General features: G+C 59.0%; 44 protein-coding genes. 15 read left to right on the plus strand and 29 right to left on the minus strand.

Going from position 1 to position 57,671, the window contains the following annotated elements; translation table 11 throughout:
- Positions 1-265 precede the first annotated feature (265 nt).
- Positions 266-982 carry a CsiV family protein gene (locus AC6R19_RS13465; RefSeq protein ID WP_500580357.1) on the plus strand — a complete coding sequence of 239 codons (717 nt, stop codon included), beginning with the start codon at positions 266-268 and terminating at the stop codon, positions 980-982.
- A gap of 109 nt (positions 983-1,091) precedes the next feature.
- Entirely contained in the window at positions 1,092-2,327 is a 1,236-nt protein-coding gene (locus AC6R19_RS13470) for a DUF819 family protein (protein ID WP_500580358.1), read from the plus strand.
- 270 nt (positions 2,328-2,597) lie between these two features.
- Here the strand turns inward: AC6R19_RS13470 and AC6R19_RS13475 are convergent, their stop codons facing one another.
- The 4 genes from AC6R19_RS13475 to AC6R19_RS13490 all read right to left on the minus strand — a co-directional run bounded on the left by AC6R19_RS13475 (position 2,598) and on the right by AC6R19_RS13490 (position 5,971).
- The gene (locus AC6R19_RS13475) at positions 2,598-2,813 is read right to left on the minus strand and encodes a cold-shock protein (RefSeq protein ID WP_020413094.1); all 216 of its coding nucleotides are present in this window, start codon (positions 2,811-2,813) and stop codon (positions 2,598-2,600) included.
- 290 nt (positions 2,814-3,103) lie between these two features.
- Positions 3,104-4,213, minus strand: coding sequence for a mechanosensitive ion channel family protein (locus AC6R19_RS13480; RefSeq protein ID WP_500580359.1), 1,110 nt, complete (start codon positions 4,211-4,213; stop codon positions 3,104-3,106).
- 111 nt (positions 4,214-4,324) lie between these two features.
- Positions 4,325-5,329, minus strand: coding sequence for a beta-N-acetylhexosaminidase (gene nagZ / locus AC6R19_RS13485; protein ID WP_500580360.1), 1,005 nt, complete (start codon positions 5,327-5,329; stop codon positions 4,325-4,327).
- Between the two features lie 9 nt (positions 5,330-5,338).
- Positions 5,339-5,971: a TetR/AcrR family transcriptional regulator gene (locus AC6R19_RS13490; protein WP_500580361.1), complete on the minus strand. Its 633-nt coding sequence runs from the start codon at positions 5,969-5,971 to the stop codon at positions 5,339-5,341.
- A 131-nt stretch (positions 5,972-6,102) separates the two neighbouring features.
- Here AC6R19_RS13490 and AC6R19_RS13495 point away from each other — a divergent pair, with 131 nt between their 5' ends.
- Positions 6,103-6,426, plus strand: coding sequence for a DUF6763 family protein (locus AC6R19_RS13495; protein WP_500580362.1), 324 nt, complete (start codon positions 6,103-6,105; stop codon positions 6,424-6,426).
- A gap of 51 nt (positions 6,427-6,477) precedes the next feature.
- Here the strand turns inward: AC6R19_RS13495 and AC6R19_RS13500 are convergent, their stop codons facing one another.
- On the minus strand, positions 6,478-7,116 hold the full coding sequence (locus AC6R19_RS13500) for an LOG family protein (RefSeq protein WP_500580363.1): 639 nt from the start codon (positions 7,114-7,116) through the stop codon (positions 6,478-6,480).
- Between the two features lie 168 nt (positions 7,117-7,284).
- Between AC6R19_RS13500 and lexA the strand changes: the two genes are divergently transcribed.
- Complete coding sequence (lexA, locus tag AC6R19_RS13505) at positions 7,285-7,890, plus strand: transcriptional repressor LexA (protein ID WP_500580364.1); 606 nt, start codon at positions 7,285-7,287, stop codon at positions 7,888-7,890.
- A 147-nt stretch (positions 7,891-8,037) separates the two neighbouring features.
- On the opposite strand, the gene AC6R19_RS13510 is transcribed toward lexA, so the two are convergent.
- From AC6R19_RS13510 to AC6R19_RS13525, 4 genes are all read right to left on the minus strand, one after another.
- Positions 8,038-8,295 carry a hypothetical protein gene (locus AC6R19_RS13510; protein ID WP_500580365.1) on the minus strand — a complete coding sequence of 86 codons (258 nt, stop codon included), beginning with the start codon at positions 8,293-8,295 and terminating at the stop codon, positions 8,038-8,040.
- 99 nt (positions 8,296-8,394) lie between these two features.
- Positions 8,395-8,886 (minus strand): DUF6586 family protein, encoded by a 492-nt coding sequence (locus AC6R19_RS13515; protein ID WP_500580366.1) that lies wholly within the window; start codon positions 8,884-8,886, stop codon positions 8,395-8,397.
- The gene (topA, locus tag AC6R19_RS13520; RefSeq protein WP_500580367.1) at positions 8,883-11,576 is read right to left on the minus strand and encodes a type I DNA topoisomerase; all 2,694 of its coding nucleotides are present in this window, start codon (positions 11,574-11,576) and stop codon (positions 8,883-8,885) included. Before topA ends, AC6R19_RS13515 begins: the two co-directional genes overlap by 4 nt.
- Before the next feature lie 229 nt (positions 11,577-11,805).
- Positions 11,806-12,330, minus strand: a complete 525-nt coding sequence (locus tag AC6R19_RS13525) for a hypothetical protein (RefSeq protein ID WP_500580368.1) — start codon at positions 12,328-12,330, stop codon at positions 11,806-11,808.
- A gap of 148 nt (positions 12,331-12,478) precedes the next feature.
- Here AC6R19_RS13525 and AC6R19_RS13530 point away from each other — a divergent pair, with 148 nt between their 5' ends.
- A complete protein-coding gene (locus tag AC6R19_RS13530) occupies positions 12,479-12,916 on the plus strand; it encodes a universal stress protein (RefSeq protein WP_500580369.1) in 438 nt (145 codons plus the stop codon).
- Positions 12,917-13,029: 113 nt separating this feature from the next.
- Here the strand turns inward: AC6R19_RS13530 and AC6R19_RS13535 are convergent, their stop codons facing one another.
- Positions 13,030-14,892, minus strand: coding sequence for an ATP-binding cassette domain-containing protein (locus AC6R19_RS13535; protein WP_500580370.1), 1,863 nt, complete (start codon positions 14,890-14,892; stop codon positions 13,030-13,032).
- A gap of 173 nt (positions 14,893-15,065) precedes the next feature.
- Between AC6R19_RS13535 and AC6R19_RS13540 the strand changes: the two genes are divergently transcribed.
- Complete coding sequence (locus tag AC6R19_RS13540; protein ID WP_500580371.1) at positions 15,066-17,030, plus strand: transglycosylase SLT domain-containing protein; 1,965 nt, start codon at positions 15,066-15,068, stop codon at positions 17,028-17,030.
- A gap of 4 nt (positions 17,031-17,034) precedes the next feature.
- Here the strand turns inward: AC6R19_RS13540 and AC6R19_RS13545 are convergent, their stop codons facing one another.
- The 4 genes from AC6R19_RS13545 to AC6R19_RS13560 form a co-directional block, all read right to left on the minus strand.
- On the minus strand, positions 17,035-17,526 hold the full coding sequence (locus AC6R19_RS13545; RefSeq protein ID WP_500580372.1) for a hypothetical protein: 492 nt from the start codon (positions 17,524-17,526) through the stop codon (positions 17,035-17,037).
- Between the two features lie 17 nt (positions 17,527-17,543).
- Complete coding sequence (locus AC6R19_RS13550) at positions 17,544-17,807, minus strand: hypothetical protein (RefSeq protein ID WP_500580373.1); 264 nt, start codon at positions 17,805-17,807, stop codon at positions 17,544-17,546.
- A gap of 128 nt (positions 17,808-17,935) precedes the next feature.
- The gene (locus AC6R19_RS13555; protein ID WP_500580374.1) at positions 17,936-18,181 is read right to left on the minus strand and encodes a glutaredoxin family protein; all 246 of its coding nucleotides are present in this window, start codon (positions 18,179-18,181) and stop codon (positions 17,936-17,938) included.
- A 5-nt stretch (positions 18,182-18,186) separates the two neighbouring features.
- Complete coding sequence (locus AC6R19_RS13560) at positions 18,187-19,050, minus strand: FHA domain-containing protein (protein WP_500580375.1); 864 nt, start codon at positions 19,048-19,050, stop codon at positions 18,187-18,189.
- A gap of 318 nt (positions 19,051-19,368) precedes the next feature.
- Between AC6R19_RS13560 and AC6R19_RS13565 the strand changes: the two genes are divergently transcribed.
- Both AC6R19_RS13565 and AC6R19_RS13570 read left to right on the plus strand, forming a co-directional pair.
- Positions 19,369-20,298, plus strand: a complete 930-nt coding sequence (locus tag AC6R19_RS13565) for a PP2C family protein-serine/threonine phosphatase (RefSeq protein WP_500580376.1) — start codon at positions 19,369-19,371, stop codon at positions 20,296-20,298.
- Positions 20,299-20,316: 18 nt separating this feature from the next.
- A complete protein-coding gene (locus AC6R19_RS13570; protein WP_500580377.1) occupies positions 20,317-22,749 on the plus strand; it encodes a bifunctional serine/threonine-protein kinase/formylglycine-generating enzyme family protein in 2,433 nt (810 codons plus the stop codon).
- A 440-nt stretch (positions 22,750-23,189) separates the two neighbouring features.
- Here AC6R19_RS13570 and rlmKL read toward each other — a convergent pair whose 3' ends face one another.
- Entirely contained in the window at positions 23,190-25,376 is a 2,187-nt protein-coding gene (gene rlmKL, locus AC6R19_RS13575; RefSeq protein WP_500580437.1) for a bifunctional 23S rRNA (guanine(2069)-N(7))-methyltransferase RlmK/23S rRNA (guanine(2445)-N(2))-methyltransferase RlmL, read from the minus strand.
- Positions 25,377-25,814: 438 nt separating this feature from the next.
- On the opposite strand from rlmKL, the gene rmf reads away from it, so the two are divergent.
- A complete protein-coding gene (gene rmf / locus AC6R19_RS13580; RefSeq protein ID WP_500580378.1) occupies positions 25,815-26,066 on the plus strand; it encodes a ribosome modulation factor in 252 nt (83 codons plus the stop codon).
- Positions 26,067-26,099: 33 nt separating this feature from the next.
- On the opposite strand, the gene AC6R19_RS13585 is transcribed toward rmf, so the two are convergent.
- Positions 26,100-27,128, minus strand: coding sequence for a quinone-dependent dihydroorotate dehydrogenase (locus tag AC6R19_RS13585; protein WP_500580379.1), 1,029 nt, complete (start codon positions 27,126-27,128; stop codon positions 26,100-26,102).
- A gap of 142 nt (positions 27,129-27,270) precedes the next feature.
- The gene (locus AC6R19_RS13590; protein ID WP_500580438.1) at positions 27,271-32,154 is read right to left on the minus strand and encodes an NAD-glutamate dehydrogenase; all 4,884 of its coding nucleotides are present in this window, start codon (positions 32,152-32,154) and stop codon (positions 27,271-27,273) included.
- Between the two features lie 351 nt (positions 32,155-32,505).
- Between AC6R19_RS13590 and AC6R19_RS13595 the strand changes: the two genes are divergently transcribed.
- The 6 genes from AC6R19_RS13595 (at position 32,506) to AC6R19_RS13620 (ending at position 40,273) form a co-directional block, all read left to right on the plus strand.
- The gene (locus AC6R19_RS13595) at positions 32,506-33,477 is read left to right on the plus strand and encodes an AAA family ATPase (RefSeq protein ID WP_500580439.1); all 972 of its coding nucleotides are present in this window, start codon (positions 32,506-32,508) and stop codon (positions 33,475-33,477) included.
- 355 nt (positions 33,478-33,832) lie between these two features.
- Positions 33,833-34,798 (plus strand): DUF58 domain-containing protein, encoded by a 966-nt coding sequence (locus AC6R19_RS13600; RefSeq protein WP_500580380.1) that lies wholly within the window; start codon positions 33,833-33,835, stop codon positions 34,796-34,798.
- Positions 34,799-34,949: 151 nt separating this feature from the next.
- Complete coding sequence (locus AC6R19_RS13605) at positions 34,950-35,516, plus strand: DUF4381 domain-containing protein (RefSeq protein WP_500580381.1); 567 nt, start codon at positions 34,950-34,952, stop codon at positions 35,514-35,516.
- Positions 35,509-36,603 (plus strand): vWA domain-containing protein, encoded by a 1,095-nt coding sequence (locus AC6R19_RS13610; RefSeq protein ID WP_500580382.1) that lies wholly within the window; start codon positions 35,509-35,511, stop codon positions 36,601-36,603. Before AC6R19_RS13605 ends, AC6R19_RS13610 begins: the two co-directional genes overlap by 8 nt.
- Complete coding sequence (locus AC6R19_RS13615) at positions 36,603-38,450, plus strand: VWA domain-containing protein (RefSeq protein WP_500580383.1); 1,848 nt, start codon at positions 36,603-36,605, stop codon at positions 38,448-38,450. The genes AC6R19_RS13610 and AC6R19_RS13615 overlap by 1 nt, the downstream gene beginning before the upstream one ends.
- A 188-nt stretch (positions 38,451-38,638) precedes the next feature.
- On the plus strand, positions 38,639-40,273 hold the full coding sequence (locus AC6R19_RS13620; RefSeq protein WP_500580384.1) for a BatD family protein: 1,635 nt from the start codon (positions 38,639-38,641) through the stop codon (positions 40,271-40,273).
- 33 nt (positions 40,274-40,306) lie between these two features.
- Here AC6R19_RS13620 and AC6R19_RS13625 read toward each other — a convergent pair whose 3' ends face one another.
- The 12 genes from AC6R19_RS13625 to AC6R19_RS13680 all read right to left on the minus strand — a co-directional run bounded on the left by AC6R19_RS13625 (position 40,307) and on the right by AC6R19_RS13680 (position 57,541).
- Positions 40,307-41,524 (minus strand): glycosyltransferase, encoded by a 1,218-nt coding sequence (locus tag AC6R19_RS13625; RefSeq protein WP_500580385.1) that lies wholly within the window; start codon positions 41,522-41,524, stop codon positions 40,307-40,309.
- Between the two features lie 73 nt (positions 41,525-41,597).
- Positions 41,598-42,851, minus strand: a complete 1,254-nt coding sequence (locus AC6R19_RS13630; RefSeq protein WP_500580386.1) for a glycosyltransferase — start codon at positions 42,849-42,851, stop codon at positions 41,598-41,600.
- 26 nt (positions 42,852-42,877) lie between these two features.
- Positions 42,878-44,047, minus strand: coding sequence for a glycosyltransferase family 4 protein (locus AC6R19_RS13635; RefSeq protein WP_500580387.1), 1,170 nt, complete (start codon positions 44,045-44,047; stop codon positions 42,878-42,880).
- Positions 44,048-44,081: 34 nt separating this feature from the next.
- The gene (locus AC6R19_RS13640) at positions 44,082-45,353 is read right to left on the minus strand and encodes a glycosyltransferase family 4 protein (RefSeq protein ID WP_500580388.1); all 1,272 of its coding nucleotides are present in this window, start codon (positions 45,351-45,353) and stop codon (positions 44,082-44,084) included.
- Positions 45,340-47,154, minus strand: coding sequence for a heparinase II/III domain-containing protein (locus AC6R19_RS13645; protein ID WP_500580389.1), 1,815 nt, complete (start codon positions 47,152-47,154; stop codon positions 45,340-45,342). Before AC6R19_RS13645 ends, AC6R19_RS13640 begins: the two co-directional genes overlap by 14 nt.
- 2 nt (positions 47,155-47,156) lie before the next feature.
- Positions 47,157-48,890, minus strand: coding sequence for a hypothetical protein (locus AC6R19_RS13650; protein ID WP_500580390.1), 1,734 nt, complete (start codon positions 48,888-48,890; stop codon positions 47,157-47,159).
- Positions 48,890-49,588: a class I SAM-dependent methyltransferase gene (locus AC6R19_RS13655; protein WP_500580391.1), complete on the minus strand. Its 699-nt coding sequence runs from the start codon at positions 49,586-49,588 to the stop codon at positions 48,890-48,892. Before AC6R19_RS13655 ends, AC6R19_RS13650 begins: the two co-directional genes overlap by 1 nt.
- Positions 49,589-49,691: 103 nt before the next feature.
- Entirely contained in the window at positions 49,692-51,422 is a 1,731-nt protein-coding gene (locus AC6R19_RS13660) for a heparinase II/III domain-containing protein (RefSeq protein ID WP_500580392.1), read from the minus strand.
- Complete coding sequence (locus AC6R19_RS13665) at positions 51,419-54,178, minus strand: glycosyltransferase family protein (RefSeq protein WP_500580393.1); 2,760 nt, start codon at positions 54,176-54,178, stop codon at positions 51,419-51,421. Before AC6R19_RS13665 ends, AC6R19_RS13660 begins: the two co-directional genes overlap by 4 nt.
- 49 nt (positions 54,179-54,227) lie before the next feature.
- Entirely contained in the window at positions 54,228-55,490 is a 1,263-nt protein-coding gene (gene wecC / locus AC6R19_RS13670) for a UDP-N-acetyl-D-mannosamine dehydrogenase (protein WP_500580394.1), read from the minus strand.
- An 11-nt stretch (positions 55,491-55,501) separates the two neighbouring features.
- A complete protein-coding gene (wecB, locus tag AC6R19_RS13675) occupies positions 55,502-56,656 on the minus strand; it encodes a non-hydrolyzing UDP-N-acetylglucosamine 2-epimerase (protein WP_500580395.1) in 1,155 nt (384 codons plus the stop codon).
- A gap of 9 nt (positions 56,657-56,665) precedes the next feature.
- Positions 56,666-57,541: an NAD(+) kinase gene (locus AC6R19_RS13680; protein WP_500580396.1), complete on the minus strand. Its 876-nt coding sequence runs from the start codon at positions 57,539-57,541 to the stop codon at positions 56,666-56,668.
- Between the last annotated feature and the right edge of the window lie 130 nt (positions 57,542-57,671).

Genomic DNA, 57,671 nt, shown 5'->3' on the forward strand with positions numbered 1-57,671 from the left:
ACTCGGGACTCGGGACTCGGGACTCGGGACTCGGGACTCGGGACTCGGGACTCGGGACTCGGGACTCGGGACTCGGGACTCGGGACTCGGGACTCGGGACTCGGGACTCGGCAACAGCGTGTAGGTTGGGGTGAGCTTTGCGAACCCCAACCTACGGGCTATTTCGGGACTCGCGTAGGGTGCGCCGTGCGCACCATCCGCCCTCAATGGTGCGCACGGCGCACCCTACGGGCACATACGAAATAACGACTACAGCGGTATTTTCATGACAAGAACCATTCAGCTCTGCACCGCCCTGCTACTGGCGATAACCGCGGCAGGCGCCAATGCGGCCAACTACGCCGGCACCACTTTCGAAATCGAGATGATCGTCTTCGAGCGCAGTCGGGGCATGGAACAGTCCCGGGAAACCTGGCCGGCGACACCGCGACTGCAGTACCCCAGCCGCTGGGTGGACTTCGACACCACCGAGGACGGTGCCCTGCTCCTGTCCCCGGCAGCCACCCGGCTGGACAACAAGGCCGCGGCGCTGAGCCGCGGCGGAGACCGCGTACTGTTCCACAAGGCCTGGCGCCAGGTACTCCGGCAGAAGCGCAATTCGCCGGCCATCCTGATCTCCGGCGGCGAGCGCATGGGCGATCACAGCCGGCTCGACGGTAGCGTGACCTTGAGCGTATCCCGCTACCTGCACCTGAGCACCGACCTGTGGCTGAGCGACTTCGGTGGCAGCCAGGCCGACACCGGCATACTGCTGCCGCAGCGCCCCGAGGCGACTGCCGAAGAGCCGCTGGACCTGATGCGCACCGGCGGGGGTTCCCAGCCGACAGCCATCTCCGCAAGTACTCCCCACCCCGTATACGCCCAACACGTGGCCCCGCTGCAGGCGGAGCGCCGCATGCGCAGCGGCGAGCTGCACTATATCGACCACCCCGCCTTCGGCATCCTGATCGAAGTGCGCACCGTCAAGAGCAGTGATGAGTGATGAGTGATGAGTGGCCGGTGGCCGGCGATCCCCTGAGCGCCGGCCACTCCCTCACTGACCACTGACCACTGACCACTAGCCACTAACCACATATCATCAAAAACAAACAATGATTACCAACGACGCTATTATTCTCGGCATGCTTGCCGCCATCCTCGGTTTTGTCTTTTACACCGCCGGCAGCGAGCACCGCTTCTGGAAACGCTTTTACCGCTTCGTTCCCGCCCTGCTACTCTGTTATTTTCTCCCGTCGCTCCTTACGACTTTTGGCATTATCGATGCCGAGGGTTCCAATCTTTACTATGTGGCTTCCCGTTACCTGCTGCCGGCGAGCCTGGTACTTCTGACCCTGAGCATCGACCTCAAGGGCATCGTCAATCTGGGCCCCAAGGCCCTGGTCATGTTCCTCACCGGTACTCTGGGCATAGTCATCGGCGGCCCCATTGCGCTGCTGATCATGTCCATCATTGATCCAGGCCTGCTCGGCGTCAGCGGCCCGGAAGCCGTGTGGCGCGGCATGACCACGGTGGCCGGCAGCTGGATCGGCGGCGGCGCCAACCAGACTGCGATGAAGGAAATCTTTGAAGTCGGTGGCAATATCTTCTCGGCCATGGTGGCCGTAGACGTAATTGTGGCCAACATCTGGATGGCTGTACTGCTGATAATGGCCGGCAATGCAAAGCAGATGGACCTTCGCCGGGGCGCCGACACCACTGCCATCACGACACTGCGGGAAAAAGTTGAGGCCATGCAGAAAAAGCATTCGCGCATCCCCAGCCTGCCGGACCTGATGCTGATCGCCGCTGTCGGTTTCGGCATCACGGGCGTCGCCCACGCCGCCGCCGACCAGATCGCGCCCTGGTTCCAGGAACACGCCCCTCAACTGGCACGCTTCAGCTTTACCAGCCAGTTTTTCTGGCTGATCGTCATCGCCACCACCCTGGGGGTGGCGATGACCTTCTCGCCGGCAAGGAAGCTGGAAGGCGCAGGGGCCTCCAAGATTGGGTCAGTGTTCATTTATTTCCTTGTCGCCACCATCGGCACCCATATGAATATCACCGCACTGAAAGACAGTCCCGAGCTGTTTGTCCTCGGCATCATCTGGATGGCTGTGCACGCCGGCCTGTTACTGCTGGTAGCGAAACTGATCAAGGCTCCGACCTTCTTTATGGCGGTGGGCAGCCAGGCCAACGTGGGCGGCGCAGCCTCGGCGCCGGTAGTGGCGGCGGCCTTTCATCCATCACTGGCGCCGGTGGGCGTCCTGCTGGCGGTCATGGGCTATGCGCTGGGGACCTATGCGGCCTGGTTCTGTGGCCAGCTGCTGCGGGTTGTCGGCGGGGGTTGATAAATGACAAAACGGCATGGATTGCCGTTTTGCACAGCCGAAGGCTGCCCCGCAAGGATGAGGGCCAGGGATGGCCCGACAAATTTGTCATGAACGAATTTGCGCAGCCAGAAGCTGCCCACAGAGCGGGTGAGGCACAGGGATGTGCCGCAATGAAAAGGCGGGCCAATGGCCCGCCTTTCAGGAATCGCTGATTCGGATCCCGGCGCAGCTCGCCAGTTCGGACCCGATATACAGAAAAGTTATTTTCAACGAGTAATTCGGCGGGAATCACTCACAGGGAACAACATCTTCCGCCAGCAATCCTTTGTCACCCTGCTGCATTTCAAACTCTACCGCCTGACCTTCATTCAGGGTTTTGTAACCCTCGCCGCGAATACTGCGGTAGTGAACGAAAATGTCTTCAGTTCCTTCTCCACAGGTGATGAAGCCATAACCACGGGCGTTATTAAACCACTTCACGGTACCTGTAACGCGATCACTCATTGAGACAACCTCATTATTGTTATTGCGTTCACCTCTTTAACCTCTCCGGGCAAGAGGGACAAACGCCACCCCGACATCCGTAATCAGCTCACGTGGCGATTACAGTCCTGCACTGTCCACCAGGTCATTCCCGGTGCACGTCCCCTGATTCTTAGATAAAACGACGCCAGTGTCTAGGTCTCAATGTGAAATAAATACCAAGGTTTTTAACTGGTGCGCAATAAATCATCAAAAGTGGAAATCAAATCCCCCAATAACTGTCCAATTGTGCTTTTGTGTACTCCTATCCATCAACTGTCTAACGCGGCTTCTCGCGTTGTTAGCGAAGGAATTTCGGCGATATGCAGCGTGGAGGTCGGGAAAGCGCAGGAAGCACCGTGCCCTTCGATAATCTTCAATATCGTTAACAGAATATCCTGCTTTATTTCGTGATATCGCACCCAATCAATAGTTTTGGTAAAGGTATATATAAAGAAATCCAACGAAGACGGGGCAAAGCTGTTGAAGTTAACAATCAGGGTCTGATTGGAATCGATTTCAGGATGCTGCTGTAACATCGCCTTAACGTCGGCGACTATTGCCGGCAACAGGGGCGCGTCTTCATAGCGTATTCCAATAGTCTCGTATATACGCCGGTTTAACATACGCGACGGGTTCTCCACCGCTATCTGGGTAAAAATACCGTTGGGGATATACAGCGGCCGCTTATCGAAGGTGCGAATACGAGTCAGGCGCCAGCCGATATCCTCCACCGTGCCCTCTATCTCCTTGTCCGGCGAACGCACCCAGTCGCCCACCGCGAAGGGCCTGTCCAGGTAGATCATCAGGCCACCGAAGAAGTTGGCCAGCAGGTCCTTGGCCGCAAAGCCCACCGCCAGACCGCCGATGCCGCCAAATGCCAAAATGCCGCTGATGCTGTAGCCGAGGAACTGCATGATCACCATGGCCGCGGTGATCAGTATTGACGCCCGCACCAGCTTGCCCACCGCGCGCACCGTAGTCGCATCCATCGGCTTGCCCATATAGCGGGGGTCGCGCAGGTTGTGCTCCACATTGCGCGAGAAGCGCCAGGCGAACCAGGTAAGCACCAGGATCAGACCTATCTCCCGCGCCGGTTCGGCGAGGGAGAAGATCTCCGCCCCCGTCGCCACACCCGCTCGGCCGGCGGCCAGGCTCAGGCCCAGCAGCCAGATCAGTGCCGGCCCGGGCGGCATCAGCGCACCGACCAGGGCGTCGTCCCAGGGATTCACCGTTCTCTCGGCGCGCAGCGCCAGGCGCTGCACGAAGCGGCTGAAGAGCCAGGCGGCCAGGGCCGTTGCCAGGACGATCAGGAAGATGGCCACTATCCAGAAGCGGTTGTCGCCCAACCAGGACAACAACATTCCCTTTACGGATTCCACGAACTACTGCTCCTACTACACGCTGAATTATTTCTAAACCTTACAAAGCCTTGTAGGAGCGGCGGGGCGGACGGCCGCCCCGCCGCTCCTACAGTACTGAAGCCCAGACGGCTACATCCACGAAGCCAGCCAGTCGCGGGTTCTCCGCCAGCGCTCGCTGGATTCCAGTTCCACCCAGGATTTTATCGCGGGCCTGCCGCGCATGCGCTGCAGCCTGTCACTGGATTCGCGCCGGGGCGAGAAGTTCTCCAGCGCTTTGAGAGCCTCCAGCGCGCCGGCGCGATTGTTGCACACCACACCCATATCGCAACCGGCATCCATGGCCGCATGTATCCTGGCCCCGTAGCCCCCGGCGGCACCGGCCCCCTCCATGGACAGGTCATCGCTGAAGATGACACCGTCAAAGCCCAACTGGCCGCGCAGCACCTGCTGCAGCCAGTAGCGGGAGAAGCCCACCGGCTGGCTATCCACCTGCACGAAGCGGATATGGGCCGGCATGATCGCGTCCAACTCCCCCGCCCCAATGCACTCGATAAAGGGCAGCGCATCCGAGGCCATCACCTGCTCCAGGGTGCGCTCGTCCTCGGGCAGCTCCTCGTGGCTGTCCTCGAGCACGTGGCCGTGGCCGGGGAAATGCTTGCCGGTGGTGGCCATGCCGGCCTCGTGCATGCCGCGCATGAACGGTCGCACCCGCGCCGACAGTCGAGCCGGATCCGCGCAGAAACTGCGGTCACCGACGATGCGGCAGTGATGGTCGTCCGCGTCCAGTACCGGCGCGAAGCTGAAGTCCAGGCCCACTGCCAGCAGCTCCGCCGCCAGCAGCCAACCGACATCCTCCAGCTGCTCGCTGTTCGCCCGGGCGCAGAGTGCCTGCATGGACGGCAGGCGGGTAAACTCATCGCGAAAGCGCTGCACCCGGCCGCCCTCCTGGTCCACCGCCAGCAGAATGTCCGGGCGCACCTCGCGGATGGCCGCCACCAGCTCCTGCAGCTGGGTCCGGTCGCGGTAGTTGCGGGCGAAAAAGATGAGCCCACCCACCAGCGGATGCCGCAACAGTTCGCGATCCTCCGCGGTCAATTCCAGACCCTCGATATCGATCATTACCGGGCCGAGCATGGGGACTCCTTATTCCGCATTCACTTTAAGCATCGCCGCCGCCGCGGGCACCAGCCGCTCCAGGGTTTCCGGCAGGTTGCTCTGCGCGCCGAAATCCTCCCTCAGGATAGCCTCGATGGCGTCAAAGCTCGATAGGGTAAATATGGTGGCCCCCAGCATGAAGTAGAGGCGCCAGTAGAAGGTCACCGGATCCAGGCCCGGCAGGGCCTGGGCCAGCAGGCCGGCGAAGCGGCGATAGTTGTCGCCGTAACGGGATACGATAAATCGGCGCAGGTGGCCCTGGTACTGGGTGTAGGCCAGACCCAGCAGCCGCATGAAGCGCTGCGGGTCCCTGCCCTGCTCGGCGAGACTGCCCATTCCCACCCGGTAGAGGCTCTCCAGCAGGTCCTCCACGGTCAGCGTCCCACCGGCGGCGATACGCCGGTCCAGCTCACCGGCCAGGGCATCGGTAAAAGGCGTCAAAAACCGCTCGAAAACAGCCTGGATCAATTCTTTTTTCGAGCCGAAATGGTAATTTACAGCGGCTAGATTGACCCCGGCGGTACTGGTAATGGTGCGCAGCGAGGTCTCGGTAAACCCGCGCTCGGCGAACAGCACCTCCGCCGCATCCAGTATCCGACTGACAGTATCCGTCTGGCTCATAGCAATTCAAACCAACATTTAAAACAACTGTTTAGTACAGGCCAGATTAGCACATTCCGCGCCAACTGACGCTGTTACCGGGCGGGAGAGCCACACACTAGATTGAGGGAAAGCAATAGGGGCAGAGGGCCATGGCACATTTGCAACCGGATATCGGCAGCTGGTTTGAGAATATCGACAGTGGCGAGCTGTTCGAAGTGGTGGCCATCGACGAGCTGCACCAGACGGTCGAGGTGCAGTACCTGGATGGCACCCTGGACGAGTTTGAACTCGACCAGTGGCAGGGCCTCCCGGTCATCGACGCCGTACCACCCGAGGATGCCAATATCGCCTATGGCATGACCGTACAGGAGCAGGATCCGAATGCGATAGGCGGCGATGTGGCCGAGCGGGGCAATCCGTTGGATACCCTGGAGGGTGAGAGTTTTAGCGGAACCGACGAATCCTCCTTTTAGGCGCAGGTTGGGCTGAACGGAGCTAAGCCCAACCTACGGGTGATGGGGGAATTACTCCCGCTCTTTGATATATTCGATAATCAGTTCCGCCGCTTCATCCACGGTGTCCACGATCTTGAACAGGTCCAGGTCCGAGGAGTCGATACAGCTGCGCTCCAGAACCGCATCCACCAGCCAGCCGTGCAGTCCGGACCAGTAGCGCTCGCCCACGAGCACTATGGGAAAACGCCGCACCTTCTGCGTCTGCACCAGCGTCAGCACCTCGAACAATTCATCCAGGGTGCCGTATCCCCCTGGCAGGCCGACGAAGCCCACAGCGTGCTTCACGAACATAAACTTGCGCACAAAAAAGTAGCGGAAGTGCAGGCTGATATCCTGGTAGGGATTGGCCTTCTGCTCGAAAGGCAACTCGATATTGAGACCGATGGAGGTGCCCGGCTGCGGATAGGCGCCGCGATTGCAGGCCTCCATCACTCCCGGACCACCGCCGGTGATCACCGGGATGCCCTCGGCCGCCAGCAGTTCTCCCAGCCTGACGCCCTGCTTGTATTCCGGACTGTCTTCGGCAAAACGCGCACTGCCAAATACGGTGACTGCGCCGCTGAGCGCGATCAGCCGCTCTATTCCATCCACCAGCTCCGACTGAATGCGCAACACGCGCCAGGCTTCGGGCATTTTTGCGTCTAGCATTATTTTTTTCCCTCATTGTCGCGTCTTTCGACGACATACTTACTGCCTCATTCCTTCTCTCACAATGTAGCAGCTTTCCGTGACAGCAAGGCAAAGATTGCGCGACCTCCAAATCTGTATATAATCCCAGCAACTGTATAAAAATACAGAAACAGACCAGGTGATCTCATGACAAACCTCACTGCGCGCCAGGCCCAGGTACTCGAACTGATCAAGGTGTATCTGGATGAAACAGGCTATCCGCCCACCCGGGCGGAAATCGCCCAGGAGCTGGGCTTCCGCTCCCCCAACGCGGCGGAGGAACACCTGAAGGCACTGGCCCGCAAGGGCGCCATCGAGATGGTTGCGGGCGCCTCCCGGGGCATCCGCATACCGGACCACCAGACGGGTCTGCCCATCGTCGGCCGCGTGGCCGCGGGCAACCCGATACTGGCGGAGGAGAATATCGAGGATTACTGCGATCTGCCGGCAAACTTCTTCCACCCGCCGGCGGACTACCTGCTGCGGGTACACGGCATGAGTATGCGAGACGCTGGCATTCTCGACGGCGACCTGCTGGCGGTGCAGAAGACCGACCAGGTACGCAATGGCCAGATAGTCGTTGCGCGCATCGAGGACGAAGTGACCGTCAAACGCTTCCGCCGCAAGGGCAACCAGGCTACGGTGCAGCTACTGCCGGAAAACGAAGACTTCGAAGTGATTCAGGTGGATATGCGGGACAAGAGTTTCGCCATCGAGGGGCTGGCGGTGGGAGTGATTCGCCAGAGCCCCTAAAACGCGAAATTTGGCATTTACCTTGTAGGAGCGGCGGGGCGGCCATCCGCCTATGGCCGCGATCAGTTTCTCAGGTTATCCGGGAAGTCTGATCGCGGTCATGGGCCGCTCCTACATTATTGAGAAATCTGATCGCGTACTGAGCCGTCAGTGCACCGTGTGGTTGATCGGCGCCAGTTCGTCTTCCTCATCGAAGTAACCCGGCTCCAGGTCATCGAGATTCTGGACCGCCTCGATCCCCGCCTCCAGCATCGCGCGGGCGATGGCTATCTTGTGTTCGCGCAGGAACTGCAGGCTCTCGTCTGAGAAGTGGATGCGCACCAGCGGGTCCTCCTTGTGGCCGGCGCGGCGCAGTGCCACATCGCCATTGGCCAGTTCGATAATTTCAAAGGTTTCGGAGGACATGCACTTCTCCCTATACATCAGCTTTTGCGCAGTGTACCACAGGCGCAGCGGGAGTTTCATTGCGGGCCGGCCAGGAAAAGTGGCGAGGGAGAAGCTGCGCTACCACTCCTCCGCCTGGGCGCGCTGGCGCCGCACCAGTTCACTCAACGCAGAGTGCCATTCCCGCAACAATTCGTCGCTGAGCACCACGGGGCCGGTCGCGGACAAATTCTGCAGAGGAATCAGGTTGGCGGACTGCGGCCTGGTGCCGTTTTCCTCTGCGGAAAAGCTCCACAACTGCACCCAGGCGGCCTGCAACCGCGCCAGCCAGCTGTCCGGATCGACATCCAACTCGCTCAGTTCCACCGCCGCACCACAGGTCTTGCCGAAGGCGCGAGCGCGCTCGGCCAGCGCCTGGGCGGATTCCGGTTCGCTGTCCAGATGCAGCTGGAAGGCCAGCTCGGCGAGAAAGGCCCGGTAGGCCCGCCACAGCTGCAGCACCACCGCCTCCTGTACCGCCGCGCGCGCCAGCGGCGCCACACTCTCGGTTTCCAGCAGCAGCTGGCCCTTGCGCAGGGCCGAGGCCACGGAACCGGTGTAGGGGTTGCTCATTTGCTTTTCACCGCCTTCTTGCCCGCCTTCTTGCCCGCCGGCTTGCGCTTGGCGCTGCTGGCCTTGCTGCCGGCCTCGATCTGCCACTTGCCGTCGCGATAAAAAGCGCGCCAGCCAGTAGCCTTGCCCTCTTCTTCCGACTGCACATACTGCTCCTGGGTCTTGCGACTGAAGCGCACCACCGTGTCGCGGCCCTGATCGTCTTCCGTGGGCGCGGAGAAGAGGAAGCTGTATTTGGGATCTATCTCACTCTTGTGCGGCAGCAGCTCCTTGACCAGGGGCGCGCGGGTCTCGCGATTCTTCGGGAACTGGCTCGCGGCCAGGAACAGGCCCGAGGCGCCGTCGCGCAGGATGTAGTGGTCGTCCACCTTCTCGCAGGGCAGCTCCGGCATGGGCACCGGGTCCATTTTCGGCGGTGCCGGCTGGCCGTTCTTGAGCAGTTTGCGGGTGTTCTTGCACTCATCATTGGTGCAGCCGAAATACTTGCCGAAGCGGCCGGACTTCAACTGCATGTCGCTGCCGCACTTGTCGCACTCGATCACGGGGCCGTCGTAGCCCTTGATCTTGAAGGTGCCCTTCTCCACCTCGTAGCCGGGGCAGTCGGGGTTGTTGCCGCAGATATGCAGCTTGCGCTGTTCGTCCAGCAGGTAGCTGTCCATGGCGGTGCCGCACTTGGGGCAGCGGCGCTTTTCGCGCAGCTGGCGGGATTCCGCCTCTTCGTCCTGGTCTGCGTCCACCGCCTCGTCGCCGGACACCAGGTTCATGGTGTTGGTGCAGCGCTCCTTGGGCGGCAGCGCGTAGCCGGAACAGCCGAGGAAGACGCCGGTGGAACCGGTGCGGATCTGCATATGGCGGCCGCACGCACTGCACTCGATGTCGGTATCGGTGGGCGTATTGCGGCGCATGCCGCCCTCGGCGGACTGGGCCTTTTCCAGGCGGCCGGAGAAGTCCTCGTAGAATTCGTCGAGCAGGTCCTTCCAGCCCTTGTCGCCCTCGGCCACCGCGTCCAGGGATTCCTCCAGGTTGGCGGTGAAGCCGTAGTCCATCAGGTTCTTGAAGCTCTCACTCAGGCGGTCGGTGACTATGTCCCCCATCTTCTCGGCGTAGAAGCGCCGGTTTTCCAGCCGCACATAGCCGCGGTCCTGGATGGTGGAAATAATCGAGGCGTAGGTGGACGGGCGGCCGATGCCGCGCTTCTCCAGCTCCTTGACCAGCGCCGCCTCACTGTAGCGCGCCGGCGGCTTGGTGAAGTGCTGTTTCGGGTCCAGTTTTTTCAATGCCAGCTTCTCGCCGACCTTCACGTCCGGCAGTACCAGGTCCTCGTCCTTCTTGCTGACCTGGGGCGCCACCTTCAGGAAGCCGTCGAAGCGGATCACGCGGCCGCGGGCGCGCAACTCGAAGTCGCCGGCGCTGACCACGACGGAGGTGGAGGTGAACTGGGCCGGGGTCATCTGGCAGGCCACGAACTGCTGCCAGATCAGGTTGTAGAGCCGCTCCGCATCCCTCTCGACACCGGAGAGCATATTCGGTTGAACGCGTACGTCCGACGGGCGTATCGCCTCGTGGGCCTCCTGGGCGCCCTCTTTGCTGGTGTAGCTGTTGGGGGTTTCCGGCAGGTACTTGTCACCGTACTGCTCGCCGATGAATTCCCGCGCCGATTCTACCGCCTCTTTGCTCAGGTTGGTGGAGTCGGTACGCATATAGGTGATATGCCCCGCTTCGTACAGCCGCTGCGCCAGCATCATGGTTTTCTTGACGCTGAAACCGAGGCGGTTGCTGGCCGCCTGCTGCAGGGTGGAAGTGATAAACGGCGCCGAGGGCTTGGAACTGGTGGGCTTGTCGTCCCGGGCGCTGACGACAAAGTCGCTCCCGGCCAGGGCCTTGACCGCGGCGCTGGCCTGCTCCTCGTTGACCGGGCGGAAAGTCTCGCCGGCCTGCTTCTTGACTTCCAGGCGCAGGGGGTCGGCCTTGGCGGTCGCGGTATCCGCGAACAGGGTCCAGTACTCTTCCGGGATAAAGGCGCGGATCTCGCGCTCGCGTTCAACCACCAAACGCACCGCCACCGACTGCACCCGCCCGGCGGAGAGGCCGCGGGCCACCTTTTCCCACAATAGCGGCGAGACCATGTAGCCGACGATGCGGTCCAGGAAGCGCCGCGCCTGCTGGGCGTTGACGCGGTTGATGTTCAGCGGACCCGGATCCTTGAAGGCCTCCTGGATCGCGGATTTGGTGATTTCGTTGAAGACCACTCGGCGATAGCGCTCGTTGTCGCCGCCAATCGCCTCACGCAGGTGCCAGGCGATCGCCTCTCCCTCGCGGTCCAGGTCCGTCGCCAGGTAGATCTGATCGGCGTCGGCGGCAAGCTTGCGCAGCTCGCTGACCACTTTTTCCTTGCCGGGCAGTATCTCGTAGTGGGCGGCCCAGTTGTGGTCCGGGTCTATGCCCATGCGCTTGATCAGCTGCTCGCGGTTCTTCTTGCGCTTGTAGGCCTCCTTGGCCTCCGGAGACAGCTTTCGCGTCTCCGCGGCCCGGCGCGCACGCTCCTTGGGGTCGACCGACTGCTTGCCGCCGCCGGTGGGCAAATCGCGAATATGGCCGACACTGGACTTAACCACGAAGTCCTTGCCGAGGTATTTATTGATGGTTTTCGCTTTGGCCGGTGATTCGACGATGACCAGTGATTTACCCATAAGCCCTTGATATCAAATAGAAAATTTACTGCTTTCGCACTTCCTGCAGCCCACTGGCTGCGAATTGCGCTGCGCGAATATATAAGCTCCGCCCCGGGTGGGGTCAAGCGAGTGAAACAAATTCTTCAAACGATGACCGGGTTTTGTGCGGCCGGCCACACCGGGAAAATAGACTCAGGATCGGCTCCGATTGCCGCCAGTTGCGGCTTTTTCGCAGGGGTAAAGCACCTCACCCCCCCCGCTTCTCTGCCGGCTTCGGCTGCCTTATTGCTTCTTCTATAGTGGGGCGGAACTCCGCCAGAGCCGTTTCCAGGGCGCGGTAGGCGGCGTCGCCACCGGACTCCCCCCACTGGATGCCGAGGCCACCCTCGGATGCGATCACCGCAGAGGCATCCTCCGGCAACTGATCCAGCATTTTCCTCAGCGGTTCCCACGCGGGCCTGGGTGCTGGGCGGCCGTTGCGCCAGTCCCAACGGCCGGCGAAGTGCATCTCGTGCTCGACGCGCTGCAGTTCCAGTCTCCAGCCGGCCTGCAGGCGGCGCGCGTCCTGCCAGCGGCTGGAGTAGACCGCGGCCGTACCCTGCCCCAGCGCCGCGGGCAGCGCCTGCATCTGCACCGTGATGCCGGCCCTTGCCGCGCGGCCGCGCAGGTCGGCCAGGCGCCGGTCGCGCGCGCTGGGCTTCAGCCACATCACCGGCCCCACCACCAGGGCCAGGGCGAACAGAATGATGATCAGGGGAAGCCAGCCGGACATAACCGCTCCTTCGGTATCAGTGGATTGGGGCGCCTATTGTGCGGCGCCCCGCGCCATTTATGTCAACCAGTTTTTTTTACAGTAGACTTCTGGGAGCTGAGCGGTACCAAGAAAACGCCCGCGAAAAGGAAAAGGAGCGGAGAGACCTATGGCCAGTTACAAACGCATTCTCGTCGGTTTGGATCTTTCGGAGGAGTCTTCCCAGGTGCTGGAAAGGGCCGGGGAATTCGGCAAGGCATTCGCCGCCGATCTCAGCCTGGCCCATGTAATCGAGCCCCTGACCTTTGCCTACGGCGGCGATATTCCGATGGATCTCTCCGAGGTGCAGGAACAGTTGCAGAACCAGGCGAAGGAGCAGCTGCGCAAGGCGGCCGGGAAACTGAATGTGCCGGCGGAGCGCCAGCACGTGGTCCTGGGGCAGCCGGCCACGGAAATCCACCGGCTGGCGGACGAACTGGAGGCGGACCTGATCATCATCGGCAGCCACGGCCGCCACGGCCTGGCCCTGCTACTCGGCTCCACCGCCAACGGCGTGTTGCACGGCGCCAGCTGTGATGTGCTGGCGGTGAGGGTGCACACGGAGTGATAGTGGCCGGTGGTGAGCGGTGAGAATTGTAGGGCGGATAATGAGCCCCAAGCGCATCCGCCACTATCGGTGGATGCGCTTAACGCTTATCCACCCTATCCCCTGACCACTGATCACTCGCCACTTTCGAGTTCCGCCCAGCGCTCAAACGCCTCCTCCAGCTGCGCCTGCTTGTCCGCCAGCAGCTTCAGTCTCTCCTCCACCACCGCCTGCTCCCGCTGGTAGAAATCCGGCTGTGCCACTTCCCCTTCCAGTTCGCCTATCTCCCCTTCCAGCTGCTCGATCAGCACCGGCAGGCTGTCCAGTTCCCGCTGCAGTTTGTAGCTGAGTTTTTGCTTTTTGGGCGGTGTTTTCTGCTCTGCCTGCGGCTTGGGTTTCGACTTTTCCGCAGTGGTTTTTTCCCTCTCCTCCGCCGCGGCAAAACTGCCGCCCTGGCGCAGGAAATCGGCGTAGCCGCCGACGTATTCGCGCACTCGGCCACCGCCCTCGAATGCCAGGCAGGAGTCCACCACATTGTCGAGGAAGGCGCGGTCGTGGCTGACCAGCAACACGGTGCCGGAAAAATCCAGCAGCAGCTGTTCCAGCAGTTCCAGGGTCTCCACATCCAGGTCGTTGGTGGGCTCGTCCAGCACCAGGATATTGGCCGGCTGGCTGAACAGCTTGGCCAGCAGCGCGCGGTTGCGCTCGCCGCCGCTCAGGGCCTCGACTTTGGTGCGCGCCTTGACGCCGCTGAACAGGAAGTCCGCCAGGTAGGACATGACGTGGCGGCTCCTGCCGCCGATGGTGATCGACTCGCGCCCCTCGGCGATATTGTCCAGCACGGTCAGCTCGGGATTCAGCTGGTGGCGGCGCTGGTCGAAATAGGCGACCTGCTGCTTGGTGCCCAGGCGGATATTGCCCGAGTCCGGTTGCAGTTCGCCCAACAAAAGGCGGATCAGGGTGCTCTTGCCGACGCCGTTGGGGCCGATCAGGCCCACCCTGTCGCCGCGCATCAGGGTGAAGGAGAGGTCCCGTATCAGCGGTTCCTCCCCCGGATAGGCGAAGGACACACCGGTCAGTTCGGCCACCAGCTTGCCGGATATCTCGCCGCTGTCCAGTGCCATCTTCGCCGTACCCTGGCGGTTGCGGCGCGCCTCGCGCTGGCGCCGCAGTGCCTGCAGGGCGCGCACCCGGCCCTCGTTGCGGGTGCGGCGGGCCTTGATGCCCTGGCGGATCCAGGCCTCTTCCTGGGCCAGTTTCTTGTCGAACAGCGCCTCGTTCCTGGCCTCCTCCTCCAGCAGCTTCTCCTTCTCCTCCTGATAACGGTCGAAACTGCACTGGAAGACGCGCAGATGGCCGCGATCCAGGTCCCACACTGTCCCTGCCAGGCGCTGCGCCAGGGCGCGGTCGTGGCTGACGAACAGCAGCGCGCCGCGGTAGCCGGCGAGGAAGTTCTCCAGCCACTCCACCGCGGAGATATCCAGGTGGTTGGTGGGTTCATCCAGGATCAACAGGTCAGGCTCGGTCACCAGTGCCCGCGCCAGGGCGGCGCGCCGCTGCCAGCCACCGGACAGGTCGGCGACAGTGTCCTCGCCTTTCAGGCCCAGCCGGTCCAGCACACTGTCGATACGCGGTAGCAGGTCCCAACCGTGGGCGGCCTCTATGCGCGCCTGCAGATCGGCCCCGGGCTCAGCGCGATAGTCGGCGAGCCAGAGGCCGACTTCGCCGAGGCCGCCGGCCACAAAACGGTAGACGCTGTCGGTGCAATCCGACGGCAGCTCCTGGTCCAGGCTCGCCAGCACCAGGCCACTGGCGCGCACCACCTCACCGCCATCGGGGTCGATCCGGCCCGCAATCAGGCGCAGCAGGCTGGACTTGCCCTCGCCGTTGCGCCCCACCAGGCAAATGCGGTCGCCGCGCTCGATCCTGGCACTGACATTGTCCGCGAGGACCTGGGTTCCGTAGCGTAGGCTGACGCCATCCAACTGAAGCAACATAATTAACAACTACAATAATTGAGACTGCCCGGAACCATCGCGCACTTCTTCGCGGACAGGGAAACCGGACCGGGTTTGCGTAAAAAAGGATATTCTACGCATTTTTTGCTGCGCTGCTCTGATAACTTCTCTCTGTTAACTTAGGGCGCGAATTTTCAATCGGGTGATTTGTGATGTCGATTGACGCAAAGGGAATAGCGTTTCTCTTCTCTCTTCTGCTGGCCGCGGCTCCCGCGCCGGGCACGGCGATCGAGGCGGAAGAGGCGGTGGCGCAGCGGGACAAGCTGCAGGCGGCGCGCGCGGCCATAGCCCGCAATGACCGGGACAGCCTGGAAAAACTGGAGCGGGAACTGAAAGGCTACCCGCTGCTGCCCTACCTCGACTACTGGGCCATCAGCAAGAAACTCTCCCGCCTGCCCTACGACGAGATCGACCGCTTCCTGGCCGACAACGAGGGCACCGCCATCGGCGACTGGATGCGCGTGCGGGTGCTGCGCGAGCTGGGCGGCCGCGAGCACTTTCGCGCCTACCTGAAGTACTACCAACCGGAAAAAATCACCCGCACCTCCCTGCGCTGCTACTACGCTGACGCTCTGTCCCGCCACGGCGACAAGCAGGCCGCCTACCAGTTGGTGGAAGAACTGTGGCTCGTGGGCCGCTCCCAGCCAGAGGAATGTGACCCGGTTTTCGCGCGCTGGATGAAAGACGGCGGGCTTACCCGGGAACTGGCCTGGCGGCGGCACAAACTCGCGCTTGAAAGTGGCAACCTGGAGCTGGCGGAATATATCGCCGGCAAGATGGACAGCGATCACGCGCAGATGGCCAGGCTGATGCGCTCGGTACACCGGGAGCCCGGACAGCTGCTGGACTACCCGCGCTTTGTCAGCGCCAAACCCCAGGATTACGGACTGGAGTACCGCACCATTGTGCTGCACGGCCTGCAGCGCCTGGCCCGCGAGGACGCCACCAGCGCCGAGAGGGCCTGGCGGCGCTACCAGGCCAGCTACCTGTTCGGCGACGTGGAGCGGGAGGAGATGCTGCGCTACCTGGCCCAGCAGTTCGCGCGCCAGGACAATATGGACGGGCTGCGGCAGCTGGTGAAGGAGCAGAAGTTCGCCGACGCCAACACCATCGAGTGGCTGGCGCGACAGTCGCTGCGGGAACTGGACTGGGAGCAGCTCGCCTTCTGGATAGACCGCATGCCGGAGGAGGAACAGCAGCACGAGCGCTGGCTCTACTGGAAGGCCCGTTCGCTGGAGGAGCTCTACGGCAAGGGCCGCGCCGACGCGGCGGTGCCGCTGTACAGCAAGGCCGCAGAGGAGCGCAGCTACTACGGCTTCCTCGCCGCCGACGCGCTGGGTCAGAACTACAGCTTCGTCGACCGCCCGGCACCGATCACCCCCCAGCAGGTAAAGCAGATGGCGGCACGCCCGGCCATGCAACGGGCGCGGGAACTTCAGGCCATCGGCGAGTTCTACCACGCGCGTCGGGAGTGGGATTACGCCACCAGCGGGATGTCCCACGAAGAACTGCTCACCGCCGGCAAGCTGGCCAGCTCCTGGGGCTGGTACCAGAAATCCATCCAGTCGGTGCTGGCGGCGGACTACCTGGACGACCTGGAACTGCGCTTCCCGCTGGCATACGCCGATATCGTCCGCAACGTCAGCGAGAAGAGCGCGCTGGACCCCTACCTGATCTACGCCGTGGCCCGCCAGGAGAGCCATTTCAGCCACGACGCCAAATCCCACGCCGGCGCCCTGGGGCTGATGCAGCTGCTGCCCTCCACCGCCCGCGCCACCGCCCGCCGCGCCGGCGTGCGCTACCGCCGCAGCTGGGACCTGCTGAGCCCCAGCACCAATATCGCCCTCGGCAGCTTCTACCTGAACACACTGCTGAGCCGCTTCGACAACAACCGCTTCCTCGCCGCCGCGGCCTACAACGCGGGACCCACGCGGGTGGCCAGCTGGCTCAAGGAAACGAAAAACCAGCTGCCCTACGACGTGTGGATCGAGACCATTCCCTACAGCGAGACCCGCCGCTACGTGCAGAATGTGCTGGCCTATACGGTGATCTACGCCTATCGCAGTGGTATCGAGCTGTCGCTGCTGAGTGAACAGGAGGCGAGCAGCAAACTCTAGACCGTCACGACCGGCACAAGTGCCCGCTCATTTTCACCAGAAACAGGCCATCGACATTGCGCCCGTTAAAATAGAGATCGCCGCTCATCCCGCGGTATATACCGGTACCCGACTGCACTTCGGCGATGCTGCTGAATATTCCACCATCGGGATGGCCGGGACGCTTCTTGGTGATACCCGTCTCCCGCAGCAGCAGCGTGCCCTTGTCCGTGGTGACTTCGAAAATGCCGGAGTAAGCCACCGTACCCGGAGAGGAGCCCGGGCCAAGTACCGCGCCATCCAGGGTGAAAAATGTGGTGCCCCGCAGGCCCTGGTTACCATCGATGGCGCCCTCGGCACAGAAATTGTTGGGACTGTCACAGTTGTCGAAGACCTGCACCTCCGTCAACTCCGCGTGCATCTTCTTGCAGTCGCCGGCCTGTGCGGACAATGCCAGGAAGCAGCATCCAGTTAACAAAATCCCGGCGGCCAATCTGTTATTGTACTTGGCGTTCATAAGCGTCTCCTTACGATTTAGAGCAGCGCGTCCTGGCCGGTTTCATCCGCAGCGGTGGCTTCGAAAGGCACCTGGACAAGGCACTGAGGGCCCTGAGAGCCAGGCGCAACAGCCTTGTCCAGGCACTGCGCCAGCACCTCGCGGGAAAGGTCGAGATAGAGGATTCCCAGGCGGGCATGCACCTGGTGGTATGGCTGCGCGGCTACTCCGCGGCGCAGTGCGAAGCGCTGATCGAGCGCGGGCGGCAGCTGGATGTGGGGCTCTACGCCATAGCGCCGCACTATATCGAGCCACCCCCGCGCCAGGGACTGCTGCTCGGGTTCTCCGGCCTGTCCCCGGCCGAGATTCGCGCCGCAGTACTGCGCCTCAAGCGGGGCCGCAACAGAGGTGGATGGCTCCTAGAGGAAATTCACAGCCGTTGCTGCAACCAGCTTTCAAGCTGCGCACTATCGAAAGGCCAGGGGCAGATGTCGTCCGGATCGCCGAGCCCGACCACTGGAATCCGGGTGCCGAAGCGCTCCAGCAACTGCGGGTCCTCGGCGATGTCCACTTCCCGCAGGCGCAGCTGGAACTGCTCCAGCAGTGGCCAGATCTCCAGCTTCGCCTTTTCGCACAGGCTGCAACCCAGGGTGGTGTATAGAACCAGCTCGCGCATGGCGATCAGATGAGCCCCTGGTTGCGCGCCCAGAAGAAACCCAGGGTGCCCGCGGCCAGCAGCAGCCCGCCCATCCAGATCCAGGCGCTGCTGCCGCCATCCGCCAACTCACCGCCGCCCTCGTACTTGCGCCTCTCCCGCGTCGGTTCAGAGGTGGAGACCAGTTGCGGCCTGTCGCCTGCCCCCCGGCTCTCCTGGCCCGCCGCCCGCGCCTGGGGAATGGTCACCGCCGGGCGCACCGTCGTTTTATCCAGGTCGTCCGCCGGGCCCACCACGCTGAAGCTGAGGGTGTCGAAACGCAGCTCGTCGCCGCGGCGCACACGGGTTTCGGTGATGCGCCTGTTGTTCAGGTAGGTGCCGTTGGCTGAGCCCAGGTCGGTGACGAACAGCAGCCCCTCCCGCACCTCCAGGCGCGCGTGGCGGCGGGACAGGTGCGACAGGGAAAAAGTGATATCACACTCGTCGGAACGCCCTACCACGCTGCTCTCCCTGACCGGAAAGACCTTGCCGGCGATGGCCGGGTGGTTGGCCCTCAGGGCCCAGGCAACACCGCCGGCGGGAGTGGCCGCCTTGAGTCTGGTCACCTTCGGGTCCACGACCTTCAGGGTGCGCCCACCGATTTGCAGTTGGTCGTCGAGTTTTAACCCGCAGCTCCCTTGCACCGGGCTGCCGTTGAGCAAAATTTGTCCGGAATCGGTCAGATTGTGCAGTGTCAGCAGATCCCCCTCGACGGTCACTTCGGCGTGAAGCTTGGCCACGGATTCATCGGCAATGGTTAAATCGCAGCTGGCGGCGCGCCCGATGGTTACTTTGGGCGCGACCAGCCACACGCTTTGGCTGGCGTCCTTCAGGTCGCAAAGTTTGAGCATGGAGCAGTTTCCTTTACCCGTCCGGGAGCTGTGGTCACCGGACCCTGGTTGTGGCAGCCTGTGCAGTACCGCCTTGTTATTGTCTCTGTTCTCGATGGGGGCGAGTTTATCACGGGGATTTTCGTTAGCGTGTGATTCGGTTTGCAGCTTACAATGGCTGCGCGCTCTAATATCGACATGCGCGAGAATCAACAGCGGCCGGCCCGTGAGCAATGAACAACAGGGATTGGCCGTTCCACAAGGACGAGGCCACCGGCCGCGGCGGATATCCGCCGAAGCGTCGGGCAAATCAGAATAAAGACAGGTAGTTGCACGCACGTGAGTGAAGCCAAAGTACGCGAAGTATCGCGGCACAGCGGGACAATCCAGCACACCAGCGTAAGCTCGCGCAGCGCGGGCGCCACCCACCCCGGCTACAAACGCGAACAGAACGAAGATGCCTATTGGGCCGACGAAGAGCGCGGTATCTGGGTGGTGGCGGACGGCCTGGGCGGCCACCAGGCCGGCGAGATCGCCAGCAAGACGGTAGTGGAGGAGATACAGCGCTCCGCCGCCACCGACCGTCACTATGAACGCGCCCTGCAGCGGGCCCACGCACTGCTGCTCGGCGACGAGCAGAACACCGCCAATATGGGATCCACCGCCGTGGTGGTGGCCGAAGACGGCGCCTACTTCCATGTCTACTGGGTGGGAGACAGCCGCGCCTATCTCTGGACCCCGGGCGAAGGCAGTGGCCAGTTGAAGCAGCTCACGGTCGATCACTCTTATGTGCAGATGCTGGTAGATTCCGGCGCTATCAACTCCGCGGAGGCCGCCAACCACCCCAACCGCCACGTGATCACCCGCTGTATCGGCGGCAGTACCAATCCCAAGCTGGAAATCGACCGCGTCTCGTCACCCTGGTCGCCGGGACAGAGACTGCTGCTGTGCAGCGACGGCCTCAGCGCCGAGGTGGAGCCGCAACAGATCACCAGCATCCTCGCCGAAAACAGCGACAACCGCCGCGCCGCGGACCTGCTGATCGCCGCAGCCCTGGATGCCGGCGGCAAGGACAATATCACCGTGCAGGTCGTCGATGCGCCGACTCCGACGCCAGCGGGTGCTGAAAACTGGACTTCCCGCACAGGTGGTGCGCTAAGGGCTTCCGCGCAAAGACTGCGGGCGAGCGGCAAAATACTGCTACTCATGGGCGCGCTGGGACTGCTCGCCGTCTTCGCTGCCGCTGCCAAGCTGTTCGGCGCACTCTGATTCAAGGGAAAGGGTTTGATGGAAGTCGTCAGCACCAGCAATACCTCGTTGGAAATCCCCGGTTACCGGATACTGAAGAAGATCAACCAGGGCGGCATGTCCACCGTCTACCTGGCGATCCAGCGCAGCGTCGGCCGCCAGGTGGCACTGAAAGTGATGTCGCCGGTGCTGAACGCCGACCCGATTTTCAGTGAACGCTTCCAGCGCGAGGCCAACATCGTCGGCCAGCTGTCACACCCCAATATCGTCGGCATCCACGATATCGGCCGTTACCGCAGCCTCAACTATATCGCCATGGACTACATGCCCGGCGGTTCGGTATCCGACCGGCTGGCGAAGGGCGTCATGGATCCGCTGGAGGCGCTGAACGTCGCCCGCCAGATCGCCATGGCGCTGGATCACGCCCACGGCAAGGGCTATGTACACCGGGACCTGAAGCCGGAAAACATCCTCTTCCGCGAGGACGGCTCGGCGGTGCTGACGGATTTCGGCGTGGCGCGGGCCGTGGCCCGCACCACCCGCATGACCAGCACCGGCATGGTGGTGGGCACGCCCCACTATATGAGCCCCGAGCAGGCCCGCGGCGCAGCCATCGACGGGCGCGCCGACCTCTACAGCCTCGGTGTGGTCTTCTACGAGATGCTCGCTGGTGCCGTGCCCTACCAGGCGGACGAGGCGGTGGCCATCGCCATCAAGCACCTGACGGACCCGATTCCCCGCTTGCCGGCGCGCCACTCCCTGTACCAGAACCTGATCGATCGCTTCCTCGCCAAGGACCCGGAGCACCGCTTCCAGCGCGGCCTGGACGTGGTGGACGCCATCGATCAGCTGCTCGCCGCCCTGGCCGGCAAGCCCGCTGCCCAGACCACCCAGCTCAACAACACCTCGGTGCGTGTCTCCAGCCTGCTGCGCGCCCTGCTCCTGACCCTCTACGGCACCATCAGCGACCAGTTGGCTCGCGCCTGGGCCCGCTGGCGCGACAAGCCGCTGAATGAGAATCACCCGCGCGCGGAGCAGGAAACCATCATGCGCATCCACCAGGTGATCCAGCAGGCACCCCAGCGCAAGCGGCGCCAGTGGCTGTTCGGCAGCCTGGTAACCGTCTCCGCTACCTTCGGCTGGCTGCTGTTCAGCCTGATCAGCTTCAAGCTGCAGTGGCAGTCCGAATACCCGCTGCTGAACAGCGCCCGCACTTTCACCGCGCAGCTGCTGCTGCCGGCAGACAGCGCTTCCATCCCTGCCGAGACAGCGCAAGGCGCGCCGGCGGCGGAAACCCAATCCAGGGAAATACCGGCCCAGGCCGCGACCGTGCCGCTGATCGATCAGCAGGCACCCGCGACCGACAGCCCACCGCCTTCCCGGGCCGAGCCGGCGCCAGTCGCTCCACCGCCCGCCGAAACGTCCGCAGAAATTGTCGCGATCGAGCCCCTCACCAGGACAGAAGCCGCGAGTACCGGCAGCGAAGAAGCCGCGGTTGCCGAAGCGGAAGAGCCCCAGCCGGAAGTCTACGGACTCACGGTGCGCCCCCGGCCCCGCGATGCGCGGGTGCGCATCATGAACATCAATCCCCGCTACAAGCCCGGCATCCGATTGGAACCGGGCAGCTACGACCTGGAAGTGAGCAAGCCCGGCTACACCACGGTGCGCCGCTGGATCGCCATCGAAGACAGCGATCTGACGCTGCCGGTCAAACTGGAGCGCGCCTGGTACCACGGCAAGAAAATCCGCTCCTCCCTGGCGTCCGGCGGCCGCGGCCCGCAGATGATCGCAATCAGGAGTGGCAGCTTCAGGATGGGCAACGACAGGCGCGCTGTCGCCAGCCCGGCGCACCGGGTCAGCATCGACAGGGCCTTCGCCATCTCCACCCACGAAATCACCTTCGACGACTACGACCGCTACGCGGACGCCACCGGCGCCGCCCTGCCCGGCGATGCCGGTTGGGGCCGCGGCGACAGGCCGGTGATCAATGTCAGCTGGCACGACGCCCAGGACTATGTGCGGTGGCTGTCGGAGGAGACCGGCAAGCGCTACCGCCTCGCCAGCGAGGCGGAGTGGGAATACGCCGCGCGCGGCGGCATCCAGCACCCCTTCTGGTGGGGCGGCGACAAGCCCCGCGGCAAGGCCAACTGCCGCCGCGGCTGCGCGAGCGAATTCAACGGTCTATTCACCTCGAGCAGTGCTCCGGTGGGCCACTACCGGGCAAATCCGTTCGGACTCTTCGACACCGCCGGCAATGTGGCCGAGTGGGTGCAGGACTGCTTTGCCGACGGCTACAGCGAGCGCCGCAGCGACGCCCGCCCGCTGGTCACCACCAACTGCAATCTGCGCGCCGTGCGCGGAGGCTCCATGCGCTCCCCCCTCGACAATGTCAGCTCCGACTACCGCGAGGGGTTGAACGCGAACACCATGTCCCAGGAGGTGGGCTTCCGCGTCGTAATGGAGCTTGAATAACTGCAGCGGGCTCGACGTAGGGTGCGCCGTGCGCACCAACTAATCACGGGGAGGACACGGATGTCCAACTACCGGCGCTATGCCGACGGCCATTGCTATTTTTCACCCTGGCAACTTTTCAAAGACGGCGGCTTCTGGTTACACCCGAGTTTCGCGGAGCCTTGCGCAACGCAATCCGCGAAACGCGCTTCAGATTTCCTTTCGCCATAGACGCATGGGTGCTACTGCCCAATCATCTGCACTGCATTCTGGACTCTGCCTGCTGAAGACACGAACCTTTCCCGCCGCTGGTCGATGATCAAACGATTGACGACACAGAAATTATTGAAGAACTTCGAATTGGTGCGCGCGGCGCACCCTACTTTCCGATCATCGGCCACTGATCACTGCCGGCGGAGCAATTCCCAACACGCTGGCGTAGGGTGCGCCGTGCGCACCATTTAAGCCTGAATCCTCCACACATTGTGAATCTTCGGGTTGCGCTGAAAATCCCTGTCCAGCAGCTGTAGATTCTCCACTGAGAATTCCGCCTTTATTTCCTCATCCATCCTGAAACTGCGCAGGTTGTTGGAGAACACCAGGGTGCCCCCGGGGGCCAGCAGGGTCATGCACTGGCGGATCAGTCTGGCGTGATCCCGCTGTATGTCCAGCACGCCGCGCATCTTCGCCGAGTTGGAGAAACTCGGCGGGTCTAGGAAGATCAGGTCGTAGTGGCCGCGGCGGTTCTGCTGCGCCGACTCCAGCCACTGCAGGCAATCCGCCTCCACCAGTTGGTGCCGGTAGGGGTCCAAGTTGTTGCGGCGGAAATTGCGCGCGGCCCAGGCCTGGTAGGTTTTCGACATATCCACGCTGGTGCTCTGCTCACAGCCCCCAAGTGCCGCCTGCACTGTCGCGGTGGCGGTGTAGCAGAAGAGATTCAGGAATTTTTTGCCGCCGGCCCGCTCGCGCATTTGTTCACGCAGATAGCGGCGCACCGGACGGTGATCCAGGAAAAGCCCCGTATCCAGGTAGGCCCAGAGGTTCACCTCCAGCTCGGCCCCGTACTCGTTGATCCAGAAAGCTTCCGCCGACTCCTTCTGTTTTTGGTACTGGCTTCCGCCACCCTTGTGGCTGTGACGCCGGCGCTCCTTGATGCTGATATTGCGCTGGGGGGTCTCCAGCACCAGCTGCACCGCCCGCACCAGGTCGCGCAGCCGTGTGCGCGCCTTGTTCTCATCGATACTGGCCGGCGCCCGGTACTCCTGTACATGGACATAGGGCACCCCCTCCACGGACCTGTAAATATCGATCGCCGCCGCGTATTCGGGCAGATCCGCGTCGTAGAGACGGTAGCAATCGATGCCATTTTGATTCGCCCACTTGCCGGTGGTGCGCAGGTTCTTGCGCAGGCGGTTGGCCACCATCTCCGCCTCGGCAGAAAGCTTCGGGCCGCCCTCCCCCGCAGCCGCCTCCACAGACTGCTCGCGAATATGAAACAGCAACAGCTGGCTGGGGATACTGCCGTTGTACAGCTGGTACTGCTTGTGGGAGCGCAGACCGGTCTCGTGGCCCAGCTCGGGATTGCCGGTAAAGATACCGGCGAGCCAGCCGGGAAACTCCTTCTTCAACTGGCGCCCCAGCTCGGCGTATGTCTCCCGCAGCGCCTCCTGCTCACCGAGACGCTCGCCGTAAGGGGGATTGGTCAGCACCAGGCCCGGCTTGATCTCGCGGTGGCTGGGTACCTTGAAGGCCGCCACCGGGCGACAGCTGACCCGTACCTGGCGCTCCAGGCCGGCGCGGGCGATATTGGCCTCGGCCGCGAACAGCACCTTGGCATCGGCATCGTAGCCGCGGATTTCCGGCAGTTCCTTTTCCTGGCCGACGCGGCGGCGCTCCAGGGCCTCCTCACGCAGGGCATTCCAGATGTCGCTCTGGTGGTTCAACCAGCGCTCGAAGCCGAAGCTGTCACGCAGCAGCCCCGGCGCCATATCCGCGGCCATCATGGCACCCTCGATCAGGATGGTGCCCGAACCGCACATGGGATCCAGCAGCGCACCGCCGTCCGCGGCCACCTGTGGCCAGCCGGCGCGCAGCAGCAGGGCCGCGGCCAGGTTCTCCTTCAGCGGCGCGGCGCCGATATGGGTGCGGTAGCCGCGCCGGTGCAGGCTGTCGCCGCTCAGGTCTATGGCGATGTCCAGCCGGTCCCGCTGCAGGCGCAGGGCCACGGTCAGGTCCGGGTTCTGCCTGTCCACCACCGGCCGCGCCCCGCTCTGGCGGCGCAGGCGGTCGACGATCGCATCCTTGGCCTTCTGGGCGCCGAACTGGCTGTTGCGGATCTCGCGGTTGGTGCCGGAGAACTGCAGCCACAGCTTGCCGGATGGGTTGATATGCGCCTCCCAGGGCTGGGCCGCCACCGCCCGATAGAGATCCTCGGCGTTGCCGATGCGCACCTGCTCCAGGCGCAGCAGTATGCGGTTGGCCAGGCGGCTCCAGAGGCAGCAGCGGTAGGCCAGTGCCAGGGAGCCGGAGAAATGCACCGCCGCCGGCTGCTCACGCAACCCGGCGGCCCCCAGATCCCGCAATTCCGCGGCCAGCAGGCCCTCCAGGCCCTTGGGGCAGGTGGCGGTAAACGCCAGTTGTTCGGTCAGCTGTTCGGTCAAAATCTTTTACTCACTCGCAGGGGGCACAGAATTCTCTATTCTGGCGCAAGGATAACTATCAAGCCCCAAGCCTATACACAATTCTTCTATCAGGCGCCACCTTAAGACAAAAGTGTTCGTTCACACATTAATCGCATTTTGCTCTACTGAAGCCTGCGCTCATTACCGTTAGCTTTGAGGAGCCAGCCAGGCCGATCGCCTCGGCAAGCGGCGGCTCAGCGAATGAAACAGTGCGTCGCGGTGAGCGCTTTTTTAATTCACCAGGCCCCACGATACCCTTGTAATCAAGAAAGGGGACAAAGAGGGTGGCGTGGCAATCCAATTGAAAGATTCACTAAGCTTAGGAATGCAGGTGTAAAAAAACATTAATCAACGGAAATCGCGGCTCTGCCGCCGATGCACAGAGACCAAGAGGTACTGCATACGATGAAACGCCAAAAACGTAACCAGTCCGAAAGAGCCTTCTACAAAGGTTACCTCGCCGCCACGCAGAACAAAGCCATTGAGAGATGCCCCTTTGAAAGTGGTGAACTTCATCAGGCGTGGGTCAATGGCTGGCGGGAAGGCCGAGAGGATTACTGGAGCGGGTTTGGAGGTTCAACCACAGCGCAGAAGCTTGAGACCTACCGCGCGGTGACCACCGACGTTCACCATCCCGACGGCTGGAGCACCGCCTGAATTCCGGTTGATGGGCACGCTGCGCTTTGCCCATCACTTCTGCCGGCGCAACAGGGATATGGCTTCCGCCGCCTCCCTGATTACTGCAGGGCCGCGGTAGATAAACCCGGTATAGATCTGCACTGCAGTGGCCCCCGCACGGATTTTCTCCGCCGCACTCTCGCCATCGAAGATACCGCCCACCCCGATGATCGGAATCTGCCCGCGCAGTTCCTTTGCCAACTGCGCAATCACCTGGGTGGATTTCTCCCGCAGCGGCCGACCACTCAGGCCGCCCTCCTCGTTGCCCTGGGGCAGGTGTGCCACCGAGGATTTGTCGATGGTAGTGTTAGTGGCGATGACGCCGTCGATCCCGAATTCGCGCAATGCTTCAGCTATCTGCGCGATGGCGTCGCCCTCGATATCCGGAGCGATTTTGATTGCGAGTGGCACATAGCGATCGCAACTCTGGGCCAGTTGCTGCTGCTTTTCCTTGATGGCGTCCAGCAGGCGATTCAGGCTCTCGCCGAACTGCAGGTCGCGCAGCCCCTTGGTGTTCGGCGAGGAGACATTGGCGGTGATGTAGTCCGCATAGGGGTACACCTTGTCCATGCACAGGCAGTAGTCGTCCGCCGCCCTCTCCACCGGAGTATCGAAATTCTTGCCCACATTGATGCCGAGCACGCCGCCGTAGCGGCGCCGCCTGACCCGCTGCACCAGGTAATCCACACCCAGGTTGTTGAACCCCATGCGGTTGATGATCGCGTCGGCCTCCTCGATGCGGAACAGGCGCGGCTGCGGATTCCCCGGCTGGGGGCGCGGGGTCACGGTGCCCACCTCGACAAAGCCGAAGCCGAGCGCACCCAGGCCGTTGAACGCCTGGGCATTCTTGTCCAGGCCCGCGGCCAGACCCACCGGGTTGGGCAGGGTCAGGCCCATCAGCTCCACCGGGTCGTTCGCCACCGGCTTGTTGAACAGGGAAATCAGGCCCAGGCGCTCGGCGGCGCCTATGGCGTCCAGGGACAGGTGGTGGGCGCGCTCAGGGTCGAGCGCGAACAGGGCCTTGCGCAGGTATTCGTACATTTTTTCCTTAATCCGTTTTTTGCAATGCCTTGTAGGAGCGGCCCATGGCCGCGATCGATGTCGGGAACATCCCGATAGTCCGATCGCGGCCATAAGCCGCTTCTCTAAAGCGGCGGGTCTGAAGCCCAGGAGCGGAGCCGGATCACTCCGCCAGGGACTCCTGATCCGCCGTGGCGCTGGCCAGGTACATCAGTTCCCGCAGCGCCACGGTAAACATGGCGAAGTCCGCCGCCGGCGCCGCCTTGAGTTCGGCGACTATGCTGTTCCAGCGCTGGATCGCGGGCGCCATGATAGCGCTCCAGCGGGGCATTGCACCATCCAGGTCCAGATCCGCATCGCCAGCCAGGCGCAGCAGGTTGACCGCCAGGGTGGAGAGCTGGCTGTCCAGGTCGTCCATGCTGGTCTCGCGGGCCTGTGCCTGCCAGAAGTCCTCTACCGGCAGGGCGATGATCTGGTTGCCGAACCAGTTCAGTTCCAGGGCGTCGGCGAGGCGGAAATAGACCGCGGTCACCTCCTCCACCGGGCGCTGGCTGAGGCGGGCGGATTCGGAGATGCTCAGGGCCGAGAAGAGCGGCGTGGATGCGGCCATCAGGGCCACCGGCTCCGGCACGCCCGCCTCCTGCAGCTCGTGGTAACGGGTTTCCCACTCCCGCCGCGGCTCGCCGCACAGCACGTCCGGCAGCGCCTTGAACACCCGCTGTACCGACTCCCGGAACAGCTCGCGGTTTTGCGCCGGTTCCAGGTCCTTGCGGCGGTTGCGGATAAACCAGCGGGTGCCGCGGCGCACGCGGCCGATCATGGAGTTCAACAATTCTATCTGCAGCCCGGCCTGTACCCGGTAGTCCATTGCCGCCACCTCTTGCTGGAACTCGGGCATCAGGTAGACGTCGCGGGCGCTGATATAGGCGGCAGCAACACTGTCGATGTCCGCCCCGGTCGCGCCGCTGATGCGATGGTAGAAGGTAATGCCCATGCTGTTGACCAGTTCGTTGGCCACCTGGGTGGCCACTATCTGGCGGCGCAACGGGTGGTCATGTACCAGTTCGCGGTAGCGGGCCACCAGCGCTGCCGGGAACGCGGACTCCACCGACTCCCGCACATAGGCGTCGTCGATGATCCCGGCGCCAAGCAGCTCTTCCTTCAGTTTCACCTTGACATAGGAGATGAGCACCGAGAGTTCCGGCCGCGTCAGGTACTGGCCCTTGTTCTCGCGCTCGGTGAGCTGCTCATTGTCGGGGATAAACTCCAGCTTGCGCCTGAGACGCCCCTCGCTCTCCAGCGCGTTGATGGTGCGGCGGTATTCATCCAGCCGCGCCGGCGCCTCGTATTCCGCCACCGACAGGGCGCAGGTCTGGTCGTAATTGTTATGCAGCACCAGCTCGGCCACGGAATCGGTCATCTCCTCCAGCAGTTGGTTGCGCTGCTTTTCGGTGAGGTCGCCGTTGGCGACCACCCTGTCGAGGAGAATCTTGATGTTTACCTCGTGGTCGGAGCAGTCCACGCCGCCGGCGTTGTCGATAAAGTCGGTGTTGCAGCGGCCGCCGGCGAGGGCGAACTCGATGCGCCCGCGCTGGGTCATGCCCAGGTTGCCGCCCTCACCGAACACCTTGGCGCGCAACTCACTGCCGTTGACCCGCAGCACGTCATTGGACTTGTCTCCCACCTCGGCGTGAGACTCGCTACTGGCCTTGACGTAGGTGCCGATGCCGCCATTCCAGATCAGGTCTACCGGCGCGCGCAGCAGCGCGCTGATCAACTCATTCGGGTTCAGTTGGTCCGCCTCTATGCCGAAGGCGGCCTTCATTTCCGGCGTGATCCTGATGGACTTGGCGCGGCGCTCGAAGATGCCGCCGCCTTTGGAAATCAGCTTCTGCTCGTAGTCCATCCAGCTGGAGCGCGGCATCTCGAACAGGCGCTTGCGCTCGGCGAAGCTGGCCGCCGCGTCAGGGTTGGGATCGATAAAGATATGCAGGTGGTTGAAGGCCGCCTTCAAGCAGATGTGCTCCGACAGCAGCATGCCGTTGCCAAACACATCTCCGGCCATATCGCCGATGCCGATAACGGAAAAGTCCTCCTTTTGCACATCCACGCCCATCTCGCGGAAATGCCGCTGCACCGACACCCAGGCGCCGCGGGCGGTGATGCCCATCTTCTTGTGGTCGTAGCCCTGGCTGCCACCGGAGGCGAAGGCGTCGCCGAGCCAGAAGTCGTACTCGGCGGCGATGCCGTTGGCGATGTCGGAGAAGGTGGCGGTGCCCTTGTCCGCGGCCACCACCAGGTAGGGGTCGTCCTCGTCCCGGCGCACCACCTGCTCCGGCGGCACCACCTCGCCGTCCTTCAGGTTGTCGGTGATATCCAGCAGGCCGCGGATAAAGGTCCGGTAGCAGGCGATGCCCGCCTCCATCATCGCCTCGCGGCTGCCATCCGCCGGCGGCCGGCGCACCACGAAGCCGCCCTTGGCGCCGCTGGGCACGATGACCGCGTTCTTTACCGCCTGTGCCTTCACCAGGCCCAGGACCTCGGTGCGGAAGTCCTCCAGGCGGTCCGACCAGCGCAGGCCGCCGCGGGCCACCTTGCCGCCGCGCAGGTGCACGCCCTCGACCCGCGGCGAGTAGACGAAGATCTCGAACTCCGGGCGCGGCTCGGGGATGCCGGGGATATTGCGCGGGCTGAACTTGATGGAGATGTAGTCCTTGGGCTCGCCGTCGGCAGCGGCCTGGAAGAAATTGGTGCGCAGGGTGGCCAGGATCAGCTCCAGGTAGCGGCGGATCACCTGGTCCTCGTTCAGGTTGTCGACGCTGTCGAGGCCCTCGTGGATTTTCTTGATCAGGCGCTCGACGCGGGTCTGGCCCTCCCCTTTGGCGCTGCTGATGCGCGGGTCGAACATGGCGCGGAACAGGGCCACCAGGTTGCGGGTGATCTCCACGTGGTTGGCCAGGGTGGCGGCGATATATCCCTGGCTGGCGCTGAACTTGGTCTGCTTCAGGTAGCGGGCATAGGCGCGCAGCATGGACACCTCGCGCCAGTTGAGGCGCGCCGCCAGCACCAGGCGGTTGAAGGCATCGCTCTCGGCCACATTGCTCCAGATGGCGGCGAAGGCGTCCTGGAACAGGCCGCGGGAGGCCTGGGCGTCGACGCGGGTGGGCAGGCCGAACTCCAGGTGGAATTCGTGCATCCACACATCGGTGGCACCGCTGGGACGTATCGTATAGGGGAATTCGCCGATCACCCGCAGGCCGAGGTTCTCCAGCACCGGGATGACATCGGACAGGGTCAGGCCGCTGCCCCAGTTGAACACCTTGAAGCGCAGGCTGCCGGCGGCGGCCCCCACCGGCTGGTAGAAGCTCATCGCCACCCGGTTCCTTTCATCCAGGTCCTGGATGGCCGCCACATCCTGCACCGCGATGCGCGGCTCGAAATCCTCCCGGTAGCCGGCGGGGAAGGCGCGGCCGTAGACGCTGTAGAGGCGGTTGCCCTCCTCTTCGCCGTGGCTTTCGATCAGGGATTTTTGGAATACGTCTTCCCAGGAGCGGGTAATGTCCACGATTTGCGCCTCCAGTCGCGCCACATCAATATCCACCGGCTCGCTCGGGGAGACGCGGAACACGAAGTGCACCCGCGCGAGAATGGATTCGGAAAAATAAGTTGTGAAATCGGATTCCCTGGCCTTGATGGCCTTGGCGATATGCGCGCAGATCAGCTCGCGCACACTGCTGTTGAACTGTTCCCGCGGCACGTACACGGTGGCGGTGACGAACTTGCCGAAGGGGTCGCGGCGCATGAACAGGCGGATATGGGCGCGCTCGTTCATCGACAGCACACCCATCACCGTGTCGAACAGCTCCTGGGTGCTGCTCTGGAACAGCTCGTCCCGCGGGAAGGTGTCGAGGATGCGGCGCAGTGCCTTGCCGTCATGGCTGTGGGGTGCCAGGCCGCTGGACTCCATGATCGAGGCCATCTTGCGGCGGATGATCGGTATCTTGATCGGGCTCTCGGTGTACACGGGCGAGGTATAGAGCCCCATAAAGGCCGACTCTCCGATCACCTCGCCGTCGGCGTTGTAGCGCTTGATGGTGACATAGTCGGAATAGGCGGCGCGGTGCACCCGCGACTTCACCGATGACTTGGCGAAGGTGAGGAAGTTGGGCCCCTGGTAGAACTTCTGCTTGCCTTCGTTGAAGGCGGCCTCCGGGGTCGGCTCCGCCGGTTCCTCCAGCTTCTTGAAGATGCCCAGGCGGCGGTTCTCCACCTCGCAGAGGATCTTCCTGTCGCCCTGCTGGCAGAACTCGTACTCGCGGTAGCCGAGGAAGGTGAAGTTGCCGTCGCGCATCCACTGCAGGAAGGCGCAGGCCTCCTGCAGGTTGGCATCGTCCCCGGCCAGGCCCGTATGCAACTGGTCCTCCATGGCACTGCAGGTGTCGAGCATGGGCACATAGTCGTCCACCACCAGTTCCACGTCGCCGAGCACATCCTTCAGCGCCGCAGTGAGGTCGGCGGCGAAGCTCCGCGAGGTGTCCAGGTTGATCTCCACATAGATCAGCGCCTCACTGGAGACAGCCACATCTTCATCAACCTCGCTCTCGACACCGTGGTGGCGCGGCAGCAACTTCTGCAGCTTGCCGCCCTTGCTGCGCTGCAGGTGCATCACCGTGCTCTTGATCGAATGGATCACCGTGTCGCGGCGATTGATCTCGATACGCACCGAGTCCACCAGGAAGGGCATGTCCCGCTGCAGCACAGCCACCACCGTGTGGGAGCACTCCCAGCCGTCGTCCTCCAGGCGCGGGTTGAACACCCGCACCTTGGGCTTGTCTGCCGGGCGCTGCTGGATAAAGTTCCACCAGGTGTAGATGCAGCCGTAGATGTCGGCCAGGCGCCGCCCGGCCAGGTCTTCCAGCGGATACTGGTGCAGGAACTGCTCGGCAAAGGCCACTACCGGCCCTGCCTGTTCCGCCAGCTTGTCCCGGATCAGGACTCTGACCTGCTCCACCAATTCCTCGCGGCTGTCGGTGATTACCGTCGCCATATTCACGGAGAACCTCCCAAATTCATTCTTTTCCTATCGGTCTTGCCTGCGGCAGATCCGAAAATGCCGTCGTTTTGTCCCCGCTCCGGTGTATTGACCGAAGCGGAAAATTAAAATCCTGCCGGGTTCTCGCCCTTTACCCGGCCCCGACTGGTTGAACTTTGCACAACCATGGGGGTCTACCGGCTGCCCCGGCGGTTGCCTCTCCGGCGGACGCCGCTAAAATCAACACGCGCCGCCCGGCCGGCGGCGACTATATATAAAAGATGATAGATAGCCGCCCGGCCGGACGGGGACGGCACAATTCGCAACAGAAGTGACACCAACAGGACAGACACTAGCGCTATGGAAATGGAAGTGAACCGGAATACCAGGGAACGCATCATCGCCCTGGGCGATTGGCTGGGTGAGCAGATTATCGGCCAGGAGACCCTGGTCAACCGCATACTGATCGCCCTGCTGGCGGACGGCCACCTGTTGGTGGAGGGGGCCCCGGGACTGGCCAAAACCAAGGCAATCAAAACGCTGGGCGAGGCTATTGAGGGTGATTTCCATCGCGTCCAATTTACGCCGGACCTGTTGCCGGCGGATATTACCGGCACCGATATCTACCGACCGGAAACCGGAGAGTTCCATTTTCAGCCCGGGCCTGTGTTCCACAACCTGGTGCTGGCCGATGAGATCAACCGCGCGCCGGCAAAAGTGCAGTCGGCGCTGCTGGAGGCCATGGCCGAGCGCCAGATCAGCGTAGGTCGCAAGACCTATCCGCTGCCGGAATTATTCCTGGTGATGGCGACACAAAACCCTATAGAACAGGAAGGGACCTATCCGCTGCCGGAGGCACAATTGGACAGGTTCCTCATGCAGGTGAATCTTGCCTATCCGGGTGCCGACGCGGAAGCGAAAATTTTGCGCCTGGCCAGATCCGAGGCAAGCCTTGGCGAAAATCGCCCTTCCGACGTGATCAGCCAGGAAACCATTTTCCGCGCCCGCCAGCAGATCCTGGAGATGCAGATGGTGGAGGCGGTGGAGACCTATACTGTCCAACTTGTCATTGCTACACGCGAGCCGGCGAAGTATGACAGCGAGCTGGCTTCCTGGCTAGATTTTGGTGCCAGCCCGCGGGCCACCATCGCCCTGGACCGCTGCGCCCGCGCCCGCGCCTGGCTCGCCGGCCGCGACTTCGTCACCCCGGACGACGTGATGGACGTGGCCCCGGACATACTGCGCCACCGGCTGCTGCTCAGCTTCGAAGCCGAGGCCGCCGGCGTCACCGCCGACCAAGTGATCGCGCGGCTGCTGCAGCAGGTGCCGGCGATTTGATCGGGACTCGGGACTCGGGACTCGGGACTCGGGACTCGGGACTCGGGACTCGGGACTCGGGACTCGGGACTCGGGACTCGGGACTCGGGACTCGGGACTCGGGACTCGGGACTCGAATAGCGTGTAGGTTGGGGTGAGCTTTGCGAACCCCAACATGGCTCCGGCAGGTTGTTGGGCTTCGCGGAGCTCAGCCCAACCTAGACTCGGGATTAGCAAATCGTAGGATGGATAAGCGTCAAGCGCATCCACCGGCAAGCGTGGCGGATGCGCCCGGCGTGGATGCGCCCGGCGTGGATGCGCTTGACACTTATCCGCCCTACGGACTCTAAAGACTGCGGGACGGGATAGACAAACCTTGCTCGAAGCGTTGAACCATACAGAACTGGAACTCCGCGGCGCCTACCCCCAGGTGGAACCGCTGGTGCGCCTGCGCTATATCGCCCGTCAGCTGCAACTGTTCAAACCGCGCCTGGCCCGAAGCGACCAGGCCGGCAGCCTGCTGACCCGCTATCGCGGTCGCGGCATGAATTTCGAGGAAGTGCGCAACTACCAGCCCGGCGACGACGTGCGCACCATCGACTGGCGCGTAACCGCGCGCACCGGCACAACCCACACCAAGCTGTACCAGGAGGAGCGGGAGAGGCCCGTAGTCATACTGCTCGACCTGCGCTCGCCGATGTTTTTCGGCAGCCACCTGGCATTCAAGTCCGTCGCCGCCAGCGGCATAGCCGCCGCCCTTGGCTGGGCCGCCCTGCAACACAGCGACCGCATCGGCGCCCTGCTGTTCGCCGACGACGATATCGACACGGTGCGCCCGCGCCGCAGCCACCACGCGGTGCTGGCGATGATCCACGGCATGGTCGCCCGCGCCGGCGAACTGAAGAGCCCCGTCGCCGAGCGCGACAGCCAGTCGCTGAAGACCCTGCTCGAGGAGGCGCGCCGTATCGCCCGCCCGGGCAGTGCCCTCTTCCTGATCAGCGATTGCCACGACTTGGACGACAGCTGCGCCCAGCCCCTCTACCTGCTGACCCGCCACGCGGACCTGCAGGTGATCCGCATCACCGATCCGCTGGAGCGGCAACTGCCGAATCAATCCCTGACCATCTCCGACGGCCGCCAGCGCACCTTTTTAAACGCCGGCAGCCGCCCGCTGCGCGAACACTTCGCCGAACGCCAGGCCCAGGCCCGCGAAGACGTCGAGCAGCTCTGCCGCCGCCACCGGCTGCCGCTGCTGGATTTCGACAACACCCAGCCGCTGATGCCGGCGCTGCTGTCCTTCTACGGCTCGCGCCAGCAGAACAACAGGAGGCGGCCGCAATGAGCCTCCCCATGTCTCATCACGCCCCCTGTAGGAGCCTGCTTGCAGGCGAAATCGGAGCCGGCTATGCGCACCCAAGCCATCCTGCAGGTGGTAACTGTAGGAGCGGCCCATGGCCGCGATCGATCTCCGCCCAATCCGGGGAGTCGGAATCGTGAGAAGACTCCTATTGCAACAGGCCCAACCCGCACCCCAGCCCTCGCCCGAGGCGCAGGAACTGCTGGCCCAACTACACGATATCCGCGAACCGGCCCCGATCAGCTGGTGGCCGCCGGCGCCCGGCTGGTGGCTCCTCGCCCTGTTGCTGCTGGCCTGCGCCGCGGCCGCTTTCCTGTGGCTGAAGCGAAAACGCAAGCGAGAACTGCAGAACCGCTATCGCGCCGAAGCGGTCAGGCTGCTGGAAGAGATAAACAGCAGCGATCCCAAAGCCGCACAGGAAATCAACGAAATCCTGAAACGCGTGGCCGTCACCACCTACGGCCGCACCGCCTGCGGCAACCTGACCGGGCGGCAGTGGCTGGATTTCCTGCAGAACGCCGCCACCGTCGATTGCCCGGCGGCAGCGCAAAAGGTCCTGCTGGAAAACCTCTACCGGAAAGACGCCGTCGATATCTCCGGCAACGAGGCATTCCGCAATTACGCCATTGAGTGGGCGCAACAGCACGGCGAGACACTGCCGGCTCGCAACAGCCAAGCAAGAGCGGAGGCGCCCGGTGTTTGAATTCGCCTGGCCCTGGGCCTTCGCCCTGCTGCCGCTGCCCCTGCTGGTCCGTTGGCTGCTGCCGCGCGCCAGGCCGCTCAGCAGCGCACTGAAGGTACCCTTCTATGCGGAACTGGCCCACCGTGGCGGCGGCGAACAGGTCAACCTGCTGAATCTTCTGCTGCTCACCCTGGTCTGGCTGCTTCTGGTCAGTGCCGCCGCCCGCCCCCAGTGGTACGGCGAGCCGATCACCCAGACCAGCAGCGCCCGCGACCTGCTGGTAGCGGTGGATATCTCCGGTAGCATGGAAACGCCGGATATGCTGCTGGGCGGCCGCCCGGCAATGCGTATCGACGCGGTCAAACAGGTGGTCGGTGACTTCGTCGAGCGGCGCCAGGGCGACCGCCTGGGCCTGGTGCTCTTCGGCACCCGCGCCTACCTGCAGGCACCCCTGACCTACGACCGCGAAACCGTCGGCACATTGCTGCGCGAGGCGCAGATAGGCTTCGCGGGCCAGGGCACCGCCATCGGCGATGCTATAGGCCTGTCCGTCAAGCGCCTGACCCAGCGCCCGGCGGAACACCGCGTACTGATACTACTCACCGACGGCGCCAACACCGCCGGCGAAGTGTCGCCGCTGAAGGCCGCGGAACTGGCGCAGCAGGCCGGCGTCACCGTCTACACGATCGGCGTCGGCGCAGAGGAAATGGTGCAGCCGGGCCTGCTCGGCAGCCGCTTCGGCAGCCGCCGCATCAACCCCTCCCGCGACCTGGACAGCGAAACTCTGCAGGCCATCGCCGACAAGACCGGTGGCCGCTACTTCCGCGCCCACAACCCGCAGGAACTGGCGCAGATCTACGCCGAACTGGACCGCCTCGAACCGGTGGAACAGGAGGCCGAGAGCTACCGCCCGCTGAAATCCCTGTACATCTGGCCCCTGGGCGCGGCGCTGTTGCTGGCGCTGCTCTGGGCCTCGGTGCCGCTGCTGGCCAATGCGGGCGGTACTGCCGGAAGCGCCGAGCCCATGAACGCCCACCGCCAGCTTGGCAAAACGGGCCGCAGGCCCGCAGCCGGCCCTGCCGGCCGAAGACGGAGCCAGTCAGCCTGATGTTTTTCTCCGATCTGCATCAATTCCATTTCCTGCGCCCCCATATGCTGTGGCTGCTGATCCCCGCCGCCCTGCTCTGCTGGGGCCTGGCGCGCACGGTGCTGAACAGCGGCCAATTGCAGAAGATCGTCGACCCGGAACTATTGCCCCACCTGCTGCTGCGCGGCGGCGCCAGGCGCCCCTGGCTGTTCGCGCTGATCTTCGCCCTGCTCGCCGGCACCATCGTCGCCCTGGCCGGCCCGACCTGGCGCAAGCTGCCGACGCCGGTCTACAGCAGCCAGGACGCCCTGGTGATACTGCTCGACCTGTCGCCGTCGATGATGGCCACCGACCTGTCGCCGGACCGCCTGACCCGCGCGCGCCTGAAAATTCTCGATATCCTCCGCCAGCGCAAGGACGGCCTCACCGCCCTGGTCGCTTACGGCGGCGAGGCCCACGTGGTGACACCGCTGACCGAGGACACCGCCACCATCGCCAACCTGGTGCCGGCGCTGTCGCCGTCGATAGTGCCGGTGCCCGGCAGCAATATCGAAATGGCGGTGGAGACGGGGATTCGCCTGCTCAGGGACGGCGCCGCGGGACGCGGCCAGTTGCTGGCGGTGACAGACGGTATCGATGAAATGGCCCTGGACACGGTCGCCAAGCTGGTGGCCGACGCGAAGGTGGAACTGGATATCCTCGCCGTCGGCAGCGGCGAGGGCAGCCCCATTCCCCGCGGCAACGGCGGCGGCTTCGTCACCGACGACAGTGGCGCCATCATCATTGCCAATTTCGATGCGCGCGACCTGGCCAAACTGGCCCGCGGCAGCGGCGGCCGCTACGCCAGGATCAGCGTCGACGACAGCGATATCGCCCAACTGCTGCAGGACAGCGAGACGCCGGAGCAGGCCCAGCTGACCGAGCGGGAGTTCGACCAGTGGCGGGAAGAAGGCCCCTGGCTGGTGCTGCTATTGCTCCCCCTGGCCGCCCTGTTGTTCCGCCGAGGCGCCCTCGCCTGCGCCCTGCCCCTTTCCCTGGGGAGCTTGTTAATCCTGTCCCCACAGCAATCCCAGGCATTTGAATGGCGGGACCTGTGGCAGCGCAAGGACCAGCAGGCCCAGCAGCTGCTGCAGGAGGGCGAAGCCGAGCAGGCCGCGGAGACCTTCAAAAATCCCCAGTGGCGCGGCACCGCCAATTACCGCGCCGGCGACTTTCCCGCGGCCACAGAGGACTTCTCCCGCAGCGATGATGCCGAAGGCCTCTACAATCTCGGCAACAGCCTGACCCAACAGGGCCGCTACGACGACGCCATCGCCGCCTACGACGAGGCGCTGGAACGGCAACCGCAATTTGCCGATGCCGAACACAACCGGGAGATCGCCGAGAAACTGAAGGAACTGCAGCAGCAACAACAGCAATCGCAGCAGGACCAGCAGCAGTCCGGCGAACAGCAACAACAGCAGTCCGGCGACAGCCAGCAACAGCAGAGCCAGGATCAACAGCAGCAACAGGACCAGCAGCAGGACGGCAGCGCACAGTCGCAGCAATCGCCCGCCGAACAGCAGCCATCCGACCAGCAGTCGCAAAACGGCGAACAACAGGATCGGGAAGAGCAACAGCAACAGGCCGCACAGCAGCAAGGCGAGGAGCAGGAACAACAGCCGGGCGAACAGCAACAGGCAGGCTTGGAGGAGAGCCCCCTGGACCCGGAGACCCAGCAGGCCCTGGACCAGTGGCTGCGCCAGATCCCCGACGACCCCGCCGGCCTGATGCGCGAGAAATTCAAGTACGAAAGCCTGCAACGCCGCCGCGCCTACCGCAGCGGCGAATGGCAGCCCCCGGAGAACGGAGCTACGCAGAGATGGTAAGTAAATGCGGAATGCGGAATGTGGACAAACTTGCAGGAGCAAGTTTGGATGCCGAAGGCACCCGAAGGGCGAGCGCCAGGGATGGTGCGAGTCAATGCGGAATTGAGCGCAATCTCTCTCCGCACTTACCTGTAGGAGCGGCCCATGGCCGCGATCGGACTATCTACACCCACTGGATCAGCAGACTCTTGCAGGTCCTTCTGCTCCTGTTTCTGGCCAATACTGCCCACGCCAGCGCCCTCACTGCCACCGTAGACCGCAACAAAATCGGCATAGACGAAACCCTGAACCTGCGCCTGCGCTACTCCGGCGACGAGTCCGGCGGCCAGCCGGACTTCGAGCTGCTGGAGCAGGATTTCGACATCCTCTCCCGCCAGCAATCCAACCAGTACCGCGTGATCAACGGCCGCGCCGAGAGCTTCGTCGAGTGGATGCTGACCCTGGCCCCCAAGCGCGAGGGCAACCTCTTCGTCCCCTCCCTGCACTACAAGGGCCAGGTCTCCGACGCCATACCGATCACCGTGAGCGAAGCCGGCACCGGCCCCGACGCCGGCAACCGCCAGGCTTTCCTCGAAGTGGAGCTGGACAAGGAAAAGATCTACGTGCAGGAACAGCTGCTGGTCAAGGTGCGCCTCTACACCACCGTCGGCCTGCACGATATCGCCACAGAACCGCTACAGATCCCCGGCGCCCACGTGGAGAAAGTCGATGAACAGCGCTACGAGCGCCGCATCAACGGCGTCGGCCACGCCGTCTACGAACTCACCTACGCGGTTTTCCCGGAGAGTTCCGGCCAGCTGACAATCCCGGCACTGAACTACGTCGCTGTCGCCGGCCGCCGCGACCCCTTCTCCCTGTTCAACCGCAACAGCCAGCGCTTGCGCCTGCGCTCCCAGGCCAAGACCATCGATGTACAGCCGAAGCCCGACAGCTACAGCGGCGCCCACTGGCTCCCTGCCGCCAGCCTCGGCATAGTGCAGAGCTGGAGCCAGGACCCGCAAACCTTCACCGTCGGCGAACCCATCACCCGTATAGTCACCCTGCGCGCCGAAGGCCTGCGCGCCGCCCAGCTGCCGCCGCTGCCCAAACTCAATGTCGAGGGCCTGAAGACCTACCCGGACCAGCCGCAGCAGGACGATCAGGTAACCCAGAATGGCATCACCGGTAGCCGGATAGAGACCACTGCCATAGTCGCCACCAGGCCCGGCGACTACCAATTGCCGCCGGTTAGCATTACCTGGTGGGACACCAAGACCGGACGTCAGCGGGCCACGCAGCTGCCCGCTTTCCGTTTCACTGTAACCGGCAGCATTGCGACCACTACAACTCAGCCGCCCGACAATATTCCCGATCTGAAACCCGGCGTTACTACGACCGCAGTGCAGGACAACTTCTGGCGCAACCTGGCTATAGCCGCCCTCGCCTCCCATCTGCTTTGGCTACTCTATTTTTTCCGCCGGCGCGGAGCCCAAAGGCCTGCTCGCGGCACCGCGGGGCAACAGGCAAATGCCGAGCAGCAGGCCCGCGTATTGGAACGAGCGGTGGAAAGCGGTGATCCGGCCTATATCCAGCAAGCCACCCTCAACTGGTTCAATGCTAGCTGGCCCCAGCTAAGTGGAAACAGCCTGGGTGAGATCAACAAGCAATTGGGGTTCGAGGATTTGCACAAATTACAGGAGCTATTAGATGCGGCCCTCTACCTGACACCACCTAAACCACTGAACAGAAAACAGGTGCAGATATTGGTGAGTCGATTGCTGAAGCGAGAATTCGTGAAAAAGGAGACGAAAGAGGAAAAAACGCTACCCGACCTGTTCGCCTGAACTACTACACCTGATAAATGTCGCAGCACCGAACTAATTTGGATTATCACCCAGCACCAATTCTGCGAACGCCAATGCGAGATGCTCCCGGTCATACTCTGCACAAAACGACGATCTATCATACTTTAACAAGTTAATACGGCTAAACTGCCGAATCGCACTTGACAAATCACCCGGGGAGAAGCACCAAGCACCATCAATTCTATTGATAATACGTCTGGAAACGCCTTCAACCCCAGCAAATATGGGCTTTCCAGTTGCGGCGTACTCAAAAATTTTTGAAGGCACTGCTCTACGGTTCGACTTCGCGCTCTTTAAATTTAAGAACAGAATGTCAGCCCACTGATAATGCTTGACAAGTTCATCTCTACATACTGGTGGAATAATTTTTAGGCGGGAATGTGGAATGTCCGCGGCCGATCTTCTCAAATCTACCTCGCATGGCCCATTGCCAACAACTCTCCATTCAACATCGTCACCCAGTTTCATAACCAGTCCGGGCAAAACTTCGTGAAGAGCCTGCGCACGGCCTATATTTCCGGCGTATAGAACTCGCACCTTCTTCTTGGCCATCTCCGCCGGAAAATCTGCAGCAGATCTCTGCACCGACATTTCGAACTCCAACATACGCTTATAAAAGTTCGATTCTAGGCCATTACTAATGACTACACATCGATCGACGCCAAAGAAACGCTGCAAATACCTTCCCTGCATCTCGTTAGTTGCAGTAACACTACTTGCCTTGCGGATAGCCCAACGTTTAAAAGGTAACAATAATCCTCGTAAAAATCTGCCTCTCCACCCGGGGATCAAGTGTCGAAGGTTATCGGTAAACAAATCTCTAGTATCAAGATGCAATCTCGATTTATATCGCGTGGAAATAATTGCCCCCAGGATCTGGGAGCCGAGCATAGAAGACGAGGCAATTACCAGATTCGGGTTACATTCTCTGGAAACACGGAACACCCTCCAGGCGTAACGCAACAAACAAAGCAGGCTAGAACTGGTCAGAGGACTCCACCGGCTAAATTTCGCACGATGCACTTTAACCAAACATCGGCCATTAGACTCAATACCTTCCCGTTCCGAGGTCCAGTTATCAACCTTACGCCGCATTTTGTCCCCGGTAACGACATGTATCTCAGATCCGTTTGGTAACTTTTCAGAAAGAGCGCGAACAAAAGCTGACGAGCGAAAGGATGCTGCCATCAAGTCCGGTGGATAATGAAAACTAAGAACAATAACGCGCACAAGCTTATTCTCTACACAATCCGAGGATACGGAATTCCAACATACCAACTCATACAAGTTGTAAACTTACCAATCAAACAATGTTAAGAGCCTTATTCTCCACGCTGGAATTTATAGTCAGCCGCCCTTCTATGGCCGCTACGTACTCCTTCTCAACAGCATCCCAAGACAAGTCGAATCCAGACTTTCGTGCGTTATCGGCAAGCTGCTCGCGTGACAATGCATCCTCTGCTAGTTGGCGAATAGCCGATCGAATTGCACTCACGTCATCCGGATTTACTAAGATTCCATAATCGTATGCACGCACAATCCGACGAATCTCAGGAAAATCGCTAGCTACCACTGGCAAGCCGGAAACCGCGTACTCGAAGAGCTTGTTTGAATCCGTAGAGTAATGATTGAAACAAGTATTTCTAAGCAGCTGCAGACCGAAATCTGCTGAAGCCGTCCATTTCGGCAAATCCGCCAAAGGTACTGATGATAAAAAATGTACACTCTTGGAAACACCCAGATTTTCAGCGAGGAACTCTAATGAATGGCGCTGTGGACCATCACCCAAGAAAACCAAATCGACATTATCAACCCCGACAATCGCCCTGACCATATTGTGTAGCCCGCGCCCTTCCTGCAGTCCGCCCTGATATAGTGCAATGACACGCCCAGCTTCACTTCCAATGGCCCTCCGCAGTTTCTCGGTCTTCACTGGACACGAAAAAGGTGGGCGATTTTCAAATACCAGGGGTGTAGTCTCGAGCTTGTAGACCCGCCTAAAATGCCTCGCCCTCATGGCTGTAGTCGTCATTGTCAATGACGTGCGCGGTAATAAAGCTCTTTCGATGAACCATATCAATTTCTTCAGCTGCCTGTAGTATCCCTCTCGATTAAGGTTAATCTCGTGCGCATCATAGATCAATTTAGCTCCGGTAAATTTTGAAGCAACCCAACCAGTTATCAATGTATTAACATTATGCGCCAGAATAATTTTCGGCCGGCAGCGATACACTAATGGCAACATCCTCAACAGGATGAGAATACGAGAAATCAGTAGCGCCACGAGCTTAAAACGGGTTGGTTTGTAACCAGCTTCAGAGAGCATGGTGCTACCTGCAGGCTGTCCTCTGTCGCCATTGTCAGCTCTAGCACGAAAACTTGCTAGCCAGCCAACTTTTGTGCGCAATATAGTGAATCCGCCGGGGTGTTGCTCCAGCTTTTCATCTTCGCCCGAAGATCCTGCGCTGATTACTTGTACCCGCCAACCCGCTCGAGCGAGGCTAATGGCCTGTTTTACCACTCGAGGATTTTTTATCGCACTGGTTCTCACCAGCATACATATAGACCGTTTCATCTGGAGCGCTACTCGACCGACATGACTGAACGATACAAACCAAGTAGCCTCGGCGCCTGCGTTTCCCAAGACAACTCAGGAGCTGCATTGAGAGCAGAAGCAGAGAGCCTATTTCGGAGAGACTCATCGCTTACCAATTGATTTAGTGCCTCGGCCACGGCATCTTCATCAGCCGGGTCAACCAACATGCCAAAAGGGTGCTCTTCAATCACCCTGCGGATCTCGGGGAAATCACTCGCGACCACAGGCAAACCAGCAATTGCATATTCAAACAACTTGTTCGAGTCCGTTGTGTAATGGTTCAGACATGTATTCTGTAACAACTGAACGCCGATATCTGCCGAGCTGGTCCAATGGTGGAGCTCTTCCCACGGGACTGCCGGAGGGAAGTGAACACGAGCTCGTACGCCTGAATCAACAGCCTGCGTAATTAATTTTTCCCGCATACTACCTGGGCCCATCAGCACGAAATGAGCTTTGGGCACCCTAACTGCAACTTTCAACAGTTCAGGTAACCCACGCCCTTGCTGCAGACCACCTTGATACAAGATTATCGGCGAGCCAGATGGAATTCCCAGATGTTCGCGCAGGCGCTGGGTCCGTTTTACTTCTCTGTACGGAGGTCGATTCTGAATTACTACTGGGCGAGACACACCGTACTCGGCAACAAAGTGATCTGCACGCATATCGGTTGTCGTAATCATCCCTTCGATTCGTCGTACTGTAAAGCCTTCTACTTTACGCACCAGGCCAGATATACGCTGAAAAGCCTCGCGGTCGGTGCTTATCTCATGTGCGTCATAGATCAGGGGACGTCGACGTAACTTTGCCGCCACCCAGGTAGTAGGTAAAGGGACAATATCATGCACATGGTAGACATCGCTGTTCAGTTTCCACGCTTCGAAAACCATCCGTATGTGCCCAGTCAACCCACGCAAATAACGCCAAAAAACGGAAAGTCGGCCGGGTCGCATAGCTCCACTGTCGCCCTCCGGCATTTTCAGGGGAGTCGGTCGACGAACGCGGATAACATCGAAACCAAGTGGGTGCGTTTCCTGCACTGGAAGACTGTCATCCCAATTAGATGCGATTACCGTAACCTCAGCACCGGCCTTAACCAATTCTTCCGCGGAGCGAACTACCCGCGCATCATGCCGTAGACTATTCCAGATAGTCATGCATACACGTGTCCCAGTTAAGGGGCTCTCTGATTTACTCATTCACTAAAACTCTGCTATACAACTTCAATAGATCTTCGGACTGCGAAGCCCAGTTGAGCGACTCCCTCGCTACTCTGGCATTGTTCGCATATCGGACACGCATTTCCCCGTCCTGCACCAAGCTCTCGATAGCTTGCCGAAGGGATGTAACATCATCAGGATCAACCAGCAACCCTAAATCCCATTCAGAAACCAGCTTGCGGATTTCTGGAAAGTCACTCGCCACCACTGGGAGCCCGCCCATTACATACTCAAACAGCTTGTTTGAATCAGTAGTAAAGTGGTTTAAGCAGGTATTCCGAAGGCACTGGACACCAATATCCGCAGAGGCTGTCCATTCCGGGAGTTCATCAAGCGAAACTTGTCCAACAAAGTGGATTCGGTCAGTTAATCTGGCAGCCTGCTCCTCCAAACTTTTTCGCTGAATACCGTCACCGATAAGTACGAGCTCAGCGCCCCTGATTTCAGAGACAGCAGCCATTAAGTTTCTTAATCCCCTACCCCACTGGAGTCCGCCCTGATATAGCACAACAACACTATCAGTAGCTATTCCGAATTCCGACCTGATTCGGCCACTATCATTGACGATTCGTTGAACTGGTCGATTCTGTAGCACGACAATATCCGGATAGCCATAAGAACTATGGAACCAGTCTGCACGGGCTTGCGTCGTAGTAATATGCCCTTCGGCACTCCGCCCTATCCATCGCTCAACGATTTTTATCAGCCATACCCGCCCACGGTACCCCTCACGGTCAGCGCTGATTTCGTGAGCGTCATAGATCAATTTGGCCCCGCAGCGACGTGCCGCAAGCCAGGCTGGTAGAAGCGTATTAATATCATGTGCGTGTACTACGTCCGGACGAAATCGACACACAGACCGGAACATGCGGAAGTTGACGCCAAGCTCCTCAAATAAAAGCGTAAGACGTCGATCCAGCTGCCACCAACGAACTGGCTTGTAGCGCTGTCGGGAAGGCTCAGTCTTAATTGTACCAGTGGCCAACTTCTTAACGCGTCGCAATAGATTGCGTGGAGCCAGGATAAGCCGCGACAGTAGTGGTACCATGCGCGACACTCTTTCAACATGGATCCCATCGAATACTGTTTCCGAAGGCACCATTCGGGCGGGCGTTAACACTGCCGTAATCTGTACACTTGCGCCACTCTTTTGGAGTGTATCCGCTTCGCGTAGTACTCTTGCATCATTGACAAAGCCATTCCACAAAAGCATTGCCACTCTCTTCCCTCTAATCACAGCCATGCAGCCTCCACACCCCTTGCTGCAGATCCATTCGTCTACCGTTAAGGGAGCCACTCTCCCTCCAGCAGTACTCGTAATCCCCGGAAGAGAACCAATCAATGAATTGCGTTTCCGGCATACTGGGAAGTGCTTCACCAGGCTCAATCCAACGAAATACTGTGACAAACCTGCCCGAAAAAGCACTGTTTCGGAATCCAATTTGCCAACTAGGCTCCAATTTCCGGTACTCGGGTGAATACCACCCATACCACTGTGCACCCTTAACACCTCGCAACGCTTCCATACCCGTTACCGGCACTGTACTGAATACATGCAGGACTGAATCAGTCCAGGGAAACCGCACTTCAAATCGATCTCCAACCTTTGTTACCTGTGCCTCAGGCGGAAAATGAAACCATTGCACCAACTCCTCCCATGGCCAGCGGTTGTGTATCTCGTCTGCCACTATCAACCATTCCCCCGGCGAAAGTAGTAACCACCGCTCTTGCTTCGTATCTACAACAGAACGGGGGAACTTAGCGGAAGCGTTTAATATTGCCACTCCATCTTCCGTTCTTGCGCTGGAATGAAGTATTTTCGGAATCTTTTTGCGTGAATGGCCACGCTCACTGACCCTAACCGTATTGTGCGCATTAACACCTACGATATAGTCACGAGCTGGTCCTGCATCATATCCCCACTTTCCAGAGTCAACTAAAATACGCCGCCCATGATCCGACCACTCAAATGAGAATGTATCAGCATGCTTATGGACCGAAGAGTGGTGCGCCACTGAAAACATTACATAGCTATCATTTTCGCTCTTGTCTTTCATTCGAACAAATGAATACCCGGTATCGGGAAACGACTTTGCGCCATACTCAGGTTCACTTCCCTGTGTACCACTGCTCGTCAGCCACAAAGTCTTTGGATCAAATTTTGCCGCATTGCGAGCGTGGCGTGACTCAGTATCCCCAATTGCGGCAAAGCCGCCGTCTGGGTGGACCATCCAGTGGAGATTACTGGGCACACGCTCAAAAACAGCTCTTGCATTTTCGGATAGTTTGAGCAACCCGGAATCTTCGATTTTCTTAAACACCTTATAGGCGAAAAGATGGTACTCCGGAGAGTGTTCCAAATGCATCGCTTCTGCATTGAACTGGAGCCAAAACAATTCTTCATAACGAGTACCTGCATACTTCATTATGCTTTCGCACTCAGGGTATAACCCCAGTTGACATAGCGATGCAACGCCTATTAACTGAAAAAGACCGTGATTGTACGCTGAGAATTTATCGGGGTCTGCCAATTCGAGCAAATGAAGTCGCCCCGCATACACAAGGCGCCTCATGTCAGTTTCGGAAATTTCCCCTTCACGCCGCTCTAACCAAATCAGTTGCGCCAGGTAATTTGCCCGCACGCCAGTCGCCATATCATTCCATCGGAAGGAATTAGGTTTACCCTCCTCTAGATTAAATCTGATCCAGTCGAGGAAAGCTTCACGGACAAATTTTAAATAAGATCGATCACCATCATCCATTAGCACCTGAAAAGCAGGTGCTAGCGGATACATTCCATTAAGTTGATATTGCCAATTAATATCATTATATGGGTCTGCAGCCCAATCGATGGGAGGCTGTATTGAAAATGCTTCATATCCTCGAATAGAAAATCCATGCTCGACAATCGACTTCGCCGACTTTTCCGGATTCGATATATTTTGATGCTTATAATAATTAAATCCCTCTTCAGCCTGAAGCGTTTCCACAACCGCAAAGTGCATCACAGGCAACAGGATAAATCGCAAGAGACTTGACCGCACGACTAACTCCCTACCAAATATTCGCCGTTCGAAACCGGAGATTCCATGCTGCGCAGGTGGTTCAACCTAACTAAAATATCAGGCAAAAGTGCCAAGGCGTCGACAAATCGTTGCCGGCTCACCTCGACCTCCAAAGTAAACATCAAAGCCGCCAGCTCTGCCTGTTCCGGCTTGACCTCTTTAAGGGAGTGTCTCTCATATCGAGCCGTTACTATGCCATCTTTGAGTCTTTGTAGCCGGCTATCCGGCCAACCTGAACCTACCGGCTCGAGGCTCCACTGCCCCCAGTGCAGCACACAATCATTATCATTTTTCCTCGAGAACATGGTATAGCCATTCACGCTTGGATTCGTAAATGTCAATGGCAGGGCATTAATCAATTCTTTAATCACGTTTATATGAGGAACAAGAGTATCAATTAGCGCCAATGACTGGGTGTCGGCGGCTACGCGTAGCCGCGTGAATACTTCACCACTAATTCTCTGCCCAAGCAGCGGACGAGAACGAAGATATCGCTGCGCCAACTCTACGGGCGGCTCCACCGAGAGTAATATTCCAGACATACGCTCCGCCAATGAACGAATATTCTTACCCACACAAGAATCGACATCAGGCAACAAAAACAAATGGCACTGAAAATTTTTTAACTGTGTAACCCCAATGAGTGGCAAAGCCGGCAATCCCCTTGGTGGGCGAGCTAGCAGCTCGGCCTCGTGTTGCGCCATGGAGCTGAGGTTTGACTCAAATAGTTTAACGAAATACGACTTTTGGCTCTCACTTGCTTTTACCTGAAGCACGGCAATATTCGTCAGACCTGTGTGATACCATTGACATTCCAATGTTGTGCTTTCGTCACGTGCCAACTCCGAAAGCACTGATCGCACCCAGGCATCTTTTGATTCAGGCGCCAGCATTGGCCACATACTGTTGTCAGCATTGTTGCGGGATGGCAATAGTACTTTGCCATGGAAAAACAATGCATCCAGTTTCATCCTCTGCCGATGCAGGCCTACCAGTCCACTCACCACGCCGGCAGCATGAGAACATATTTGCCTGCTGAGCAATAAAGTCACTATCGCCAGCAGTAAATTCGGCGGAGACCAGAATATGAAGTCAACCATCATGCAAGTGAACGAGAGCAAAAACCCCAGGTTACCAGCTATGTTTACCGAATCCCGCCACTTCTCGACCATCGCTTCCGGGAATTTTTCGCTGACTTGGCATCCCCCCCAATACAGAGTAAAGATCAACACGAAATATCCAGCCAACATCAGTGCCATTACAGGATACTTCCAGGCCAGCAAAAACATGGCAAACAATATGAACACACCACTGGACAGCAGTCTGGAGTATGCCTGATATCCATTTACGGCAGTCAAGTCCTGGTTCTCAAACAGGATCATCTTGCGATTTTTGGCCAGTAGATACTGTGCTCCACTGTTGGCACAGAATGAGATCACGCGCTCGGCAGTCAGATGCAGGCCGTAAAAGGCGATCGCGGAAATACTCAGAAAAAGTACAAGCCAATCCCGATCCATATCAGCAAAAAAACTGGGGAAATAGGCTGGAATCCCCTCTGAGCCTAACAAGACGACCACTTTCAGGGGCAAAAGAAACGCCAGGATGGCACTAACCTGCGATACAAGCGTTGCAAACACCCCGCTAGCAGTCGTCCAGGGAACAACGCGAGCAAACTTGAGTCCGAGCGAAAGATACCACCGCATTGCTCCTGACATTAGTTACGATCACCTTTCAACATCTTAAATGTCACGCCAATCAATTTCTGTATATCGCTTCGCAGGCCCGTTAGTCTGCCAGACTTTTCAAAAACAAAGAAATCCGAGTATGAATATTCACTTAAACTCTCCCCTATACTTGCAGATGTAACCGGATATCTATTTCTAATAACCTTAATTAACTTAAACTTCGAACTATTCTCATGGACCCAGCTCAAGAACTCTCGATGCCTAACATGTGGGTTAATATCTACGATATCATCCGAATTGCTTGAGTAGATAACCACAAATTTTCGAGAAGACGAAAACAAGTTGCGCATATATGCATCAAATACAGAGCCCTCCACAAGATGGTAAATGACGTCCAGGGATATGACCAAATCCGCAGTCTCTCCATTATATTCCGGCACAAGAGAAAACTTTTTTGACTTATCTTTAAAGTAGACTTTGGAGCATGCAGTAACAACAGTCTCACTTACATCAAAGCCATGGTAGCTGGGATATTCAGCCAACTTCAGCTGGTTCCCATCTCCACTGCCAAACTCAATCACGCCTTTTATTTTGTTTTCTTTGACAAACGCATTAATTACCGAAGCTTTAAACTCCGCCAATCTGCCATACGATCCAGAACCAGAGTTTTTTCCCGCCCTATAGCGGTTCTCCCAATAACGTGATGAACTAAACACTTGACCTTGCATACTACCCTCTCTCGGAACCGCCCGGACAATGCGGCTAGCGATCTTTCAAAGCTTCTGCTTCATCATGCTTTTCACAATAAAACATACTGGAAAACTTTGATGTCTAACCCTTAATTTGCATGGTTCCATCTTCCGACAAGAGGACACTCCGAGATCTATTTCCGACAGATACTGTTATCAATCTGCCTCTCTTAATTGCACTCTGGAAGGCAGATATTCCCTCGCCATTCTCAGCAAATCCAAACACTGTTAAGAAAGTGACGAATTTTCCGGAACGCACTGTCGCGAGTGTCGGTACTGGTGCTATTTCATCGTGGCCGTAGCCTGCCCATCCACGCAACGGCTGCTCGCAGCCCCGAAAGTAAGAAATCTCATCATAGGGCCAGAGCTGGAAAAACTCAGCCGTGACATCTCCCAGCTCCAATGCGGCGCGATTGCCAGTCAGGGAGCGGAGCTCCAGGCCACGATCGAAGTGCCAGAGCTGCTGGAAGGCTCTGCTCTGTTCGGAGACTAACCTGTCCACAACAATGATGAACTCTGGATCCTGGCAAAAGAGGATTCCACGCTGCCTGGTTGTTTTATAGTAAGGCACATCTCTTAACTGGTAAGACTGCCAACCTTCACGAACTTGCGAGTGAGTCAATTCCGTCTCGGCGTTCCATAGAAAATTGGCGTTGTCGAGGGAAACGACTGTATTGTGAGCCTCCGGGGTCTGCAGGTGTTTGCGCATCTTTTTATCGGCATAGCCATGAAAGCCACCGTCAATCAGTATCCGCTTGCCTTTGTAGTGGTAGGTTAGCGAAGTGTGATCGTTATGCCCATGGATAATGCGCCCCGGACCGAATCGAAGCGTATAGTAGCTCTCCTGCTCAAAAGGGCACTCTTCACCCCAACCGCTGCGACCAAAAACATAGCCACTGTCAAATATCGCGATGCGCCTGTCAGGTCTTTTCCCCCGAACCCCATTGGTCGCAGCGTATTCCAGGGCTGATTCTGAGGCAAAACGGGCGAGATCTGTCGCATCATTGTGCGCGTTCCGCAACAATGTGTCACCGAGCTGCGCCCAATTGCCGTCCGGAGCGACACCGTGAGCGGCAAAATCCAACATTAGCGGCAATCGCGAGAATTTGCTTTCGTCTACCGTAAGACCACTGGCCTCCAAACGCGTTTTCAAGTCGTTAAACCGCAGATACACATAGTACTGATAGCCCACTGCTTGCTCGTGGGTCACTCCCTGTACATCGATGGACGCCTCAAGATTCTCCAGTGCGCGTGCGCATGCCACGCGCTTCCAATCGTCGCGATCCAGCGCACAACCCAGGGCAAGCAACCCAATGTCCTGATCCAGACCGTGATTCCATTTGCCCTGATGAAAGTTTTCGTCAAGCAGCATCTCTGCGTGTAGGCCGATGGTATCGATCAGCCACTGCTCATGACAGCCGAGCACATACAGTGCCGCCAAGTGCTCGGCCCTTATCGCCGTCGCATGACCGTCCCACGCCATTTTAGAGCTGGGAGCACTTGGGTCATTGTCAGAAGCCCAACCACGTATAATTGAAGCAGCCAATTCAATATCCCTTTCCTCTCGACCCATCTCAATCAATAGCGGTCTTAAACAAAAAAACGAATTCAACCACCAGTGAAAGGTCGGAGACAAATCCGCATGGCTTGACCAATCGAATTTAATGGAAAAATCCAGCAGTGTTATCCCATAAACAGGCGGAACCAAGACGCATTTTGACTCTCGGAGGCTGCGAAGCTCCTTCCTTGCCGTCGCAGATGGGGGAAAATCACACAAAAACTCCTTACCGGCCAATGGCACACTTACCGTCATGCACGCCCCTCAATATTCATGACTTCGTTCAGTCGTCTGTAGATAAATTCATGGCCATACTTTCCGACGAGCAGATTTCGATTCGCCTCGATCTGCGCCCAGCGCTCATCTTCAGAAAGATTTCGAAACGCCTCAATTCGATCGGCGGCCTGTTTGGGATCATTCACAATCCAATCGCAGGAATAAACTGACACGGCCTCCTCCCAAGGCCACAACAGCGGCTGACAGCCCGTCAGCACACCGTCCGCGAGCGCATAGTGAAAGGACTCATGGTCGCTACAGGAAATGATGTGATCAACCTTGCGATACCACAAGGCGACATCATTCCCCCAGGGATCAAAGTGCACCCGTCCCGCCAATAAAGACTCGCCATCAATTCTGGCGTAGATTTCCCGGTAATAATCGAGTTCAGCCCTGCGGCTGGGGCCGTGCATAAACTCCAATGTTTCAGGACGCGGCCCCTTGATATACAGTTCCGCTTCCTTGCCTCTTTGCCGCAGCTCGAGAAGTGTATCGATCGCGCGGTCGAGCCGTTTGCTTTGCGGAATAATTCCCACCATGCCCAAGCGGATAGTTTCTGTCTGCTTGCGGAAAGCCAGTTTATACTCGCTCTCTAACAGATAATTGGGGATTATTACTGTCTTTTCCTCCGGCCAACCGAACAGTTCAAGCGCACGATCACGAACCCGGCGCGATACAAAAATGACTTTCTCTACATTTTCGATATTTATTTGACGACCAAATTTGCTTGCGCGTGGATTGACCTCTTGAGCGTGAGCCCGTATGAAGAGCCGCTTGCCCGGCGCCAGGTTATTTGAATGCCAAACTGCATTCGCGAGCCCCCATTCGCACAATACGATATGCGCCCAATCCTGACAGGCCTTCGACCTTTCGACATTGACAGAATCTCCCCATGCCCAGGTATCTCGAACAACTTCGTGCCCTACTGATTTCAAGTAGGAGACATATGGATCGATAAACTTGAAGTCGTGGCACGCAACGCAGATACGCTTTACATCGGCAAGCTCTTTGCGGTCAATGATTTCATCGAAAAAACGCCGACGGGCAGTTGCGAGACTGTGCCTTTGACGCAGTGCATTAGCAACACTGTCTGGCAATGAGTTCCGCGAAGCAAGGATCTCCCCAAAACTGTCCAAATCGTCGGCAAAAAAAGGATAGTCCGTACCAAGTACCGAAACATTAACCTCGCTCGGATAACAGATACATTTTGCGCCGGATGCGATCATTTCAACCAGTTTGGTGGAGAGTTCAAGCGTATTGTTCTCCAACCTCGCGGGCCGCCAGCACCAGACATAATCCATCTCAGACATCAACTGCATAGACTGTTGACGATTGAAATCCTGGTAGTGTTTAGCCTTGACCCGCTGCATCTTTTCCAGGATAGTATTTCGAAAGCCTTCCTGGCGTTTCGCACCACTGCCTTCTGAAATCTTGTTCGCGACTATGTGAACTTCGACGTCCACGCCTCTTTCTTTAATCTCAGCGATCCAGTCCAGAAGCTCTTCCACTCCCCAGTCTGGTGTTATCTTCCCCGAGTATCCGATCAACAACGGTCCATTCTTGCCGGCCTCCGCAGACCTTGGTTGAGGAAGTTCATCCGGAATTGGGGGGGGGAGCTCAAAAGCCTCGAAGTCCAACCCCGTGACTTGGCGCAGCTTCTGTTCAATAGCGGGGGTCTGAACTATGAGTTTCGCCGCTTGATTTGTACATATCGATGCCGAGTGAGCTCGCTCCACAGGAACCTCCAGGCCATCCTCATTAATCACATAGAAGTCTGTTAGGTAAACTAGAGCACGTTCCCTGAACTGGCGCGTTGCAAGCAGCTGCTCGGCAGCCTCCACACCGCGAACAATAACGTGAGAAATGCCAGGAAGAATTCCATCTATTGACCGCAAGACTCGACAGGCGTCAGCCGGAGCAAAGGATTCACGTGGTGAATTCAAGTCGTCGGGACTGATTATCAGAAGGTTTTCCCGATTTTGAATGTTAGATACCACAACATCGGAATAAATATCCGTTTTGGAAACCAGAACGCAGCGTCCATACCCACACAATATGGAAGCCATGGAGGAAAGCCAGACCGAAGAGCCATCTACAATATTTAGATTAATATCCGCATACAGAAGATACTTGATATCCGTTGCGTCCGCTAAATTTTCGGCCCATTTAGCCGTCGCCGCCTCAACCCAAGAATTATCCTCTTCGAGCCTCCGGAAGCACAACTGGTCCAGGTTGATCACACGATCTAGCGCTGAACTCAGTGTAACTTTAAGCCACCTTTGATCTTTCTCGACATTAATGACTGCGTTTTGAGCCACCCCATAGTCGCGAGGCTTTCCCCCGCCAAAGTATGAGAATAGTGAATCATCATCGCCAATCATCATACCCTGGCGGCCGGCAACTTCCCGGGAAGGAGTGCCATTGAACATTTGAAAGCGAGCCACCAGGGCCTTTCGGCTGCCGGCCAGTTTCTGATCTGCGTGCCGAATTTCAAAGCAGTAAGTGCCCTTGTGCACATTACCAAAGTATATCCTTTTCTTGGAAGATGGCCAAAGAACACAACCATTGACAATTGATCCGACATTGGAAACTATGCCTCTATTCAATGACCTATGCAGCTTGGCTGCAGCTTTCCATCTATATGTCTTGATCTCCCTGTATAGATAATTAGCAATCTTGTAGGGGTTTAGATACTTCAAATTAGATTTTATATTTTTCGCAACCACCACGTTCATGCATCTTCTCTAACAGTTAGGACCAACATCAAATACAATCGAAAAGCATCTATTGCTTTTTGATATTTACAAAATCGATTAGCTTTTCTCCAGGGAAATCGACTTCATTTAGCACTTGCACAAACTCTTTGTGCCTCACCAGTCCAGCAAGTAATACTTTGTCCTTTATGACGCCGTCAAGTGAAGCCAGTCGTATATTTTCTATATCGCGAAGAGCTGCTGGCAAATCACTGATATTTGGCTCTACTGCAAGCACTTGTATGGATTTGTCGTTCGATAGCATTCGGACAATCTCTACTGCTGGGCTTTCGCGCAAATCATCAATATCCGGCTTAAACGCCAACCCGAGGCATGCCACCACCTGTGCACCATTTAACTTTTTCTTGATTTGCTCTACAACGTATTCAGGCTTGCTGTCGTTTACTTCGCGAGCCGTACGGATAAGGCGGGCGTTCTCTGGAGATTGGCTTACGATAAACCAGGGATCCACGGCAATGCAGTGACCACCGACTCCACAACCCGGCTGCAGGATGTTGACCCGGGGGTGTTTATTAGCTAATTCAATCAATTCCCAAACGTCAATATCTAATTCTTTTGAGATTATCGAAAGTTCATTTGCAAACGCGATATTGACATCCCTGAAAGCATTTTCAGTCAACTTTGCCATCTCGGCAGTACGGGCATCGGTTAATAAACAATTGCCTTCCACAAAAACCTGGTAGAGATCTTTGGCCTTGGCGGCACATTGTTTCGTCAGGCCACCAATAATTCGATCGTTTTCCACCAACTCTCGCATCACATGTCCAGGTAGTACTCGCTCTGGACAATGGGCAATATATATGTCGAACTCTCCTTCCGATCGATTGATTGTTGGCACATTTAGGTCCGGCCGAAAGTCAGCCAAGCCTTGCGCCATATGCTCTGTGGCACCAACGGGCGATGTCGATTCTAGAATTATCAAGTCCCCCTTTTTGATGACAGGTGCAATTGCGGCTATCGCAGATTCGATATAGGAAAGATCAGGCTCTTTATCCCCTTTAAATGGTGTGGGTACGGCTATGATAAAAGCATCAGCACTTTCTGGTGTCAACGAAGCTTTTAAGTAGCCTTCCGTTACTGTCGAATGTACAACTATGTCCAGCTCGGGCTCGACTATATGGATTTCACCGCGATTAATCGTGTTTACTGCGTTTTCATTGACATCGACACCACAAACTTTGAGCTTCCGAGATGCAAATGCTGCGGCAGTTGGCAAACCAATGTACCCAAGCCCCATTACCGTCAGCGATTGAAAGTTCTTGTTAGTAATCACTTTACCTCCTTTTATGCCGTTGCATCTTCTACTGCAGCAATTTCTTCCTGCTGGACTATTTGCGAAACTATTCGCTCGCACGCCTTGCCATCCCCATAAGGATTGTGGGCTTCAGACATGGATTTATAGTGTGCTTCGTCAGTTAAGAGCTTCACCACTTCATTCAGAATGAAATTACTATTTGTACCCACAAGCTTAACGGTTCCTGCATCTACAGCTTCAGGTCGCTCCGTCGTATCCCTCATTACCAGTACTGGCTTACCAAGGGACGGGGCCTCCTCTTGAATACCCCCAGAGTCGGTCAATATCAAATACGAACGACTCATCATATATACAAAAGGGAGGTATTCGAGCGGTTCAATCAGGAGCACATTTTCAACATCGCTCAGAATTCTGTTGACAGGTTCTCGAACATTCGGATTCAGGTGAACCGGATACACAATCAGCACATCAGGATGAGAAATGGCGATCTTTCTTATTGCCGTGCAAATGTTTTCAAACCCTTCGCCAAAGTTTTCTCGGCGATGCCCTGTTACCAGGACAATTCTCCGGTTTTCTTTTAGAAAGGAGAGCTGACTCAGAATCTGCTGCTCGAGCTGAGGGTTCTGCCTAATAATAGAGAGGACTTCATGTAGCGCGTCGATAACGGTATTGCCCGTTACTTGTACCGTGGAGCTGTAAACGCCTTCACTGAGCAAATTATGTTGCGCTCTTGAAGTTGGCGCGAAATGATACGCAGCAATAGAGCCGGTGATTTTCCGATTCATTTCTTCCGGCCAAGGCGAGTAAATATCGCCCGTACGCAATCCTGCCTCAACATGGCCAACTGGAATTTTTTCGTAGTAGCTCGCTAAAGAAACGGCTAGTGTGGTTGTCGTGTCACCGTGTACAAGCACGATATCGGGACGCCACTCTTTCAAAACAGGCCTCATCCCCAACAATATTCGACTGGTAATGTCTGTAAGATCCTGACCTGGCTGCATAATATCGAGATCCCAATCAGGGGTGATATCAAAAAGTTCCAAAACCTGATCCAGCATTGAACGGTGCTGAGCGGTTACGCAAACTTTGCACTCAGCCTCTTCATTTTTGGCAAACGCCTTTACAAGCGGTGCCATCTTTATCGCTTCCGGGCGTGTGCCGAAGACAATAAGGACCTTTTTCATAACGCTACCTTAGCTGCTTACCTGCCAGTTCAATTTTGAACGGCATGTTTCGTAAAAGTTGTGGTCTAAAGGGTGAATCAGGGTCAATCTATGTGGCTTTTTGTGTATGCGAATCACATCACCCGGTTCGGTAATTACCTGATCATGTCCGTCACAAGTCACGTGGGGCTTGGCAATATTGTGCTCGCCCACAATGATCTTGAACTCGCTGCTGCCCTCCACGACGATCGGGCGACTGCTGAGAGTGTGTGGGTTCAACGGCACCAACACTATGGCGTCCAGTTTGGGATGCATAATTGGTCCACCACCAGATAATGCATATGCCGTAGAACCCGTGGGGGTAGATATGATCAGACCGTCCGAACGCTGGGTATATACAAACTGACCGTCTATATAGAGATCGAACTCGATCATGCGGATAAATTCACCAGGGTGAAGGACCACGTCATTCAGGGCAGAGCCCTTGCCGATCGGCTTGCCGTCCCGCGTAACGGACATATCCACCAGGAAGCGACTCTCGGCCATATACTTGCCGGCCAGCACTTCGCCCACTTTCTGTTCGATTTCGTCCGGGGTGATATCGGTGAGGAAGCCGAGGCGACCGCGGTTGATACCCAAGAGCGGCACGCTGAATTTGGCCAGGGCGCGGGCGGCGGCGAGGAGGCTGCCGTCGCCGCCTACAACGATCACCAAGTCACAGAGTTCGCCAAGCTTGTCTTTTGGTGCCACGCGGGCGTTGTGGTTGGGGGCGGCACTGGCGGTTTCCTGTTCCAGAACCACGGCGAAGCCCTCCCGCTCCAGGAACGCCATCAGGCGTTTGAGCGAGAGGACGGCACTGTCGCTTTCTGTACGGCCGATCAGGCCGATGTTCTGAAATTCTGACACCGCTCCCCCATGGTGCCCGAATCTGGGCCCAGCGTTAGATGCTTTTCTTGCCGGCCCACTTGGTTGTTTTTTGTGCACCGATGGGAAAAGCTTCCCCAAAATTGTGACAGGCGATTATGCCTGAGCTTGG

The organism is Microbulbifer sp. SE14, from assembly GCF_059834885.1.

What these genes read in the sequence shown, in the direction of transcription:
- AC6R19_RS13465 (WP_500580357.1), top strand. Translation starts at nt 266, where the DNA reads ATGACAAGAACCATTCAGCTCTGCACCGCCCTGCTACTGGCGATAACC.
- AC6R19_RS13470 (WP_500580358.1), top strand. Translation starts at nt 1,092, where the DNA reads ATGATTACCAACGACGCTATTATTCTCGGCATGCTTGCCGCCATCCTC.
- AC6R19_RS13475 (WP_020413094.1), bottom strand. Translation starts at nt 2,813, where the DNA reads ATGAGTGATCGCGTTACAGGTACCGTGAAGTGGTTTAATAACGCCCGT.
- nagZ (WP_500580360.1), bottom strand. Translation starts at nt 5,329, where the DNA reads ATGCTCGGCCCGGTAATGATCGATATCGAGGGTCTGGAATTGACCGCG.
- AC6R19_RS13490 (WP_500580361.1), bottom strand. Translation starts at nt 5,971, where the DNA reads ATGAGCCAGACGGATACTGTCAGTCGGATACTGGATGCGGCGGAGGTG.
- AC6R19_RS13495 (WP_500580362.1), top strand. Translation starts at nt 6,103, where the DNA reads ATGGCACATTTGCAACCGGATATCGGCAGCTGGTTTGAGAATATCGAC.
- AC6R19_RS13500 (WP_500580363.1), bottom strand. Translation starts at nt 7,116, where the DNA reads ATGCTAGACGCAAAAATGCCCGAAGCCTGGCGCGTGTTGCGCATTCAG.
- lexA (WP_500580364.1), top strand. Translation starts at nt 7,285, where the DNA reads ATGACAAACCTCACTGCGCGCCAGGCCCAGGTACTCGAACTGATCAAG.
- AC6R19_RS13510 (WP_500580365.1), bottom strand. Translation starts at nt 8,295, where the DNA reads ATGTCCTCCGAAACCTTTGAAATTATCGAACTGGCCAATGGCGATGTG.
- AC6R19_RS13515 (WP_500580366.1), bottom strand. Translation starts at nt 8,886, where the DNA reads ATGAGCAACCCCTACACCGGTTCCGTGGCCTCGGCCCTGCGCAAGGGC.
- topA (WP_500580367.1), bottom strand. Translation starts at nt 11,576, where the DNA reads ATGGGTAAATCACTGGTCATCGTCGAATCACCGGCCAAAGCGAAAACC.
- AC6R19_RS13525 (WP_500580368.1), bottom strand. Translation starts at nt 12,330, where the DNA reads ATGTCCGGCTGGCTTCCCCTGATCATCATTCTGTTCGCCCTGGCCCTG.
- AC6R19_RS13530 (WP_500580369.1), top strand. Translation starts at nt 12,479, where the DNA reads ATGGCCAGTTACAAACGCATTCTCGTCGGTTTGGATCTTTCGGAGGAG.
- AC6R19_RS13535 (WP_500580370.1), bottom strand. Translation starts at nt 14,892, where the DNA reads ATGTTGCTTCAGTTGGATGGCGTCAGCCTACGCTACGGAACCCAGGTC.
- AC6R19_RS13540 (WP_500580371.1), top strand. Translation starts at nt 15,066, where the DNA reads ATGTCGATTGACGCAAAGGGAATAGCGTTTCTCTTCTCTCTTCTGCTG.
- AC6R19_RS13545 (WP_500580372.1), bottom strand. Translation starts at nt 17,526, where the DNA reads ATGAACGCCAAGTACAATAACAGATTGGCCGCCGGGATTTTGTTAACT.
- AC6R19_RS13555 (WP_500580374.1), bottom strand. Translation starts at nt 18,181, where the DNA reads ATGCGCGAGCTGGTTCTATACACCACCCTGGGTTGCAGCCTGTGCGAA.
- AC6R19_RS13560 (WP_500580375.1), bottom strand. Translation starts at nt 19,050, where the DNA reads ATGCTCAAACTTTGCGACCTGAAGGACGCCAGCCAAAGCGTGTGGCTG.
- AC6R19_RS13570 (WP_500580377.1), top strand. Translation starts at nt 20,317, where the DNA reads ATGGAAGTCGTCAGCACCAGCAATACCTCGTTGGAAATCCCCGGTTAC.
- rmf (WP_500580378.1), top strand. Translation starts at nt 25,815, where the DNA reads ATGAAACGCCAAAAACGTAACCAGTCCGAAAGAGCCTTCTACAAAGGT.
- AC6R19_RS13585 (WP_500580379.1), bottom strand. Translation starts at nt 27,128, where the DNA reads ATGTACGAATACCTGCGCAAGGCCCTGTTCGCGCTCGACCCTGAGCGC.
- AC6R19_RS13590 (WP_500580438.1), bottom strand. Translation starts at nt 32,154, where the DNA reads ATGGCGACGGTAATCACCGACAGCCGCGAGGAATTGGTGGAGCAGGTC.
- AC6R19_RS13595 (WP_500580439.1), top strand. Translation starts at nt 32,506, where the DNA reads ATGGAAGTGAACCGGAATACCAGGGAACGCATCATCGCCCTGGGCGAT.
- AC6R19_RS13615 (WP_500580383.1), top strand. Translation starts at nt 36,603, where the DNA reads ATGTTTTTCTCCGATCTGCATCAATTCCATTTCCTGCGCCCCCATATG.
- AC6R19_RS13630 (WP_500580386.1), bottom strand. Translation starts at nt 42,851, where the DNA reads ATGCTGGTGAGAACCAGTGCGATAAAAAATCCTCGAGTGGTAAAACAG.
- AC6R19_RS13635 (WP_500580387.1), bottom strand. Translation starts at nt 44,047, where the DNA reads ATGACTATCTGGAATAGTCTACGGCATGATGCGCGGGTAGTTCGCTCC.
- AC6R19_RS13640 (WP_500580388.1), bottom strand. Translation starts at nt 45,353, where the DNA reads ATGGCTGTGATTAGAGGGAAGAGAGTGGCAATGCTTTTGTGGAATGGC.
- AC6R19_RS13650 (WP_500580390.1), bottom strand. Translation starts at nt 48,890, where the DNA reads ATGTCAGGAGCAATGCGGTGGTATCTTTCGCTCGGACTCAAGTTTGCT.
- AC6R19_RS13655 (WP_500580391.1), bottom strand. Translation starts at nt 49,588, where the DNA reads ATGCAAGGTCAAGTGTTTAGTTCATCACGTTATTGGGAGAACCGCTAT.
- AC6R19_RS13660 (WP_500580392.1), bottom strand. Translation starts at nt 51,422, where the DNA reads ATGACGGTAAGTGTGCCATTGGCCGGTAAGGAGTTTTTGTGTGATTTT.
- AC6R19_RS13665 (WP_500580393.1), bottom strand. Translation starts at nt 54,178, where the DNA reads ATGAACGTGGTGGTTGCGAAAAATATAAAATCTAATTTGAAGTATCTA.
- wecB (WP_500580395.1), bottom strand. Translation starts at nt 56,656, where the DNA reads ATGAAAAAGGTCCTTATTGTCTTCGGCACACGCCCGGAAGCGATAAAG.